Genomic DNA, 57,671 nt, shown 5'->3' on the forward strand with positions numbered 1-57,671 from the left:
TAGCCCGTTTACTTTTATCGGACAACAATGAATTTAAACAACCTTTTAAGTAAAGCTAATAGATGATTATTCAAACCTTAACCTGTGGATCACTTCTATTGCTTTCAATTCTTTTAGCCAGCAATCCACTGAACTTAAACTCTATTGCGAACAGGTGGCTATCCCTGCTTATTTTTTGTATTTTTTGTAGCCTTGCGGACGTGGTTTTTTATAATTCAGGTACCTACATCGCATATCCACACCTTAGGGGATTAAGTGAACTGTTTTTGTTTGCAATGGCACCTGCGCTATATTTAAGCGTTGTTTATTTTACAAGTCCGGAGCATAGTTTCAAGATTATCGGATTGTTCCATTTTTTACCTTGTTTGGTTTTTTTGCTTTATCAGCTGCCATACTTTTTTAATAGCAGTGAGGCAAAACGCTTTATGCAAGAGCACCCCATGCCGCTGACAACTATTGACAACTACAGAATATTTATACTAACACTAGCCGTGAAAATTCAATTTCTGGTATATTGGTTATTGGCTTTTTTTCGCATCAGAAGACATCAACGAAACATTCAGTTGCTTGCTTCTGAGTTGCAATCCATTCAGCTTGATTGGTTATATTACCTTCTTTTCTTTTTGCTTGGGATGTACCTTTTATGGTTAAATACGGTTTATTTTCATATTGAGTTTACAGATAAAATAACAGCACCAGCTTACTTACTGGCAAGTTTCTTCATTGCTTTTTATGCCTTTAAACAAAAGGAAGTTTTCGCATATAGCGAACCGGTTTTAAAAGATCTGGATAATATCTTCGAAACTACAAATGAAACCCTTTCTCAGGACAGACTCGAAGAGGAACAAGTCCAGGCTATTAAGAATAGAATCCAGAATTTTATGAGTTCAACAGAAATCTATCTGGATACAGGACTCAGTTTACCTGCACTTGCCCATGCAACGGGCTACGCGGTTCATGATCTTTCTTTTGTGATTAACAGAGGCTTTAATGAAAATTTTTATCAGTTCATCAATTCATACCGGCTCGAAAAGGCAAAGATTCTGCTACGTTCTGCGGATTGCCAGCATCTGAATATTGCTGGAATTGCTTTTGCCTGCGGTTTTAACTCCAAAACGGTATTTAATACAGCTTTTAAAAAGCTTACAGGGCTTACACCTTCTGAATATAAGAAAGCGGGCAGCGAATAATCATCTTTACGTAGAAGAAAGATGTTCGGATGGATAAGATTGAACATTTCTAAAGAATTATTTTTTGAGATTGGCTTAAACTTTATAAATCAGATGAAAAATTACCTTAGCCATTTACTTATTCTTCTACTATGCCTGTCTTTGAGGGGATATGCTAGTCAGGAATCCACACATGATCTGAACGCTTCAGCCATTGATTCTATGCTGGTGCAACTAGAAAAGGCAATTGAGGAAGCACACATGCCCGGACTTATGATTGCCATAGCAAACCGGGATGGTATACTCTATAGTGGTGGTATAGGGTATTCTAGCCTCGAAAGCAGGAGGAAAGTAAATGGAAAAACATCCTTTAGATTCGCATCGGTAACCAAAATGTTTACTGCCCTGGCCATCGAAAAGCTAATCAGTGAAGGGCGGTTTAGGCTTGACGATACCCTAAAGAAAATCGCACCGGAGATTCCTTTTGAGAGCCCTTGGGAAAAGGACTCGCCCTTGCGGGTTGTGCATTTGCTCGAACATACGGCCGGTTTTGAAGATGTACAGCTAGGGCGAATGATAGCGCCAGATAATAAAAGTTTGCATGGACTTGCAGCACTGGAATTTCATAAATCTTCACTTCGCTCCAGATGGAAGCCTGGAGAACGAATGTCTTATTCTAATCCCGGATATGAGGTTTTAGGATACCTAATAGAAAAATTTTCAGGAATGAGTGTTAAAAATTATATTGAGAAAAACATTCTTTCGCCAATGGGAATGAAAAATAGCTTGATTACAAGCGACAACCATAAAATAAAGAACTTGTCTACGGCTTATCATTTTAATGGAAATGGATATGTCGTACTTTCACCTTACACGTTGTCGAGTAATGGGGCAACTGGCAACCTGATTTCCTGTGCTGACGATATTGCCATCTATTTAAATAGTTTGTTGAATTATCATAAGGGTATAGATATTCCTAAAACTTCCATAGTAGATATGGATATTATTCACAGCTCTCTTGCTTCAAAAAGGGGACTGCAAACCGGCTATGCCCTGGGAAACGAAATTTTCCCAAATAACAATCGAATCACTTTCAGGGGGCACAATGGATTAGGCGAAGGATTCAATTCCTGGATATTTTACAACAGAGCGCATGGCATTGCCTACGCTATCGCTAATAATTCAGGAGAAAATAACTGGCGGATCTCTCAGATAATTGAGTCATTTATCACCAGGCATGTTAGCATTATACCCTCAAAAGAAAGTCAGGAAAACCTTGCCCGCTTCCATTCCTTTACGGGGTATTATGCATTTGCAAATCCTAAAAACGACCGTTGGGATTTTCTTAAAAGAATATTTAACGGGGTTAATTTAAGCTTGTTGGGAAATAAAATCATCCTGAAAAATAACAGTGGAGGTATTGATACACTTATATACGTGGAGAAGAATCTTTTCAGGCACCAATCTGACATAATACCTTCATTCATTCTTTCGCGAGATGACAATGGTGTTCCTTTTATCCAGGGTTATTCGAATTCTCTCTTTTTTACAAAAACCGGAAAAGCACCAATCTTACTGCAGCAATATCTTTTTTACCTGGGCTTTTTTTCGATTCTTGTTTCCCTGGTATGTGGAATCGTTGGTATTGTCCTTTTGGTTCTGAAAAAGATAAATCTTAAAAGATTTTCATTACTCTGGATGCCAGCAATGGCAACAGCAAGCGGCCTACTGTCTTACAGAAAATTAGTCCTGACCGATGAGGTAAATAAAGTTGCCTTTGCATCAGTAAATACTACAACATTATTTATACTTTTTGCCAGTGTAGGTTTTGGAGTTTTCACTGTAGTTTCACTCGTTCAGCTTATTAGGCAATGGAATACCTTAACAAATACATTCTTAAAAGCATTACTGACATTTATCATTGTGATGCTATGTTATCTCACTGGAATATTTTTCATAAACGGATGGATAGGTGTTTGTACTTGGAATTTGTAGAATGGTTCAGAAATTGAGTCAAAAGCAGCAGCCTCGAGTATTAGGGTTTGTAGCTACAATCAAAGTATTACTGTTGGTCTCAAAAAAGGATTGAATAGTATTAGCATACGAAATGCCATGGGATTTTATCCACTACGATAACTTTAGAGATGGAGTGGAAAAGTAATATAACTTATAAAGATAACTCTGATATCATTTTTTATCCCTATAGTGCTGTAGCTACAAAGACTATAGCCATTATCATAGCTATAGTCTTGATATTAGTTTTTGGTATTTTTTAATTTAAAAACAGTCGTTTTCTAAGATGCAGAACAAGGTTATAAAGTTGTGAGTAACTCTCTATTCAATTCTTCCAAACATAAAATTAATCGTTTAGAATGTTCCTTAGCGCTTCGTGTAATTTCTTCTGCAGAATAGCCAGCAGCTGTAGACGTTCCGTGGAAATATATGGGATCAATAAAGTTCATCTTGGCATAGTATGCAGTTTGTTCGATATTTTTACAAAAATCTAAAATGGGAAAGTGATGGTCGCCAAGCGTTTGGTACCCATTTTTAGGCGCACCTACTGTAAAGCTAGCTAAAAAGTTCTTTCCCTTTAATTTATCACCCTTTGATCCATATGCGAATTGATATTCAAAAACAACGTCGAACCATTGTTTCAAGATTGCAGGCATATTATACCAGTAGAAGGGATATTGAAATACTATAGTAGTATGCTCCAACAATGCTGTTTGTTCTGCTTTAACATCAATATTATAATCAGGATATAAGTCAAACAGATTACGAACTTCAATACCCATATTACTATTCAGTAGTTCCTCAATGATGATTTTATTTGCAAAAGAATTTTGAAAGTTCGGATGTGCCAGGATCACTAATGCCATATTTATACGTTTTAATTAAACTAATTTTAGACTATACTTTTTATAGTTGCAAAACTATATATAGGTTTATATCTTTGCAATAACTATCAAGATTGATAGTATATTAAATCTTTATTACCTTGAAATTTGAATGTCAAAATGATCTTGTTGAGATGTCTGGTAAGTTGTATCCATGTACCGTAAGCCTGGCTATGGATATAATAGGGGGGAAGTGGAAAACTGTTATCCTTTATCATCTGAAAGATTCAAAGAAGCGGTATAGTGAATTAAGGAAAGATATGCCTACGGTGACTGAAAGAACATTGAGTCTGCAACTAAAGGAATTGCAAAAAGACGGTATGGTATCCCGGACCGTTTACGGTGTAAAGCCTCCCATCAGGGTTGAATATTGTCTCACTGATTTTGGACAATCATTTCTTCCAGTGTTACAAGCAATTACGAATTGGGGTAACCGGATTGCTTCGGAAAGCGCTACTTAATGAAAATAATTGGAATAGAGAATTAGCCACTAGATCACAGAATTTTCCGGTAAAGCAGCGGGCATGGGATAAGCAATTTTTGCGGATTGAATCAGGCAAGTAGTTCTACGTTTTTATGCTTGAAACGATTTCACTTGCCCCTATCAAAAGTTAAACTTGTGAATGCCGATGATGTTGCTTTCAATTCAGCTATTAAAGCCGCTGGTGTGCATCTTGTAACATTAACGATTTTTTGAAGCATAAACTTGATAGCATATATGTTCTTGATCAAAGATATCGTGAAGCAACAACCATGTTAAATAGTGGCTATGATTGTATTTGCATTTTTTACTACATTGTATTCAGACCTACTATTTATTTATAAAAATGGAGACTAAAGATTTATTGCAGCAAGTAGGTTTTATTAAGGAGATTGATAAATTAAAGTATATCCAGCGCAAAACTAAACTGTTTAATAGTGATCGATGCGAAAATGACGCAGAGCATAGTTGGCATTTAGCAATGATGACTATTATTTTAGCCGAACACGCAAATCAGCCGATTAACGTACTTAAAGTTTTGAAAATGGTATTAATCCATGATATTGTAGAAATCGACGCAGGTGACACATTTCTTTATGACACAACTAAAAGTCATGATAATACAGAAGAGGAACTTTTAGCCGCAAAACGCATTTTCGGTTTGTTACCAGCTAACCAGGCAAAAGAATTTATAGATATATGGATGGAATTTGAAGAGGGGTTTACTGAAGAGGCAAAATTCGCAAGGTCTATGGACAGGTTTGAACCATTGCTGCAAAATACTTCGAACAATGGTGGAACCTGGGCTGAATTCAATGTGAATTACGAGAAAGTTTATAATAAGAAAAAAGTCATCGAAAACGGTTCGAGATCTATCTGGAATTATGCTGAAAGTTTAATAAATGATAGCGTGGAGAAAGGAATTCTTAAAAAATAATTGTTGATTATAGATTCGTTTACGATGTCATCTATAAAGTTCTTTACCAATTTTGTTAACTTTTCAGAATCAGGATTTTCGGGCTCATCTATCATAGTACCTTTTCTTTCTCAATTGACACATTAACAATTGACAATTCAAAGGTTGCGATTACTTTAGGTCAAAACTGTTCATCAGTAAGTTCCTTGTTTAAAATTGCACCAGCAAGGTTTCCAGTATATACAGAATTAGCGATAGAGCGCATCATAGCCGCATTGTCACCACAAGCATAAATCCCTTTTACAGTTGTTGCCTGAAAATTATCTACCTTCAGATAACCTTGTTCTGTTAATTCACAACCTAGTGAGAGTGGAATATCTGAATTTTGAGTAAATGGAATAGCTGCATACAGTACACTAAAGCTTCTTTTGCTGCCATCGTTGAAAACTACATTTCTTATTTGTCCATTCTCATGCTCTATTTCAGAAAATTCAGTCTCTATAATTTCAATTTTATGCTGACTTAGTTTAGAAACTTCTTCTGGATTGAAATCAGCCTTGCACGTAGTCAAAATCGTGATATCATTTGTTAGATTATTGATCAGCGAAGCCAGGTGAAGCCCTCTTGCTCCATTCGCCAGAATAGCTGTCTTCTGACTGCGAAGTTCATATCCGTGACAATAGGGACAATGTACTACAGAAATTCCCCAACATTCCGCAAAGCCTTTTATATCTGGCATAATATCCTTTATCCCTGTTGCAAAAATCAATTTCTTTGATTGGAATTCCTGGCCGGTATGCGTATTAACTACAAAACCGTTTTTATTTTTCTTCCCACTAACCGCCAGATCATCTATTATTTTTATTGTGCTGTACTTTAATACCTCTGCTCGCGCTTTTTCTGCAATTACACCTGGTTTCTCACCATCCTGTGTAAGGAAGTTATGAGAATGGGGAGTCTGTCGGTTGCAGCGCAGTCCGCTATCAATTATTAAAACTTCCCTCAATGACCGTCCCAATGCCATGGCTGCGGATAGTCCTGCGTAGCTTCCTCCAATAATTATCACTTCAAATTTTTTAGCGTCTTCCATATTTGTATTCCTTTTATTAGCGAGGCAAGGCCAATTGTTTGGCTACTTCTCTCTTGCGATTTTTACATGCTTATTTGGCAAAGTTAGAAACTCTACTTATTATTGCAACTTAATCGCAATAATAATAACGACAAAGTCGCAATACCAAATGAAACGAAGGAGTACGCCAACAAAAGAAGCTGTTATTTCGGTCCTTAATGCCAGTAACAAAGCAATGAGCCAGGACGCAATAGAGCACAAAATAGAAATAGAAATTGACAGGGCTACAATCTATCGAGTCTTAAATCAATTTTGTGAGGATGGAATTGTCCATAAGATTATAGCTGATGATGGTAAACAGTATTTTGCTATATGCAAGAAATGCGATGATCAGAAATTGCCCGACAACCATTTCCATTTCCGATGCTCAAGCTGTCAAACAATTGAATGTCTTCCTGCACTCGTTCACTTTTCGGTTCCAGAAAGTTATAAAGTCGAAAGATTCAATTGTATTCTTATCGGAAAGTGTAAGGATTGTTCCTAATCGTTCAATACTTACGAACAGGGGGGAGAAGATAATTTACCTAATCAATTGATATCGCTTGATTGACAACTAAAGCAGTAGCGGAGTGAAAATATAAGGAATGAAATAAAAGCATTCCGAATAGTTAAGAAGTGATTCCAGCTGCGTGATAATGTTAACATGGCTGAACTTATCCATGTTAAAAATAGGGCTGATGAAGATTATAAATTGATTGGTTGCATTAAAGTCAAATCTGATTGTACACATTAGGCGAAATGGGTATAGTTTAACTGCATATAGGCCGCTTCCTTTTCAATCTTTTATGACATAATTGCTGCTGATAGTTTGTTCTCATTTGCAACCCTCCTTAATCAGAATACGGTATATTAAACACCGCCAGCTTTCTGTTTAGCCAACCTTTTATGGCTTAAATACTTCCTTACGGGGATATCGTAAATTACCATTACCAGGTATGCAGCTCCAACCAGCAGGATTAGCCCGGCGATAATGATGAGAGCCAATTGCTGAGTGCCAGGCTTATGGCTGGCGTAATAATTGCCGAACATCCATAACACCGCATAATGGGTCATGTACAATGGGTAGGAGATCTTTCCCGAAAAAATGCACAACTTTTTAAAGCCAGGTGTTAGCACAGATCCTGCGCCCAAAGCTATCAGCAAAGGAAAGTAAAACAGTACGATAAAAGGTTCAGATAACCAGTTCCATTTTGAGAATGGCACGATAAAGGCCAGGAACAATAATATGGCCAGGCCCATAAATCCGAGCTTATTTTTGATGATCCAGTTAGAACGGTAAATAAGTAAGCCTGCTAAAAAGGAATATGATATCCGGGCGCTCCCGTCCCAAAAGGTTGGGCCGCTCCAGCCACCCAACAAATTGCCCGAACGGTAACTAACAAAGCAAATGGCCAGGGCCGAAAGTAAAGTCAACAGCAACAGATAGCTGCGGCCAATCCGATAAAGCACAAATGCATAAACAATATTGGCCATGTATTCCCAAAACAACGACCATGCCGGTGCATTAAAACTGAAGAGGTTAAAGCCACGGTCAGCTATTACAGGTAGGGGAATAAGCAGTACCGAGCAAATGAAAACTAAAACAATTTTACCTGTGCTATACAATTCAGGATGGCCTCCAAATGGATCGAACAAAAATGCCAGAAGGCCTAATACCGATCCTGCTACAACCAGCGGGTGCAGCCGGATGATCCTGGATACAAAAAAATTGAGAACCCCCATTTTTGCTATACGGTCGTCATAGGCATATCCGATCACAAATCCTGAAAGGCAAAAGAAGAAATCGACAGCCAAAAAACCGTGGCCTATAAAGTTCTTGCTGGCATCGGTATAAGCCCATTCCATAAAATGGAACGTTACAATGGCCAAGGCGGCAATGCCCCTTAATCCGTCGAGAACATCAAAATGCTGTTTTGTTTGCAGAATTGTTGCGGTGGTCTTGTTCGTATCCATCTTCATGTATATCCTGTCGGATTAAGCTTAATGTGGCAATTATGCCTGGTTTGCTATTGCTCCAAGTTATATAAATTAGCTATCCAATCAAAATTAGAGCGATACATTAGTAGTTTGGGTACAAAAAATTAGGCATTCAAAAGACATTGAAAAATTCGCTGCTAAATATGCTTAAATTTATACTATTGACTGCCTTGCTATAAACAATCCGGCAGTTAACCAGGTGACAAGCAGGATGCATATTTTTTCTCTGCCGTCTTGGAAACAGAGATAGCAAAAATCTAATAAACATATTCTATTTTTGACTACAAAAAAAGTTGATTAGGATACATCTGCTAATCACTGGCTACCGACCTTTAGAAAAACAAAAATGCAATTATGAAAATAATAGTAACAGGTTCTTTAGGGAACATCAGTAGTCCCCTTACTCAAGCATTAGTGCAACAGGGACATTCAATTACCGTAATCAGTAGTAATCCTGCAAAACAAACAGAGATTGAAGCGCTCGGGGCAACTGCAGCAATTGGCTCGCTAGAAGACGTTGCTTTTCTAACCGAAACTTTTAAAGGCGCAGATGCAGTTTATTCAATGGTTCCGCCGAATAACTACTTTGACCCTACACTGGATTTGCTAAACTATTACCGCCAGCTCGGGAAGAATTACAAACAAGCAATCTCTGAAGCAGGGGTAAAGCGCGTTGTGAATCTTAGCAGCATCGGGGCAAATCTTGAAAAAGGCAATGGGATTTTACTTGGAGCACATGATGTAGAACAAATCTTGAATGAATTACCATCAGAAATTTCAATCACGCATATCCGTCCCACATCATTCTTTTACAATTTATTTGGCTATATGGGAATGATCAAATCAATGGGTATGATCGCAGCAAACTACGGAGCTTCAGATGTGATACCATGGGTATCGCCTAAAGATATTGCCGTTGCCGTTGCAGAAGAACTCGTTTCAAATTCGTCTGAAAGGAAAGTACGTTATGTTGCCAGTGAAGAACTTACAGCAGATGAAACTGCCCGGATCCTTGGCGAAGCTATTGGGAAACCCGATTTGAAGTGGATTGTTATTTCAGATGAAGAAACTACCAATGGATTAGTTTCAATTGGCATGAATCCAGATATTGCTGCTGGCTTAGTGGAAATGTATGCAGGACTACATAGCGGTCTTCTTGCCGAAGATTATTACAAAAATAAGCCAGCTAAAATGGGTGAGGTTAAATTGGTCGATTTTGCACAAGACTTTGCTGCCGCTTTTCAACAAATTAATTAAAATCAATATGGCAAATACACAAACCCTGCGGTTTAAAACTATAAGCGAATTTCATATATTTCGCGGTCTGTCTAAGCCCGAGCATCCCTTAATCAGTGTGATCAACTTGGAAGACGTAAAAGAATTATCGTCTGGAGAGTTGCGTTTTGTCAAAGATTTTTATTCGATTGCACTGAAAAGGAATTTCAATATAAAAATGAAATACGGTCAACAGGAATATGACTTCAACGAAGGGATCATGTTTTTTATGTCGCCGGGACAGGTTTTGCAGCTTACTGTCGAAACAGATACACATTTACAACAATCAGGATGGATGTTACTCGTTCATCCTGATTTTTTATGGAATACGCCTTTGGCGAAAAATATTAAACAATACGAATATTTTGATTATTCGGTAAATGAAGGACTTTTCCTTTCCGAAAAGGAAGAAAAGATTATTGTCGGAATCTTACAAGCAATCCAACAGGAATACCATTCTAATATTGATAAATTCAGTCAGGATATCATCATTGCGCAACTGGAACTGGTGTTATCGTATTCAGAACGATTTTATAACCGTCAATTCCTGACACGGAAAATAACCAATCATCAAATTTTAGCTCGTCTGGAAGAAGTATTGGGCGAATATTTTAATAGTGATGATTTAGTTGTCAAAGGAATTCCCACTGTTCAGTATATTGCTGAAACGCTAAATGTATCACCAAGCTATCTAAGCGGATTATTAAAAGTATTAACGGGTCAGAGTACGCAGCAGCACATCCATGATAAGTTGATTGAAAAGGCAAAAGAAAAGTTATCCATCACAGCGTTATCGGTCAGTGAAATTGCTTATAAGCTCGGTTTTGAACACTCACAATCATTTAGCAAGTTTTTCAAAACAAAGACAAATTTATCACCTTTGGCATTCAGACAATCCTTTAATTAACAAAAGTAACAGCGCTAAATCAAGCATTTATACTTGCAGCCATCGGTATTGCACTGTTATCAATTGCAATTCTTTGACTGGCTCCATTTTCTGTTTAAAGCTGGATGATAATAATCATATGAAATCTAAACGATAATTGGAATGGGAGATATAGAAATAAAAAAAGCCACCTTAAACGATATTGAAGCTTTACAGCAAATTGGTGTTCAGACTTTTTCAGAAACCTTTTCGGTACATAATACTGCTGACGATATGACCAACTATCTCAAAGAAAGCTTCTCCCTGAATAAGCTCAATGCTGAACTGAGCGAAGCTGCTTCACAATTCTACTTTGCAACTCTCAACGAAGAAGTCATCGGTTATTTAAAGCTCAATACCGGAAATTTACAAACAGAATTGCAAGATAATCAAGCTGTTGAAATTGAACGGATTTATGTATTGCAGACTTATCACGCCAAGAAAATCGGACAGCTGCTTTACGATAAAGCGATGCAGATATCTCAAAATACAGATGCAGACTATGTATGGCTGGGAGTGTGGGAAAAAAAACCGAGAGCCATCAGTTTTTACAAAAAAAACGGTTTTGTAGCGTTTGGTAAACACAATTTTAAACTAGGAGACGATGAGCAAACCGACATTATGATGAAAAGAAAATTAAAATTAGTACAATGAAGCTTAATCTATATCAAATTGATGCATTTACAGACCGGGTATTTGGCGGAAACCCAGCCTGCGTTGTGCCCTTGGAAAGGTGGTTACCGGACGATATTCTACTCCAAATCGCAAAAGAAAATGCTGTAGCAGAAACAGCATTCTTTGTAGATCAAGGTGAAAAGATACATTTACGTTGGTTTACACCTGAAATTGAAATGGATTTATGCGGACACGCCACTCTTGCAACTGCACACTGTTTAAAGAAAATCCTTGAATACAAAAGTGATGAAATTACATTTAAGACTTTAAGTGGAGATTTGATTGTTTCGGTTGATAACGATTCGTATACAATGAACTTTCCATCAAGAATGCCCATTGCCGATAATTTGCCTGAAGTGATTTTGAAATCTTTAAACATTAAACCTCAGGAAGTTTTAAAATCAAGGGACTATATGCTGGTTTATAACAATGAAACCGAAGTTAGGAATATCAAAATTGACCGGATGTTCTTTGATCAAATTAATCTTGATCCAGGGGGTATGATAGTAACAGCGGTGGGGGATAACTGTGATTTTGTATCCCGTTTTTTTACACCACAAGCCTCAATTTTAGAGGATCCAGTTACTGGTTCTGCTCATTGCTCTTTAATCCCTTTTTGGGCGAAAAGACTTAATAAAAGCGAACTAAACGCTTTACAGGTCTCAGATCGAATTGGAACACTATATTGTGGAGACCGAGGCGACCGGGTACTCATTAGTGGTCAAGCCAAGACGTATTCAATAGGGAACATATGGATTGAATGACCAAATCATGGTGTTTCTGATGGTGTGACCTGGGATATAGTGTGATTTAATTACGCTTAAAATGATAATTTTTCATTCTCAGAGCTTGAGGAGAGCTACAGTCCTCTTCCAGTCTTATGCTGTAATTCATCTATTCGTTTCGACGCTTCAAATTTGTTTTATGTCTCATCAAAACCTTTACCTGCTTCATCTGAAAATGTCTTAAGATACGAATGCTGCTCCCCGGTCATCGGTTCATTTCCAGTAGTCCATTCATCAGGATTTTTAACAGTGTTAGGACCTTTTAAATCCGCGTTCGAATTTTTATCATCATTCTGTTCATCGAGCGATTCATCTTCTTTATTTATCATAGGTTTTCAGTATAGGTCGGTAGTAAATTTCGATGTTACACAGAGAAAATTAGGCATTGTTTTTTTGTTAATAATTTTGTTTTTGTTGTAATTAGCGTAATTACAGGTAAAAAACTTAAATAAAAATTTTGCAAGAAAAAGATATATTAAAAGCCTCGTAACTATTCAGGTATAACAAATTTACAATCCCTGAAACTTATCAAGTTATTAACATAGGAGAGAATAAGATTTAAATTTTCAGGCTTCAATTCACAATAGGTTGATAAAAGGGCAGTTAAATGTGTATATCCAGCTAGTCTAAGACGCGTCAATAAGCATGATATTGTTGATTTTTACAAAGCGTAAAAAATAAATCATTGTCACAAAGCAATACCATAAAAGCGCTTACCGCACTTGTAGAAAAACAGGCCGTTCAAATAAAGATAGCGTATTGTGCAAAGAAGTGTCCTTTAAGGAATAACCGGTTTTTTTTGAACTGATATTTGTTTTGTGCAGGCACTAAGAAATCTAATAGCTTAAAATTATTATCCATAATAGTATTAGATGTATTACGATTAATTTCAATATTTTAATATGTTTTAAGCATGATGTCAGTTAATATAAATCTCTTTTCCTTTCGAATTGGCAACGAAAACAAGTATAAAAATACTGTGTTAACCTTATTAGCGTTTCAAAAGTAATAAAGAGTCTATTCATATCATCATCAGAAACTCATAGGTTTCTTAGAAGGTGAAAACTTTATAAGAAAAAATAACTAGCGGTCGATATTAAGGCAAGCATAAAAATGAGGAAAATACAACTTATAATGTTTTCGGTTATCCTTTTTAGTGTACAAATTCTGGGGATTAATTGCACAAACAACACAGGTCAGGATGGGCTTACCAGTCAGGATAGTCTTAACGGAAAATCTTTAAAGGGTAAAATAGGCAGTAGTAATTCAACAGATGAATATGTAAACTTTGTAAGCGCTTCAAAAGCGGTTACCCCAGCGGTGGTGCATATAAAAACGCTCTCCAATGTATCTTCTGCTGGCAGGGGCAATAATTATGGATCATCAGGCAGAAGTGTCCCGGCGATGGGCTCTGCTTCTGGTGTAATTATTACTGCCGACGGATACATTGCCACTAATAATCATGTAGTGGAAAATGCATCATCAATTGAGGTGATTTTGCCGGATAAACGCAAATTTATTGCTAAATTAATAGGAAGAGACCCAAATACAGATCTGGCCCTGATCAAAGTGGATGCTACAGGATTGCCAACTGTTAAATTTGGAAATTCGGATATTGCGGAGGTTGGGGAGTGGGTAATAGCAGTTGGCTACCCTTTCTCGCTGAATACTACGGTTACAGCTGGGATTATAAGTGCCAAAGCTAGAAGTATAGGGATTATTAATCAGCCGGAAAATAATACTAATCAAGTGCAAATCGGTAATACGGCGGTGGAGTCTTTTATTCAAACAGATGCTGCTATAAATCCGGGTAATAGTGGAGGGGCACTGGTAAATACCAGCGGTGAGTTGATTGGTATTAATTCGGCTATTGCATCGCAAACGGGCAGTTATGAGGGCTATGCTTTTGCTATTCCTGTGAACCTGGCCAAGAAGATTTTGGATGATCTAAAGAAATATGGATCTGTGAAACGTGGAGTATTGGGCGTGTCTTTTCCTTCTCCTGCGTTAGAAGATCAATATTTTGCGCAGCAGGGACTGAGCGGGGGATCTGTAAAGGGCGTTTATATAACAGGCGTGTTTAGTGAAAGTGCGGCTGCATCAGCCGGTTTGAAAGAGGGAGACATTATAAGAAGCATAGATGGATTGCAATTGACCTCCTCCTCTCAGTTTTCAGAAATGATAGCCAGACATAAGCCTGGCGATGTGATCAAGTTAAGTTATATGCGTAAAGGTAAAGTTGCAACTGCCTCTGTAACTTTAAAAAGTGAAGAACCAGCAAAGAAAGCAACTACTTCTAGTGATGCACTTAAGAAAATTTATAACAGACTTGGCGCCAGCTTTGCTCCCCTAACAGCGGAAATAAAGCAACACTTTAACCTGAATTCGGGTGTGGTGGTAACGGATGTCACTATAGGTGGGTTTTTTGATCAGATTGGTATTCCAAAGGGCACTATTATTGCCTTTATCAATGGAAAACCAATAGATAATCCTAAAGATATTGACTCCGCTTTACTGTCTGCTCAAAGAGGAACCATACAAATTCTTGCCATTGCACCTGATGGTTCTAAAGTGGTTTTTAATTTTTCTTTAGGAACATAAAAGATTTCTGTTAAGCTACCCATCATGCGCTGAATGATTGGTAGCTGCAGTTTTTTTAGTAGAGAGCTTCGAAAAGGAGTCTTGACTTATAAACTTGTTTTATTGATGCTAAAGGTCAAGGATGTAAATTTATCATTAGAGGTAGCTTCAAGCTTTCCATGATGTGCACGGGCAATTTCTGATGCTATATATAACCCTAATCCTAACTCTTCGTGCCCAGCAGTGACCTCTCCTCTTGAAAATGGTTTGAATAGGGTGTTCATTGTTTCCTCAGGAATCTTTGTGCTAGGGTTTGTAACAGTTAATTCGAAACCATTTTCATTGCTGAACGCACGAATCACAACTGGCTGATCTTTTGTGCCATGCTCAAGCGCATTTCCTAATAGATTGGAAAATAATTGCGCAATCCTTTTATGATCACATCTGATTTCTTCCTTCAGATTCATTTCTACTTCAATCACCCGATCGGGCGCGATTGTTCTTAATTCTTCAATTACCTCATTTAAGGTATTCTCTAATGTTTTGCCAGTGGTGTAATTTAAAACTATTCCGTTGCCTAACTTTCCCTGCGCTAAGTCAAGCATCGTGTTGATCAGACCCATTGTCCGTTTTGATGAGTCATGTATTATTTTAGCTAATTTCAAGGTGCGTTCATCGAGCGGAAGCCTCAGTTGTAGTTGAGCAGCGCTATTAATCGCTCCTACGGGATTCCTTAAATCGTGACCTAAAATTGCAATGAACTGCTCCATGAACTTTGCCTCTTTCTTTTCTTCTTCCAGGTTAATTTGTGTCGCTCTAATTTCTTCCATGGCATTTAAATGGAATGAAATAAGATCTGTGAACAAACTAAACATACCTTTAACCTGTGGCGTTTTTATTTTAGCCGGATTAGGGTCTACAGCAAATAATATTCCAAAAAAAGCACCGCTTTTAAGAAAGATAGGAAAGGAGATATAACTTTTAAGTCCGTAAATAAGAGAAGTTTGATGATGTTTATACTCTTCATCCTGATCAAAATTATCAACTATGACAGGATCGTGATGTTTTGAAATTTCGTTACAAATAATGGTGTCAACCTTTAATTCTCCTCCAAGTGTCAATCCAAAATCTATGTTATCCCTCACTGCGCATGCAATCCATCTTTCTTCTGTAAATCTGGCTACTGCAGCAAATCCCATTCCTGTGATCTGACAAATAACCGCCAGAATATTTAATATCGCAGGATTGTGGTTTATCTCCTCAATCTCTTCTTGAAGTTTTTTGTCAAACTTGATCATCAAATGGACTTATTTATTTGTTAACAGTAATCGTGAGTTAAATTACTCGTTTTTAGAATTATATCTGCTAGGATGTACAATTTGATGCCAATATTGTTTATTTATGTGATAGGATTTAATAAAATTTTACCCATCGCTGTATCATATACATTACATACAGGAGATAGCGAATGACGTATATTTGGCTGACCATTGTTATAAATAGTATATCAATATGAACCTTATTAAGATTTTACTTCTTTCAATTTTAAGTGGTACAACAATATTAACAAATGCGCAGTTACTTGCTTTTCCGGGAGCAGAAGGATTTGGTAAATTTACGGTTGGTGGTAGGGGAGGCCAGGTGTTAACCGTATCCAATCTGAACGATAATGGCGAGGGAAGTCTTCGTAAAGCAGTCAATACAAAAGGGCTCCGAATTATCGTTTTTTCCGTATCTGGTACTATTCATCTGGAATCTTCACTGTCTATTAAAGGAGATCTCACTATTGCAGGACAGTCTGCACCTGGGGATGGAATTTGCCTGGCTGATTTTCCGGTAATTTTAGGAGGTAACAATATCATTGTGCGTTACATGCGGTTCCGAATGGGTGATAAAAATCAACGCGGTGGAATGGTAGATGGCAATGGTGTTGATGATGCATTTGGAGGAACCAGAAGGAAAAATATTATTATTGATCATTGCAGTATGAGTTGGAGCACTGACGAGGTTTTTAGCGTTTATGCCGGCGATAGCACTACGCTTCAATGGAACCTTATCTCTGAGCCATTAAATTATGCTTACCATTTTGAAACAGGGGATAAGGATTATGAGCATCACGGTTTTGGAGGTATTTGGGGTGGAAGGCATTTGTCTGCTCATCATAACCTTTTTGCACATTGCAACAATCGTACACCTCGGTTTGATGGACTAAGGAATAGTCCGGTTGAAAATGTAGACCTGCGAAACAATGTGATTTACAATTGGGGAAGCAATAACGTGTATGCGGGTGAAGGAGGCAATTATAACGTGGTGAACAACTACTATAAACCAGGGCCATCTACAAGTAAAAATGCGCTGAGCAAAGTGGTTAATCCGTATAAAACAGATAAAATTCCTTACGGTAAGTTCTACATTTCAGGAAATTTTATCGCGGGCTCCGTAGAGGTAACACAAAATAACTGGTTAGGGGTAGCGATGAAAGATGGAACTCTAAAAGATGCTGAAGCAGCAAAACTTAAAGCGCCATTTCCTACAGTATCTATTCCTCAACAATCTGCAGTGGATGCCTATAAAGTGGTACTTGAGCAGGTTGGCGCCAGTTTTAGGCGTGATACATTGGATCAGCGTGTTATCAATGATGTGAAAAATGGAACGGGCAAATTTATAGATGTCCAGGGTGCGTTTGCACATGGAACAGCCTACAGCGCTACGGTTAAGGCCTGGCCATCGTTAAAATCCATTGTAGCTCCTGTTGACAGTGATCGGGATGGGATGTCTGATATCTGGGAAAAGTCGCATGGTTTAAATAATATGAACGATGATGCATCTGCATTTACTACCGACAAAAACTATACTAATATTGAACTATATCTGAACAGTTTATTAAAATAATAATGATGAAATCTCACTTATTCCTGTTAGGGCTTTTTATAAGCTCTTTCTTGTTTTCTCCAGCTGTTGCTCAGATTGGCAAACGTTTTCCTTCAGAAAAGAAAATAGTGAAAGATCCTGTTACGGGAACTATGCTGACTTTTCTAACCAGTACATCTTCAGGTGATTCGAAAATTTATCAAACGCACAACCAATGGACATCTGATGGGCAGTGGCTTATTTTTCGCTCCGGACGGGTATCTGGTGAGGCGATGGCGGTGAATGAGCAGTCTGGCGATATCGTTCAGGTCACAGAAGGAGGGTATACCGGTATGCTGAATGTGGCGCGGAAGTCAATGAAACTTTATTTCATGCGGAATATAGATACGACCCAAAATAGTTCGTTGCAGATCGTAGAGGTTGATCTTGCTAAAGTGTTTGCTGATAGTAAGAAGGGGGTAATGAAACCTGCTTCGGTTTATCAACGGGTATGTGGTGTTACACCTGTTGAATTGGGTGCAGGGGGTGATATGGCTTTGGATGGGGATGAAGAATGGGCCTATTTTAGGGTTGGACAGGCGGAGGCTGCAAAACATTTGGCAGCGGGTACAAAATTAGAAAGTGATTTCGGACCGCGTAAGATGGGTGCAGGGCCTGGAGGAATTGCAGGAATGCAGGTGAAAACCGGTGAAATAAAATTCGTGGTGTCTGTTCCGTTTCAGATAGGTCATATCCAAACGAATCCATGGCTTACAGGAGAGATTGTTTTCTGCTGGGAGACTGGAGGGAAGTCACCACAGCGAACCTGGACGGTAATGTCGGACGGTACAGGCTTGCGTCCCCTTTACCCTGAATCAGAATTTGAGTGGGTAACTCATGAAGCGGTTATTTCAAAGGACGAAGTAGCGATGGCTATTATGGGTCATCGGAAAATACCTGGTACAAGTGGTCAGGTTGCTCCGCAGACTGCTGTTACAGGACCTAATCCCGGTCAGGAGGCGACATGGGGTCCTTCAGGAACAAGGGAAAAGCCAACGGGACTGGCTATTGTAAATCTACGGACGCGGGAGATGACTATTGCGGGGCAAACTCCCAGTGGAAGCGGACTGTGGCATGTGAGCGGATCCCCAGACCAAAGATGGGCTGTTGGTGATGATTTTTCGCGAAGTGTTTATCTGATAGACAGACATACGCATGAGATGATCATGCTTTCTACGGGCCATAAGGAGACGGCGGCAGATCATCCACATCCTACGATGAGTCCGGATGGTACTAAGATTGAGATCCAGTCGGCAATGTTATCTAAAGACAACCGTGCTATGAATATTTGCATTATACCGGTGCCGGCGGCATGGTTAAAGAGGAATTATACTTTAAGTAAAACTGCTGATTAGTAATGGCTAAGTTGGTTGCTGCTTAAAGATTACTTGCAAAAAAGGGGTTAACGCCAGATGGTGTTAACCCCTTTTTTTGTATCCGAGATGAGATTCGAACTCACACACCCGTACAGGCGCCACCCCCTCAAGGTGGTGCGTCTACCAATTTCGCCACCCGGACTTATTAACCTTTATACTTTAGTGCCCGAGAAGAGACTCGAACTCTCAAGGGAAACTCCCAACGGCTTCTGAGGCCGCAACGTTTACCAATTTCGCCACTCGGGCATAAAGGACTGCAAATATAGGATGAAGATTGAGAAGAGAGGGCAATATAAAGAAAAAAATTATTGCGCAGGGCTGAAGGGTTAAGGCATAGGAGGATAGTTTTTGCGGAAAAGATAAATATTATTTTCTGATGAACGATTTGGAATTAAATCAGCGCATTTTTAGGAAGAATCTGCTTTTAAATAACGTATTTAGGAAGATTTTATATACTAATTGAAATTCTAATTTTAACTTATTACGTTTATATCCTAAAGACTTACTCATGCTTTAGTTTGGTTATTATAGAAATGAATGATCTATATTAGCATGATTTTATTGATAGAAAAGATACTATACAAAAAGACTCTTATCTAAATTACATAGGCTAACCGCTGTTATTGATAAATTTGATTATGAAAAAACCTTTGTTGCTTGTTTTAGTATTTATACTTTTTAACACTGTATCATTTGCTCAGAAAAAGACCTATAAGTTTCAAAATACAATTTTGTCTTTTGAAGATAGGTCGGCTGATTTGGTCAGTCAGTTGACCCTGGAAGAAAAAGTAGCACAAATGATGAATACTGCTCCAGCCATACCCCGCCTGGGTATTCCTGCCTACGATTGGTGGAATGAAGTTCTCCATGGTGTGGCACGTACCCCATATAATGTTACTGTTTATCCGCAGGCCATTGCCATGGCCGCCACATTTAATCCCGATGCTTTACATACGATGGCTGATTATTCTGCTTCAGAAGGCAGAGCAATATACAATGATGCTATTGCATCCGGAAAGGCAGGGGAACGATATGTAGGTTTGACTTACTGGACGCCTAATATTAATATTTTTCGTGATCCGCGTTGGGGAAGGGGACAAGAAACATACGGGGAGGATCCTTATTTGACCGGGGCACTAGGAAAAGCTTTTGTAAAGGGCCTTCAGGGCGATGATCCTAAGTATTTAAAGGCTGCTGCATGTGCTAAACATTATGCGGTACATAGTGGACCAGAGCCTTTACGCCATGTGTTTGATGTATCGCCAAGTGATTATGATTTATGGGATACCTACTTGCCTGCTTTTAAAGAATTAGTGGTAGATGCCAATGTGGCTGGAGTGATGTGTGCGTATAACGCTTTTAAAGGTCAGCCTTGTTGTGGCAGCGACCAGCTGATGATGGATATCTTGCGTAATCAATGGAAATTTAAAGGTTACGTCACGTCAGATTGCTGGGCTATTGATGACTTTTTTAAGAATCATAAAACACATCCTGATGCTGCTAGTGCGTCTGCAGATGCTGTTTTTCATGGTACTGACATAGATTGTGGTACTAGCGCTTACCTGGCATTGGTTGATGCTGTTAAACAGGGAATCATTACTGAGAGTCAGATCGATGTATCTGTGCGAAGACTGTTTATGATTCGGTTTCGTTTAGGCATGTTTGATCCGATAGCAATGGTTAAGTATGCGCAAACTCCTAAGAGTGTGATCGAAAGTAAATCTCATCAGGCTCATGCATTAAAAATGGCTCAGGAGTCTATTGTGTTGCTCAAAAATGAAAACAATACGCTTCCTTTAAGTAAAAATATTAAGAAAATTGCAGTATTGGGGCCTAATGCAGATAACTCAATTGCGGTATTAGGAAATTACAATGGAATGCCATCTGAGATTATTACGGCACTAAAAGGCATTAAAGATAAGGTGGGGAATCAGGTAGAGGTTACTTATGAAGCTGCTGTGAACTTTACCAATGATACATTGCTTCACTATACGAACATCAGTCAATCCTATTCATTTAATGGAAAAAAGGGGATTAAAGCGGAGTATTATAGTAATAAAAACCTGGAGGGGTCACCTGTAGTTACACGCATAGAAAGTGATTTGGATCACATCTGGCAGGAAGGGGAAATGGTTCTTCCTAAATTGAAAGCATATAATTTTTCTGCCCGATACACCACAAATTATAAAGCAGACCAAACAGGGGAAATTACTTTTGAATTGGAAGGCGACGATGGTTACCGGTTTCTGGTCGATGGGAAAGAGCATATCAATGCATGGTCAAGAAATAGGTGGGGTGCTAAAACATTTAAACTTGAAACAGTAAAGGGAAGGGTATATCGTTTAGTTGTTGAGTATTTTCAGGGAGAAGGGAAAGCATCAGTGAAACTAAGGGCGGGTTCATATGAAAAAACAGATTTTGCGGCTTTGGCCAACCGGGTTAAAGATGCCGATGCTATTGTGTTCGTTGGTGGAATTTCACCTCAACTGGAAGGGGAAGAAATGAAAGTGGATTTTGAAGGTTTCAACGGCGGTGACCGGACTTCTATTCAACTGCCCCGCGTGCAAACCCGTTTGATGAAGGCATTACAGGAGACAGGAAAACCCGTTGTGTTTGTTATGATGACTGGGAGTGCAATTGCGATTCCATGGGAGGCAGAGCATATTCCTGCAATTATCAATGCCTGGTATGGTGGTCAGTCTGCTGGAACGGCGATTGCAGATGTATTATTTGGTGATTATAACCCTTCAGGCCGTTTACCTGTTACGTTTTATGAGGCAGATGCGGATCTTCCTGCTTTTGATAATTATAGTATGGATAATCGTACGTACCGGTATTTTAAAGGAAAAGCTTTATATCCATTTGGCTACGGTCTAAGTTATACTACATTTGCATATGCATGGAAACAGCAGCCTGTAAAAAAGGAATATACAGAGAAGGATAAAATTAGCTGTACCATCGAAATAAATAATACAGGTTCGAAGGACGGTGCAGAAGTGGTGCAAGCCTATATTGAATATCCTCAAACCGGAAGCGTATTGCCATTAAAAGAACTTCGACAGTTCGACCATGTTTATATTAATAAATCGGGCTCAAAGGAATTAAATGTCGAGATCCCAATCGAAGTATTGAAAAAGTGGAGTGTTGAAAAGAAAGAATTGAAATTAGTGCCGGGTGACTATCACTTAATTATTGGTTCTCATTCAAGCGACAAGAAATTGGATTTTGCATTTAAGTTGATTGAATAATTGTTAGGAACTATAAACAAAAAATCCTAAAGATCAGGTACTTGTATCTGTATATAAAATTAAACCATGCGTAGAATAATAGTATTAGGATTAGCTTTTAATATGTTGACGTTACTTGTGCAAGCACAGGTACTTGTTTCACCGGATAAAAATCTTTCGATGAAGTTTGAGTTGAAGGAAGGCGTGCCTTATTATCAGCTCACTTATAAGAAGAAAGTAGTTTTAAAACCTGGTTCTCTGGGTTTAGAGGTCAAAGATGCTCCCTCATTTGTGGATGGCTTTACCTTAACGGATACAAAAACGGCTACCGTAGATACCTCATGGAACCCGGTTTGGGGAGAACAAAAGACTATTCGAAATCACTATAATGAGTTGACTGTTACCCTGACTCAAAAGGATCAGAAAGATCGGTTTATACAAATTCGTTTCCGTTTATTCAATGATGGTTTAGGATTCAGATATGAGTTTCCCATGCAGGATAATCTGAATTACTTTATTATTAAGGAGGAAAAAACGCAGTTTGCTTTATCGGGAGATAACAAGGCGTTCTGGCTTCCGGGTGATTATGATACCCAGGAATACAGTACAGTTACATCAAATCTGTCGGAGGTAAGGGGCAAAATGAAAGCGGCAGTTACTTCTAATGCTTCACAGAAAACATTTTCGCCAACGGGGGTACAAACACCATTGATGATGAAAAGTAAGGATGGTTTGTACATCAATATCCATGAGGCTGCACTGGTGGATTACTCTTGTATGTCATTAGATCTGGATGATAAAAACTTTGTACTGACCTCTCATCTTACTCCTGATGCCATTGGTGATATGGGAAACATGCAAGCTCCTTGTCAGTCGCCCTGGAGAACGATTCTGGTAAGTGACAAAGCAGGTGATATATTGGAGTCTAAATTGGTGTTGAACTTGAATGAACCAACTAAGTTTGAAGATACTTCCTGGATTAAACCAATTAAATATATTGGGGTATGGTGGGAAATGATTACAGGAAAGAGTCAGTGGTCCTATACGGATATGCCGGCTGTTCAATTGGGGGTTACTGATTACTCTAAAGTGAAACCTCATGGTAAGCATGCTGCTAATACCAAACATGTAAAAGAATATATTGATTTTGCAGCGCTTCATGGCTTAGATGCAGTTTTAGTTGAAGGCTGGAATGAAGGCTGGGAAGACTGGTTTGGAAAAAGTAAAGATTATGTTTTCGACTTTGTTACTCCTTATCCCGATTTCGATGTGAAAGAATTGCACCGCTATGCGGCAAGTAAAGGGATCAAGATCATCATGCATCATGAAACTTCGGGATCTGTTCGTAATTATGAACGCCACTTAGATACGGCTTATCAGTTTATGGTGGATAATGGGTATAATGCGGTTAAGAGTGGTTATGTTGGAAATATCCTTCCGAGAGGTGAATATCATTATGGACAATGGATGAATAATCATTACTTATATGCCATAACTAAAGCAGCAGAGTATAAGATCATGGTGAATGCGCATGAGGCTGTTCGTCCTACAGGTTTAAGTCGCACCTACCCTAATTTATTAGCTAACGAAGCGGCTAGAGGAACAGAATATGAAGCTTTTGGTGGGAACAATGCGGATCATACGACAATTCTTCCATTTACCCGTTTAATAGGTGGACCGATGGATTATACTCCGGGTATTTTTGAGACTAGGGTAAGTGCTTACAATCCAACAAATAATTCTTTTGTGCATACTACATTAGCACGTCAGTTAGCGCTGTATGTGACTATGTATAGCCCATTACAAATGGCTGCAGACTTACCTGAAACATACAACAAGTTTTTGGATGCTTTCAAGTTTATTGAAGATGTGGCGGTAGATTGGGATGATTCAAAGGCTCTTGAAGCAGAACCTGGCGATTATATCACAATAGCACGTAAGGCAAAAGGTACAAATAATTGGTTTGTGGGTAGTACATGTGATGAAAACGGCCGCATGTCTAGTATCGATTTAAAATTTTTAGATAAGGGTAAAAAATACAGCGCTACCATTTATGCTGATGCCAAGGATGCGCATTATGAAACGAATCCGCAGGCTTACATCATTCGGAAAATTGAAGTGACGAGTAAGTCGAAGTTAACACAACATTGCGCTCCGGGTGGAGGTTATGCAATTAGCCTCATTCAAAAAAAATAATTGTTTTTAATCAGCTCTTTAAGATGAATTGAAAATAAAATATCTTATACGGTGTAACAAATTAATTGTTATACCGTATACTTTAGGAGTCAAATGGGGAAATTTAAATCATATTCTGAAGGGGTTGAAGTAGTGGGTCAGACCATATTGTGCTTTATATATGGTGTCCCTAAATATGAAGATGAAATGAGGGAGCTTCTGGTACGGCATGGTCTCGAAGATATTCAGCCAGATGGTTGGTATCCACAACAGAAATGGCTTGATGCTTTTTCAGAATTGTTTGATAATTATGGACCCTTTACTTTATTCACACTTGGTAAGTCTATTCCCGAGCAAGCCGCTTTCAGGCTTCAATTTACAGAACTCGAGCAGGCTTTAAGAGCAGTTGACGTTGTTTATCAAATGAATCGTCGTAATGGAGAAGTAGGACATTATACGATAACAAAGTATGATGCTGAACTTAAAGAGGCATTAATGGAATGTACAAGTCCGTACCCTGCTGATTTTGAAAGAGGCGTTCTGGTAGGAATGATTCGGAAATATAAATCTCATGTTGGTTCGGTTCCTAAAGTCGAATTGCTATCTCCTCTAACTGAAGGCTTCAGAACATTCAGTATTAATTGGTAATTCTAAGGGTATAGAACTCTTCTATTTAATAATACTTTGTCACAGCATTGTTAATCTCTAAGACAACATACTATAGTATGTTGTAAATTTTGTACAAGAAAGAGTCATCCCTCGCCTTTAATTTTGTAAACTGATACTTTTCTAACCAAAAGAATCTTTAACCAAAATACCTGAGACACACATTGAGATGATTATGAGGCGTATTATTTATATATTTTGTACTATACTTTTTATGGCTGGGGACCTTGCTTACGCAAATCCTTTAGATGTTAAACAGCAGCAGATTAACATTGTAATAACTACTGGAGCACACGCCCGCTTAGAGTTTGGAGCAGATCGTTTGGCAGAATCGTTAACCGCTGCGGGATTTAAAGTTAAAATTCAACGTGCCAATAAACCTTCCGGGAAGAAAAATACAATCGTCATTGCAGAAAAAGGAGATGATTTAATTGGTAAATCATTAGCACTGTTTAAGGTTAAATCATTAGTACCTACTAATAAAGAAGGTTTTTCAATTCAATCAGGTACGAACAATACGATTGTTATTTCAGGTGCAGACCAAACAGGAGCCTTATATGGATGTCTGGAGTTAGCAGATCTCGTGAAGGCGGCCGGAAAGATACCTATAAATATCAGTTTGACTGATCATCCACAAATGGTACTTCGTGGAACTTGTATTGGAATCCAGAAGCCTGTTTTTCTACCCGGACGAGGTCAATATGAGTACCCATATACGCCGGAAACTTTTCCCTGGTTATATGACAAGGCTTTATGGATCAAATACCTGGATATGATGGTAGATAACCGTTATAATTCCTTGTATCTATGGAATGGACATCCTTTTTCATCACTGGTAAGAGTAAAGGAATATCCTTATGCTGTTGAAGTAGACGATGCCACTTTTAAAAAGAATGAAGAGATTTTTCGTTTTCTTACTACAGAAGCAGACAAACGAGGGATTTGGGTGGTCCAGATGTTCTACAATATTATCATTCCGAAACCTTTTGCAGAAAAGAATCATCTGGTTACGCAAGACCGTAACCGTCCTATCATACCTATTATTGCCGATTATACCCGTAAATCTATTGCCGCTTTTGTGGAGAAATATCCTAACGTTGGATTGCTTATTACTTTGGGTGAAGCCATGGAAGGGGCAGGACAGGATGATGTGGACTGGTTTACAAAAACAATCATTCCAGCGGTTCAGGATGGATTAAAGGCTTTAGGGCAAACAACAGAACCTCCAATAGTACTGCGTGCTCATGATACAGATGCACCACGGGTAATGAAGGCTGCACTGCCCTTATATAAAAATCTGTACACGATGGCGAAGTATAATGGAGAGGCTTTAACAACCTATACGCCACGGGGTTCATGGGCTGAATTACATCGTACACTCAGCCGGATTGGTACAATACATGTGCAGAATGTGCATATTTTGGCTAACCTGGAGCCTTTTCGCTATGGCTCTGCTGACTTCATTCAAAAATCGGTGCAGGCAATGCATGACGTATATGAATCCAATGCGATTCATTTGTATCCTGAGGCTTCCTATTGGGACTGGCCTTATTCGGCAGACAAGGCTCCGGAGCGATTGTTAGAGGTAGACCGGGATGCAATATGGTATAAAGCTTGGGCCCGTTATGCATGGAACTGTCGCCGTGACCGTAATGAGGAGATTGAATACTGGGGAAATCAGCTCTCCAATACATATGGTACAGATTTAAAGGGTGGTAAAAATATAATGGCAGCTTATGAGGAGACCGGTGAGATCGCACCTAAAATGCTTCGAAGGTTTGGAATCACAGATGGTAACCGTCAGACTTTAACACTAGGGATGACGATGCCGCAGCTTATTAATCCTGTTCGTTTCAATCTATTTACCATGTTATATGAATCTGAAGCTCCGGAAGGGGAGATGATCATTGAATATGCGGAAAAGGAATGGAATAAAAAAGCACATATTGGCGAAACCCCTGTAAGGGTTGCTAATGAGGTTGTAGTTCATGGTCAAAAAGCGGTTGATGCTATTAATGCAGCATCTGCAGGGGTTAAGAAAGAAAGAGCGGAGTTTGATCGGTTGAAAAATGATGTATACAGTTATAATGAACTGGCAAAGTTTTATTCTGAGAAAGTAAAAGCTTCTTTACTGATCTTACGCTATAAATATTCAATCGATGTTGCTGACCTGGAAAAGGCAGTTCCTTTATTGGAAAGCAGCGTGGTTCATTATCGTAAGCTGGCTGAGCTGACTAAAGACACTTACCTGTATGCCAATAGTATGCAGACTAAACAACGTAAAATACCGGTGCGTGGAGTAGATGCTACCTATAAACATTGGGTAGAGGTTTTGCCTGTTTACGAAAAGGAACTGATGCACTTTAAAAATAGTATAGATTCATTGAAATCTCCAGGAAAGCAGGTACTAATTAAAAAAAATCAAGGGTATACGAATGCACCTGTGACGTTGATCGGCAATAAATCAAAGTATATCAGTCTTAAGAAGGGACAAAGTGTTTATTCGGATACGACTGTACTCATCCGCGATTTCGCGCCTGAGCTTAAAGGCCTCCGAGGTTTAGCTGTATCCAAAAAAGATCAGGTTTTAAATGGTACTACTATTCGATTTTCTTCAACTGTTCCTGTAAAGGTACTTGTTGGCTTTTATACGAACAAAGCTCCTGGTTTATTGACGCCTCCCGATCTTGAACATGATGCGAGTGCCAATGATTTTGGTCAGTCTGAAATAAAGATAGGGAATGCGCTATTAGCAGGGGATTTATCGCCCATTAACGTCCATGAGTATTCATTTGACGCTGGGATACATACTTTAACACTGGCTAAAGGAGCTTGTGTAATACTTGGATTTGTAAACGCAAAGGAATCGGTTCGTTTATATGATGCCGGAATAGGGGTAACTGGATTTAAGAAGGATATTGACTGGTTGTTTGAATAACAGAAAATAAGAATTAGCTATTGACTGGTTATTCGAATTTAAAAGAATAATATAAGGAAGATTAGCTATTGACTGGTTGTTTGAATAAGATAAGGAAGATTTAAATTATAATGGGAAAACTAAATAATATTAAAAGGTACATGAAGTTTAAAAGCATTTGCTTTGGGACTATGCTTGTCTTATTGGGACAGGTCGCTTTTGCTCAATCAAAAGTTTCTGTGCTTGGCACCGATCAACTAAAAGCATACACCCAACACTTTAATTCATTGGATAGTGAGGATGTCAAGAATTATGTTCCGAACGATCAGGCTTTCGAATGGTTAGCTAAAAATGTGCCCTTATTTGAATGTCCGGATTCAGCTATTCAGAAAATTTACTATTACCGTTGGTGGACGCTCAGGAAACATCTGAAAGAAACTCCTGCAGGCTTTATTTTTACCGAATTTATCACGCCTGTTAAACATGCAGGCAAGTTTAATGCGATTAGCAGTGCACTTGGCCATCACGTTTATGAGGGTAGATGGATTCATAATCCGGAATACATTAAACAGTACCTTGATTTTTGGCTGATTAAAGAAAAGACCTTGTCGTACCAGCGCTTTCATTCATTCAGCAGTTGGGTAGATGATGCGGTATATAATTTTTATCTTGTTAATCATGATAAAGGTGTGGTTGAACATCTTTTGCCTTCAATGACTGCTGATTATTCGGTTTGGGAAAACGAGAGACAGCTTAAAAGTGGTTTGTTTTGGCAATATGATGTCAAAGATGCTATGGAAGAGTCTGTAAGTGGAGGACGTAAGGTAATGAACAGACGTCCTTCTATTAACAGTTATATGTACGGTAATGCAGTTGCGCTTTCTAAAATGGCAGGATTGGTAAAGAACGATAGTCTGAAAAATCTGTACGCAGCAAAAGCATCATCATTAAGAAAACTGGTATTAGATAGCCTTTGGAATGCGGACGAACCCTTCTTTAGAACCAAACTGGCAAAGGATGGATCATTGGCACCCCGAGAGGCAATAGGTTTCACTCCCTGGTACTTTAATCTTCCACCTGATACGAAGAATTACGCAAAGGCTTGGTCACAAGTCGTTGATACGGCTGGTTTTAATGCCCCATGGGGGTTGACTACTGCTGAACGTCGGGAACCTACTTTTAGGACAAGGGGTTCCGGACACGGGTGTGAATGGGATGGAGCTGTTTGGCCTTTCGCTACAACTCAAACCTTGAAAGGAATGTCTGCCTTTTTAAACAACTATAAAAACAATAAAACAGTTTCTGCACAGGTATTCTATGATGAGCTGCATAAGTATGCACTTTCGCATCAAATGAAGGGTGAAACCTACATAGGAGAATATCAGGATGAGAAAAATGGAGATTGGCTGAAGGGTGATAATCCAAGAAGCCGTTTTTATAACCATTCTGGATTTTGTGATCTTGTAATTAGTGACCTGGTTGGGCTTAAGCCTGCGGATGACAATATCCTGCGTATTCAGCCACTGGTACCTCAAGGTCAATGGGATTGGTTCTGTCTGGATAATGTATTATACCATGGAAAGATGATTACTGTTTTATGGGATAAAACAGGTGAAAAATATAATAGAGGTAGAGGTTTCCGTGTATTTGCGGATGGTAAACAAATTATATATTCTGCAAAGTTAAAATCGGTTAAGGCTAAAATATAAGATGAAAAGATATACGCAAGTACGCTTAGTACTGGTTTTGATGGCAGCGTGTTTATATGTCACGTCGGCATCCGCTCAAAGCTATTATAACGTAACCAAGTATGGAGCAAAGAATGACAGCAGCAAGCTTGCTACTGATGCTATTAAGCAGGCTATCGCTGCGGCATCTAAAGCTGGAGGAGGCACTGTGTATTTCCCTGCAGGAAAATATCTGACCGGACCAATACACCTAAAAAGTAATATTACTTTATTTATTGATGCAGGGGCAGAGCTTCACTTTAGTGATAACTTCGATCATTATCTTCCTATGGTGAAGAGCCGTTGGGAAGGTACCGATGTGATGAATTTTTCTCCTCTATTTTATGCAGATGGAGCCGAAAATATTGCCATTAAGGGAAGTGGCCTTATTGACGGTCATGGAAAGAAATGGTGGGCTTACTCAGAAGTACATGTAAAAAAAATACCTACTTCAAAGTGGCAGGAAGAATTTAAACGCTTGAATGCCGATGTGCTGGCACCTGATCTGCCGGGATGGATTGAGAGAGGTTTCCTTCGTCCTCCTTTTATTCAGTTTATGAACTGCAAGAATGTGCTGATTGAGGGTATTCGTATTCAAAACTCTCCGTTTTGGACTATTAATCCGCAGTATTGTGACAATGTGACCATTACTAAGGTGACTATAGACAATCCGCCTTCTCCTAATACGGATGGAATTAATCCTGAATCCTGTCGCAATGTGCATATCTCAGACTGCCACATCAGTGTGGGAGATGATTGTATCACTATTAAATCGGGTAAAGATCGTTCGGGAAGGAAAGCTAATGTACCTGCAGAGAATCATACGATTACGAATTGTACCATGTTATCTGGTCATGGGGGAGTGGTTATCGGAAGTGAAATGTCAGGAGGCGTGAAAAAAATAGTCATCTCCAACTGTATATTTGATGGCACAGACCGGGGAATTCGCATTAAAACTGCTCGTGGTCGTGGAGGGGTAGTAGAAGATATCAGGGTAGACAATATTATCATGAAAAATATTCGAGATCAGGCTATTGTGTTGGATATGCAATATGCCAATACACCAGCTGAACCGGTTACAGAGCGTACTCCTGCTTTTCGAAATATCCATTTTAGCAATATTACAGCGGAAGGAAACCAGGCTGGCTATTTAAATGGTCTTGATGAAATGCCGATAGACAATATCTCCTTCAATGATATCAACATGGATATGAAAACCGGATTTGTAGTCAAGATGGCAACAAATATCGAGTTTCATAATGTACGTGTAAATACCACTATTGGACCTGTTATCAAAACAGAGAATGTTAAGGGACTTGAAATCGATGGCGTTAAATCGCATCAGCCTTTAGTAGGTACGCCTGTTATTGAGCTTAATAATACAGAGGACGTGTTTATTCACAATACCTTTGCCGCTAAAGGAACAGATGTATTTCTGAAACTGAAGGGCGAGAAGACGGATGGAATTGTTTTGCGGGCGAATAATTTTAGTCACGTTAAAACGCCCATTGAACAGGAAACCGTTGTTAAGGAAAAGATTAAAATAAATTAAGGAAAAGATTAAAAGGATTAAGGAAAGATTAAACTAAATTAATGGTAAGATATATGCGTTTGGCTCTCGTTGTTGCGATACTTGGTGTGCTCAGTAGTCCCTTAAAAGCACAGGAACTGAAGCTTTGGTATAATCAGCCTGCGCAAAATTGGACAGATGCCTTGCCTTTAGGGAATGGTAGATTAGGTGCCATGGTGTTCGGTGGCGTTGCACAGGAACATATACAGTTTAACGAAGAGACACTGTGGACGGGTGAGCCAAGGGACTATAATCAGCCAGATGCAGCTAAATACTTACCCGAAATAAGAAGTTTACTTTTTGCCGGCAAGCAAGCTGAAGCTGAGAAGCTGGCTGCCGAACATTTCATGGGAACTAAATCTTCTGAAGGAAAAAGAGCAGGCTGGTTTAAGGATATGCGTGCCTTAAAAGGCCTTGTAGGTAATCCTGCTGCCACTGCTTTTAACGACAGTAAATGGAAAACGATACAGCTTCCTGCTCCAAGCGGTTGGGAAACTGTAGGTTTGGAAGGTGTAGACGGTGCCGTTTGGCTCCGCAATTCTTTTATACTACCTGCGAAATGGGCAGGCAAGAATCTTGTATTTGATCTGGGTAAAATCAGGGATCAGGACTTTACCTATGTCAATGGAGTTCTTGTAGGTTCTATGGAAGGCAGCACGGAGGGACGTAAATATGTAATTTCTGCAGATAAACTGAAACCTGGTTTAAATCATATCGCTATACAGGTACTTAATTATTTCGATAAAGGTGGCTTAGTAGGGTATAAGGATACTTCAAGAGCGTTAATGGTATATCCAGAAGATGGCACTGAAAAGGATGCTGTCAAATTAAGTAAGTCCTGGAAATACTTGATCCAGAATGAAGATCCCCCATTAGTAGGCGCTTTTCAAGCTAGCTATCAACCTTTTGGTGATCTATTGCTTAATTTCCCCGCTAGTAAGGTCTCTGGTTATAAAAGAGAGCTTGATCTGAATACAGCAATTGCTAAAACTTCCTATATTTCTAACGGAATTACCTATACCAGGGAGTATTTTGTTAGTAAGCCTGACCAGTGTATCGTTATAAGACTGAGTGCCAATAAAAAGAATAGTATCTCTTTTCAAGCCGGATTAAGGAGTCCACATAAAAATTCTATCGTAAAGGTGATTGATACGACATCAATTGGTCTCTCTGTACAGGTAAAACATGGCGCCTTAAGAGGCGAAAGTATCCTGAAAATTAGAGCTATTAGGGGAAAAGCTACTGTTATAGGGGATAAAATAAATGTAAATCATGCCGATGAGGTCTTTTTGTATCTAACAGCTGCAACAAACTTTAAGAATTACAAAGACGTTTCAGGAGATCCCATTGCTCTTTCAAAAGCGGATATGGCAAAGCTGCTTAAACGTAATTATTCCACGATCAAAGAGGCACATACTAAAGAGTATCAAAGCTATTTTAAAAAGCTAACTGTTAATTTCGGTACTTCCGAATATGCTACTTTACCTACAAACGAACGTATTGCGCATTTTTCTAAAGGTAATGATCCTGCATTTGCAGCTTTGTACATGCAGTACGGGCGTTATTTGTTAATCTCTTGCTCTCGACCAGGTACCGGTCCCGCCAACCTACAGGGAATATGGAATGACCTGCTCACTCCACCATGGGGGAGTAAGTACACCACGAATATCAACCTGGAGATGAATTACTGGCCTGCGGAAAGTTTAAACCTATCTGCCTTACATGAGCCTCTTTTTACGATGATGGAAGAGCTGAGTAAGACAGAGGCAGAAACGGCTAAAAAGTACTATAACGCCCCCGGATGGGTTTTGCACCATAACACAGATATCTGGCGGGGAACTGCCCCTATAAATGCATCAAACCACGGTATTTGGGTAAGCGGAGCTGCCTGGCTGACTAAACATGTATGGGAACATTATAACTTTACTCAGGATACCACTTTTCTAAGAAACAGGGCGTATCCTCTTATGAAGGAGGTTGCTTTATTCTTTAATAGTTATTTAGTGAAAGACCCGGCAACAGGATACCTGGTTAGTGGACCTACTAATTCCCCTGAACAAGGAGGATTGGTGATGGGCACTGCTATGGATCATCAGATTATCCGTGATTTGTATGAAGCCTGTATCAAGGCTTCTGAAATCCTGAATGTAGATCCTGCATTAAGGGTGATCATGAAAGAAAAATATGCCCGGTTGACGCCTAATAAAATCGGCCGCTTTGGACAACTACAGGAATGGACAGTGGATCTCGATGATACAACAAATAAACATCGTCATGTTTCCCATTTATGGGGAGTATATCCGGGCTCTGATATCACCTGGGATAAGAGTCCGGAAATGATGAAGGCAGCGAAACAATCGCTTATCTATCGTGGAGATGAAGGTACAGGATGGAGTCTCGCCTGGAAAATTAATTTCTGGTCACGCTTTAAAGAGGGCGACCATGCCTGGAAAATGGTCAATATGCTAATCAGTCCCGCTGAAACAGGGGGAGGCTCCTATGTCAATCTGTTTGATGCACATCCGCCATTCCAGATTGACGGTAACTTTGGTGCAGCTGCAGGCATCGCCGAGATGCTGGTTCAAAGCCATTCCGGCTATATAGATCTTCTTCCAGCTTTGCCTTCTGCTCTTGAACAAGGTGAAATAGATGGCATTTGTACCCGTGGGGGATTTGAATTGAATATGAAATGGTCCAAAGGAAAATTGTCATCTCTGGATGTACTCTCCAAAGCGGGCAAGGAATGTATCCTGAAATATGCAGGCAAAGAGGTTCGCTTTCCAACGAGTAAAGGAAACACGTATACCCTGAATGCGGAATTACAATTAATGAATTAAAATATGCGCTTTTTATATACTTTTTTGCTGGTTGTATGGTGTTCCGGATGTGCGACTGAACTTTTTGCACAGGATAAAGTCCGCCGTTCTATATCACTCGACGAAGGATGGAGGACTGTGGCCCATGATACCGATCAAAAGCTATATGCTGGTTTTGAAGTTGCAGGTTATCAGGATGCCAGCTGGAAAAAAGTAACGGTGCCTCATAATTGGGATGCATATGAAGGATACAGAAGATTATTAAAAGGCAACCGTCACGGTTATGCCTGGTACCGCAAAGAATTTACCGTTACAGAAAAAAAGAAGAACCAGCGTTACTTCCTCTTTTTTGAAGGCGTTGGCTCCTACGCTACCGTGTGGCTTAACGGAATAAAGGTTGGCTATCATGCAGGGGGAAGAACCACGTTTACGCTCGATGTCACATCCGCTATTCGATTAAATAAATCCAATTTACTAGCTGTTCGGGCAGACCATCCCGATGAGATTCGTGACCTTCCTTGGGTAGATGGGGGTTCATCTGAAGAAAGAGGCTTTTCTGAAGGATCGCAGCCAATGGGTATCTTCCGACCAGTGCATCTAATTGTGACCAATTCAGTTCGTGTAGAACCATTCGGCTTGCATGCCTGGAATGATACCACCGTTTCTACTCGTTCTGCGAAGCTCAACTTTGCTGTTGAAGTAAAGAATTATGATCATACTTCAAAAACTGTGCGAGTTGTTAATCGCTTGGAAAACAGAGAAGGGAATAAAGTAGTCGAGCTCAGTACGCTGAAAACCATTAAACCTGGTGTGGTTGCTCATATAAGTCAGCAAACTCCTGTGTTCTCTAATCCACATTTATGGTCATTAGAGGATCCCTATCTGTACACCATTGTCACCGAGGTTATTTATAAAGGCAAGGTCACCGACAGAATCAAAACCCCCTATGGAATCCGCTGGATTAGCTGGCCGGTAGGAAGAGCATCAACTGATAAGCGCTTTCTGTTGAATGGAAAACCTGTGTTTATTAATGGTATTGCTGAGTACGAGCACCTTCTTGGAGGGAGTCATGCCTTTAGTGCCGAACAGATTCGATCCAGAGTGTTGCAAATGAAAGCGGCGGGATTTAATGCCTTCCGTGATGCACATCAGCCTCATAACCTGAGATATCAGGAACACTGGGACGAAATGGGGATCCTGCTTTGGACACAAATGGCCGCACATATTTGGTTTGACAGCCCAGAGTTTAGAAATAACTTTAAGACTTTATTGAGGGATTGGGTAAAAGAAAGGCGGAACAGTCCTTCAGTTGTATTATGGGGACTCGAAAATGAAAGTACCCTTCCCGAAGATTTCGCTAAGGAATGTGCGGCTATCATCAGAGAAATGGATCCTACCGCATCCTCTCAACGCAAAGTGACCACCTGTAATGGAGGTAAAGGAACGGATTGGGATGTACCACAAAACTGGACAGGTACCTATGGAGGTGATCCCAAAACATACGGTGAAGATGTAAAACGACAGGTTTTAATAGGAGAGTATGGCGCATGGCGCACATTAGACCTACATACAGAAGGGCCATTTCAACAAAATGGTAGTTTTAGTGAAGACCGGATGACCCAGTTAATGGAGATGAAAGTCCGTTTGGCCGATTCCGTTAAAAATGAAACTGCAGGACATTTCTTCTGGTTATTTACCTCGCATGATAACCCGGGTAGAGTGCAAGGTGGCGAAGGTTTACGTGAACTGGATCGCATAGGTCCAGTCAATTACAAAGGACTTTTGACTCCCTGGGAGGAACCACTTGACGTGTATTACATGTTCCGTTCTAATTATGCTTCTAATGTAACCGATCCGATGGTTTATATTGTATCGCATACCTGGGCAAACCGATGGAAATCTCCAGGAATAAAAGATAGTATCACTGTTTATTCCAATTGTGACGAAGTAGAATTATTTAATGATGTGAATAATTTATCTTTAGGAAAGAGAAAGAAAAACGGAATTGGTACTCATTTTCAATGGGATCAGGTAAATGTCAAGTACAATGTCCTGTATGCTGTTGGTTATGTAAATGGAAAGGCTGTTGCGCGTGATTATATTGTGCTAAATAATTTGCCGCAATCACCACAGTTCAATGCTTTTTACAATGAGGCTGCAAATTCAAATATAATAGCTCCGCAAAAGAACTTAAATTACCTGTACCGTGTAAATTGTGGAGGTCCAGATTATATAGATAAAAATGGTCATCTATGGATGGCCGACAGGCAGATTAAAGATCATACTACTTGGGGATCAAATTCATGGACAGCAGACTTCCCCGGAATGCCTGCCTATTTTGCCAGTCAGCGCAAAACCAATGATCCCATAAAAGGCACCATTGATTGGCCTTTGTTTCAAACCTTCCGTTATGGACGAGAAAAGTTAAACTTTAATTTCCCTGTTCCAGATGGTGTATACATTGTTGAGCTGTATTTCAATGAACCTTGGTTAGGTACTGGAGGTGGAATAGATTGCACAGGTTTCCGGTTATTTGATGTGGCTGTAAATGGAACAACCTATTTGAAAGACCTGGATATCTGGAAAGAAGCAGGACATGATGCAGCATTAAAAAAGACCATTCAAGTTCAAATAAAGGGCGGTCAATTGCAACTGTCTTTTCCTAAAGTAGCATCCGGACAAGTCGTTATCTCAGCAATTGCAATTGCATCCGCAGATAAAAATATACAGCCAGCAGCCGGACCTGCAGATTTAATACAAGGTTTCAAGGCTAACCCTAAAAGTTCAGTTGAATCCTGGATGGACGCAGGAGATAAGCAGTTCATTGGTCAGGATATTACGTTTACCTCCTTACCTCCTGTACTTTATGGTGCAGACTGGATTAAAGCTACAGAAGGAGAAGAGGCTAATGCAGACTTCACTCTTGCAGATGATGCCGACGTATTTGTAGCCGTAAAAGAGCATAACAACAAACCAGCAGGGCTTCAAGATTATGAAGATACCGGTTTCTATATAGAAAATAGTCAGGCTGAAAACTCAAAATACAAAGTATACCGTAAACGTTTTACTAAAAACGCGACAGTATATCTCATTAAAGGATTGACAACCGCAGTACTTCCTGCAACAACCCTGCAACCCGCTTTTGATTTAAAGAAAGTGAGTTCTTACAAATCACACGTAGCCCTGTTTACAAAAAATATACAGGTTGGAATAGTGAATGAAAAAGATGCAGTTACCTTCCGTAAACCAGCAGGCGATGTTTTAGAATTTACCTTTTCTGTAGGAGTTGCCGATACCTATTCCCTAACGGTAAAATATGCCAATACCTTAGAAAAAACCATGAAAGCCAAGTTGCAGCTGGTCATGGCAGATGGCACAATCCTTAAAGAAGAATGGGTTGATTTACTGACTAGTAAAACCGGTAAGTGGAACTATTTGAATGGCACTACAGGATCCATGATAAACGCCGGTACTTACAAACTGCGGCTTATTGCAATAGACGCAGAAGGGTTGAGTATTTCAGGCTTAGAAGTGCAGTAGTGTATTTTGATAATATCCTACAATAGTCAGAAAAAATGATATAGGAATAAGACCCTATAGGAAGGTAGATTTGTAGCGTTATAAGAGGGTTTCTCTTAAAAAACAAGCGAATTTAAGCCAGCTGGATAATATTGAGTTATTTAGCCTTTATTATGAAGAACCTTCCAATTTTTGATCTAGCTGTTATAGCAATTTATCTTCTGGGGATGATCCTTGTTGGCTTTTATTTTTCAAGAAAAAATAAAAGTTCCGATCATTTTACTAAGGCTTCCGGATCAATTCCAGGATGGGCAATCGGAATGTCCATTTATGCCACTTTTTTAAGCAGCAATACCTTTCTGGGTGTTCCGGGAAAAGCATTTGGTGGAAACTGGAATGCATTTGTTTTCAGTATTTCTATGCCACTTGCCGCATGGGTAGCCTCTAAATATTTTGTTCCTTTTTATCGTAACACAGGCGAAATATCAGCCTATACCAATCTGGAGAATCGCTTTGGTGCCTGGGCCAGAACGTATGCAGTTGTGTGTTTCCTTTTAACGCAGCTTGCGCGAATGGGCTCCATCTTCTTTGGAATAGCATTAAGTCTTCAGGCCCTGACCGGTTACCCTATGGGGATGATCATGGTTATCATGGGGATCTGTATCATCATATACACCGTTCTTGGTGGAATTGAAGCCGTTATCTGGACAGAAGTCGTCCAGGGAGTAATCAAAACCCTTGGAGCTGTCATGATTCTTTATCTGATTATTGATGGAATGCCAGGAGGGGTATCTTCTATCATAGAAATTGGAAAAGCAAATGATAAATTCAGTCTGGGAACCTTTGACTTTAATTTCACTGAATCCTCCTTCTGGGTGATCCTATTATATGGTTTTTTTATCAACCTGAATAACTTTGGGATGGACCAAAACTATGTGCAGCGCTATCATACGGCCAGAACTTCTAAAGAAGCCTCTAGTTCAATATGGTTATGTGTTTTCATCTATGTACCCGCTTCTTTATTATTCTTTGCTATAGGATCAGCCTTGTTTGCCTATTATAGTGTAAATCCGGAATTTACTGAAGTGTTAAAACAACAAGTGGCGGTAGAAAGACTTCCTGTAGGTTCCACACTGGCACAAATACGACAATTAGCAGCAACACTAACACCTGCAGACTATGGAGATAAAGTAATGCCTCACTTTATGGTTACGAAAATCCCAGTAGGTTTGGTAGGACTTATCGTCTCCGCTATTCTTTCTGCAGCAATGTCTACTATCAGCTCAGGAATGAACGCCTCAGCAACCGTATTCTCTGTCGATATCTACAAACGATACTTTAGAAATGACATCACAGAAAAGGAAACCATGTTCGTCTTGCATACCGCAACCGTCGTATTTGGTTTACTTGGAATGGGTGCAGGAATTGCCATGATCGGTGTAAAGAGCATCCTTGACGTGTGGTGGCAGTTGTCCGGAATCTTTGCTGCAGGAATGCTTGGTTTGTTCCTTCTAGGATTCATCAGTAAGCAGAGTAAAAATCATGAAGCGATCCTGGCAACGATAATTGGAATCCTGGTGATCATCTGGATGACTTTTTCACCAATGCTATCCGGTGAATACGAATACCTGCGGAATCCCCTTCATTACAACATGATCATCGTGGTAGGAACACTTACTATCTTCCTTGTAGGAGTCCTGTTAACCAAAATAAGAAGACAAATAAAATAAGATTAAAATATATATATGGACAAGTCAAAGAAGGGATTTATTCCTGTAATGCTAACACCATTCAAAGACAACGGAGAGATAGATTATGATTCATTAACAAAGCTGACAGAGGTATATCTGAAAGCAGGCGCTTCTGGATTATTCGCTAATTGTTTATCAAGTGAAATGTTTGAACTTTCTGATGAAGAGCGGATATCAGCTATTAAACATGTGATAAAAGTGGTAGATGGTGCGGTTACGGTTGTAGCAACAGGTACTTTTGGAGGCCCCATAGAAAAACAAGCTGATTTTGTGAAACGTGTGCATGACACCGGAACCGATGCAGTAATTGTAATCACCGGTTTGTTAGCTGTAGAAAAAGATTCAGATGAAATCTTCAATGCACGCGTATTTGACTTAATAGATCAAACTCCTGCTATTCCTTTAGGATTTTATGAATGTCCGGTTCCTTACAAACGCGTTTTATCTGCCGATCAGTTGAAAGCATTTGTAGAAACAAAGCGGGTGATCTATCATAAGGATACTTGTCTGGATATCGAACAGGTAAAAGCTAAGCTTAAAGTGACCCAAGGCTATGAATTTGGATTATATGATGCCTACATGGTTCATGCCGTAGAATCATTAAAAGCCGGTTCTGCAGGTCTTTCTTGCATTCAGGGTAATTATTTTCCTGAACTCATCGTGTGGTTATGCGATAACTACAACAACGATGCAATGAAAGATCAGGTAAAAAAGGTACAGATTTTCCTTGATGACAATATGGATGTCATGCACAATGTATACCCAATTGTTTCAAAATACTTTTTACAGAAAAGAGGACTCGATATTTCCACTTTTACCAGAAGGAAAGTAGGTGATTTCACCAGAGCAATTACAACAGAAATTGAAACGCTTTATACGGATTATAACTATCTTCAGCAAGAATTAGAGCTAGACATGAAGATATAAATAGAATTAAATACGAGCTGCTGTTTCTGCAAAGTTTGGATGTATGCATTATTATATTTCAGCTCGTGTTTTTTAATTGAATACCTATTTCTTTTGAAGGTACTGCCTTTTATAATCCAATGGGGTTACACCAGTAACCTTTTTAAAGTGGCGGTAAAAGTTTGATACATTATTAAAGCCGCAATCAAAACAAATTACTTCCGTAGGAAGTTTGTTCTCCACTAATGCCCGGCATGCATGACTTATTCTAATTTCAATAAGAAAATCATAATACGTCTTCTTCGTCATTAACTTGAAATACCTGCAAAACGAGGTCACACTCAAATTGCTGATCTCAGAGATCTCTTCTAAACTAATTTCCTTTTTGTAATTCGTAAGCGTATAGTTGTATACCTTATTTAAACGGATTGTATCCGTTTCTGTCGATCTGTTTATAGAATGCTGTCCTGTAGCTATGGTTTCATAATCTTCTGCTTCTGCCAGAATCTTCAAGATAGATAATAGGATGATTACCTTGTCTAAATTGGTGGCATAGATAGCTGAGAACATCAATTCGTTCAACTTATCCTTTGCCGCACCATTAATGATCATTCCTTGTTTAGCTTTCTCAAAAAGGTTTGGAATAAGATAGGCCTCAGGCAGATGTAGAATGTCTTTTCCCAGGCAGTCCGGTAAAAAATGTATCACAATTGCTTCCACCTCTAACTCAGAGTTAGGAGCAAAATACTCATCTTTACAACGCCAGGTATGAGGCAGGTTTTCTCCAAGCAGAATCAATTCTCCGGAAGAAAAGTTGCTAATATTATCACCAATAAACCGAACCCCTTCTCCTCTCACAGTAAGATGCAGCTCCAGCTCAGGATGATAATGCCAGATCGTATCAAACTTAGACCAGATATCATGGCGAATGCTGAAAGAACTCTGAAGTTTTACGGGTACTTTATGAAATAAGGGCTTCATATTCTTTAATTCCTACATTTAAATCACAAGTATACGCTATTTTAAGAAAATAGAATGCTAAGATCGTACATGAACAGGATAACAATATGCAACAATGCCATTACATGAGCATGCATATTTGTACTATGCCTTGAGCAGATTGCAGGCAGTTGTTAAGGGAAAATGCTTATTTATAGCCTTTTTGAAATATTTACAATAAGCTTAATTAGTCGTTGCCAATTTGTTAAAGGAATGTTAAAAATTATACAATGTTGAAAGGAAATAGGGAAGTATTATTAGTTGCAAGTGGTGATCTTAGAATTGCTGCAAACCAAAATTGCTGGCAAGCCCAGAGCGAAATGGAAATGCTTCTTAAAAATGCAATCGAGAAACAAGGCTGGACAGTAAAACGTGCTCATAGTTATGAAGAAAACAAAAAGCATGGCTTTATTGATTCTCAAAAAATGGGTATGGATGTTTTTCGTGGACTTGATCCTGACCAACCTTTAATTGTTGCCGAAAGTGTATGGCAATATAGCCATCATGTTCTTTCGGGTTTAACTACACATCGTGGCCCGATACTTACTGTTGCTAATTGGAGCGGACAATGGCCAGGATTAGTAGGAATGCTGAATCTGAATGGCTCCCTTTCAAAAGCAGGAGTAAAATATAGTTCATTATGGAGCGAAGGATTCAATGACGATTTCTTTGTTAATTCCTTAAAAGAATGGTTTGAGACAGGCATCATCAAACATGATCAAAGTCATGTAAAAGATTATAGTCTGGTTAAAATTCCATTGAAAGAAGAACAAATAGGAAAAGATTTTGCAAAAGCATTCAAGAGTCGGAAAGGGATCATGGGGATCTTTGACGAAGGATGTATGGGCATGTATAATGCCATTGTACCCGATGATCTTTTACATCGCACCGGTTTCTTTAAAGAGCGCTTAAGTCAGTCCGCATTATTTGTGGCCATGAGAAAGGTGAGTGTTGACGAAGCAGAAGAGGCATTAAACTGGCTTCTTGAGCGAGGCATGACCTTTGAATGGGGAGAAGACCCCGAAACGGAACTCACCAGAGAGCAATCCCTGGAGCAATGCAAAATGTATATTGCCTCTTTACGTATCGCAGATGAGTTTGGATGCGATACTATAGGAATTCAATATCAGCAGGGACTTAAAGACCTTACCGCAGCTAGCGACTTAACCGAAGGATTGCTAAATAATAAATTACGTCCCCCTGTATTAAATGAAGCAGGTAAGGAAATCTATGCCGGTAATGCTTTACCTCATTTCAATGAAGTAGACGAATGTGCCGGTTTAGATGGATATATCACCTATCATTTATGGGAACAACTGGGAATGGACGGTGAGAACACGCTTCATGACCTGCGTTGGGGACAGCATTTCAAGGGTGAAGGTGTTGACGATTTTGTTTGGGTGTTTCTTATTTCAGGAGCTGTTCCTGCAGCGCATCTTATTGATGGTTACAAAGGAGCTATAAGTGTAAGGCAACCCGCTATGTTTTTCCCCTTTGGAGGAGGAACATTAAAGGGAATCAGTAAACCGGGACATATTGTATGGAGCCGGGTCTTTGTCATGGATAATAAATTACAATGTGACCTTGGAGTAGGAGAGGCTGTATTTTTACCTCAGGAAGAAACCGACAGAAGATGGGCAGAAACAAATCCGCAATGGCCTATTATGCATGCAGTATTGAAAGGTGTAAGTCGTGACCAAATGATGGCCCGCCATAAAGCCAATCATGTCCAGGTTGTATATGCCACTGATGAAGAATCAGCACATCGTGCATGTCGCATTAAAGCAGCTACCCTTGCAGAACTAGGCTTTGAAGTGCATTTCTGTGGTGATGTTAAGTTTGTTTAATTCTTAAATAAAGGATATGAAAAAAATTGCTATAACAATCTCATTATGCTTATTTGGAGCTATATGGTTAATAAATCCTGTCTTTGCTCAACAGAAAACAGAAGAGAGCGAAGTTGTGTATACAAAAGTTATCACTCAAAGAGCTCATAAAATTGCCGTTAAATTAGATCTTACAGATACTTTAAAAGTAAATAAGGCGACTGCCATCATTGCTGATCAATACCGCCAGTTAGGTATCATTCATGATCTTCGCAACGATCAAGTAAAGGCTTTAAAAAAGGACAGTACGCTAAGTAAGGAAGTAGTCGCAGCAAAAGTGACAGAACTTGAAAAAATAGCTGACCTTAAACTTAAAAAGCAACATGCTATTTACCTGTCTAAATTAGCGAAAGTGCTTAATAAGGAACAAATTGGCAAGGTAAAAGATGGTATGACTTTCGGAGTTTTACCAGCAACCTACAAAGGGTATGTGGAAATGTTACCTATGCTTACTGAAAAACAAAAAGTGCAGATTTTAGCCTATCTAACTGAGGCTCGGGAATTGGCAATAGATGCCGAGTCAGCTGAAAAGAAACATGCCACATTTGGTAAGTATAAAGGAAGAATAAACAATTACCTCTCTGCCGAAGGTGTAGAAACAAAGAAAGCCAGGGAAATTTGGGAACAGAAGTTAAAGGAACGTCAGGCAAAAGGTTAATACGATAGATACAGCCTGATTCGCTGAATATAAAGGAATTAGGATGTAACTAGTGAGTGATAATATCGTACATAATGTAGAGAAAATAATACAAAAAATACCGTTTTGCGCTTAATATATTTGTATACACCGCATTCCACTAGCCAGGATAGCGAACCTAAATGTAACAAATTTTAATAACGATTTGAATATCAATATAGTAAGTGGCAATAATCCAATTGCATCTCATTTAACATTAAAAACAAAAACTGAAAATATGATATAATATTACCTGCTTTTCGATCATCGAAAATAACCATGATTATTTCCCTGATAAACCAACCCATTATTTTATTGAAATCTTAATAACTAAAAAATCGAATAATTTATGAACTTACTTTTACAAGCGAGCATTTGCCGGACTAAGGTTCTGACAGTGATCCTGATCTGTCTGTTTGTATTGCCTGGCAGTGTTAACACTGTTTTCGCAGCAAACCCGGCAATGGTAATCTCAGGAGGAAAGTCTGTGGCAGCACGGATTAATATTACAGGAACAGTAAAGGATGCAAAAGGTGAACCCCTTGTTGGCGTTACTGTACGAATTAAAGGTACCAAATCAGGTACAAGCACTGATGTTAATGGTGTATATAGATTAAACTTACCTGTAGGAAATGAAACTTTAGTATTTACCTATGTAGGTTTTCTAACTAAGGAGGTTGTTGCTAAAGGAATATCAATGGACGTTCGGTTAGAGGAATCTAGCAGTAATCTGGATGAAGTTGTTGTAGTTGGTTATGGAACACAGAGAAAAGCAACTTTAACTGGTGCTATTTCAACAATAAATATGAGTGCCATTGAAGACCTTCCAGTAAGTAATCTTGGAGCTGCTTTGGCTGGACGTATTCTCGGCGTTGGAGTGAGTGGTGGAGTTGCCCGGCCAGGTAGCGCAGCTAAAATCACAGTTAGAAATCCAAATACTTATTTTGGTAAAGATGGTGGAAGTACTGAGCCATTATTTGTTATTGATGATATTGTTCAGATTGGTGGTAATGGTCAACCGGATGCAACACTTTTTAATAATCTTGACCCTTCAGAAATTGAGAGTATCTCTGTACTAAAAGATGCTTCAGCGGCTATTTATGGTTCACGTGCTGGAAATGGTGTTGTGTTAGTGAAGACTAAACGTGGTAAAGAAGGAAAACCTCGTATCAGTTATAGTGGTTCTTATGCGATCAATGATGAAGCATACAGAACAAAAATGATGAGTGCTTATGAGTTTGGACAATATTACAATATAATGAATGGTCCAAATGGTGCAGACGCCAAACCTGGTGTCAATAACTTTTTCTCTCAAGATGAACTAGACCATTTTAAAACCATCGATAATAATTGGTTAACTGATGCATGGTCTCCTGCCTTTAATACACGTCATACCCTAAGTATGAGTGGTGGTGCTGAACGTGCAACTTATTTTGGAGATGTATCTTACTTCAAACAAGATGGAAATTTAAACAGCCTTGATTTTAACAGATGGAATTTCCGTGCAGGTTCTGATGTCAATGTAGCTGCAAATTTAAAGGTTGGTTTACAGGTTTCCGGTAATAACTCAGATCTTACCAAAACCTTTAATAAAATAGGTGGTGAGAATGAAGAAAATGATTACCGTAACTTGTTGTTAACTCCTCGATATATACCTATGTATATTGACGGTTTGCCCGTTAAGATTCCCGGTACTACCAATGATTTGTCTATGTACCATTTCTACGAAATACAAAAGCTTGGAAATTTAGCTCAAACAGACAGCAAAACATTCACTGTAAATCTGTATGCTGAGTATAACATTCCTTTTGTAAAAGGCTTAAAGGCAAAAGCATCTTATGGAAGTAACAACAGTTCTTCAAGAGGATCTCAAATTGGAACTAAATATACCTTATATGAGTTCAATAGATTAGGCGAAAATCAACATATTTATGAAGGCGCAACCTTAGCAACTAGTAAACCTATTTCAGCTTCAAATGGTAATCGCCTTTATTATGCAAATACAACAGCAGAGTCTTACCAGACTAACTTCTTGTTGAACTATAATCGTCAATTTGGAAAGCATAATGTTAGCGGTTTATTTACTGTTGAAAAATCAGAGTCAGAAACAAATCAAGAATCTGTATATAGAGAATCTCCTTTTCTAACTACTAATGGTCAATTTGCTACTGCTTCTGGTGATGTAGTTGGAGCTACATCAGCCGCTGAATCCGGATCATTATCTTATATCGGTCGTGCTAATTATAGTTATGCTGATAAATACTTAGCAGAAATATTGTTCAGAACTGATGCATCCACTAAATTCGCTCCGGAAAATTACTGGGGTAAATTTTATTCAGGTTCATTAGGATGGGTACTATCTGAAGAGGATTTCTTTAAAGTTGAAGGCATAGATTTTCTAAAACTTAGATATTCATTCGGATTGTTGGGTAATGACCAAACAAAACCTTGGTTATGGAGACAACGTTATACATATCAAGATGGTAAAGGCGCTGTTTTTGGTGGAAACACAAATACTACAACTGGTATGAAAATGGAAGCATCTCCTAGTCCTGATGCACATTGGACTACTGAATTTAAAAACAATGTCGGTTTGGATGCCCAATTTCTTAGAAGTCGTCTTTCTGCAACAATGGAAGGATATTACAATAAAGCTTCAGAGATCTTAATCGAAAGGACTGGAAATGTTCCGGTTACAGTAGGTGGTTCAGTAGCTTCTGAAAATTATGGCAAGGCTGACTATTACGGTCTTGAACTTGAATTAGGATGGAATGACAAAATTGGTAATGACTTCCGTTATGGTGTGAGTACCCGTTATTCATTCACTGATAATAAGGTCATACAGATGAACTTCAATGACACTGATATTATGTATCCATGGAATGCACAACCTAATCATTCAAATGATAATGGTATGTGGGGATATGACAATTTGGGAATGTTTAAATCACAAGCTGAAATAGACACTTACGTAAGTGAAAATAATATTATTTCCGTATTTGAAACTCCTGCAGCTCAGCTTAAACCAGGTATGTTATATTACAGTGATGTAAGGGGAGCCTTACAATCAGATGGATCATTTGCTGGAAAAGATGGAATCATAAATGATAATGATCAAATCAAACTATCTAACCGTAAAGATAATCACCACGGATATTCATTAACATTGAAGGCTGGGTATAAAGGTTTGAATATCGATTGTGTAATCGGCGGTTCTTTTGGTGGCTGGTCTGAAATAGATGCCCGTAAAAAATTGAACAATTCAATTGCTAGAGCTTTTCAAAGTTTGCCTAATATCTGGGGAGATATTTATGACCCTGAACTTAATCCAACTGGTACTATGCCAAACCCTAACTGGCAAGATATTAGTCTTACGCCAGCTTCCAATTTCTGGAAAGTTAGTTCTTTTAGAATGCGTATGACTAACTTCAACGTCAACTATACAATTCCTAAAAAAGTAGTGGATTATTTAAAGGTAAGCAATGCACGTGTGTATTTCACAGGATTAAATCCAATGAATTTGTACAATCCATATTCTTATAGGGATTCAGACACAGCGTATGACGTGTTTCCAAATCTAAGAACATATTCTTTTGGTATTAACTTAACACTTTAATTTCCAAGGTTATATATTTTATAAAAGATAAATCAGATATGAAAAATAATAAAATAATTTTGGCACTAGCAGCATTGTTTATTGTGCTTGCTGGTTGTAATGATGATTTCCTAGCCGAAAAACGAGATTTAGCCGGTGTCAATGAGGAGGTATTTACGGAGCCTATTCTCGCAACTGCTTATGTAGATTATATTTATGGTATGTTTCTTCCTGCGAATAATGCACAAGCACCTACCTGGAACCTAGCGACTAATAGCGACGATTTTACTAAGACTACTGAAGAGCTTGGAGGTCAAACGAATTGGAATAAAGAATGGGCAAATGTTTCTTATTTGAATAGTCACGCACTTTCCTACTTTGGAGGAAAATTAACCGGTAGTGTATCGAATACACCTTATACAAGGATTAAGGAAATTAATCTTTTCCTTACTAATGTCGATAAGTATGGAATGGCTGACAATATCAAAAAACCACTTAAAGGTCAGTTATATTTCTGGAGAGCTTGGCAGTATTTTGACTTGGTCAGATTGTATGGAGGAGTTCCATTAGTATTAATGCCTCAAGACCCCATTATTTCCGATGATGGAGAAACTGAAGTACAAAGAAGTAGCACTTCTTTATCTATTGAGCAAATTTGTGCCGATTTGGATACTGCTATCAGTCTTTTACCTGGAAAGTATGCAAGTACTACCGATTGGGGTAGGATTACAAGTGGTGCAGCTGCTGCTTTAAAAGGCCGTGTGTTATTAACATGGGCAAGTCCGCTATTTAATCGTTCTGATGATGTTACACGTTGGAAAAGAGCATATGATGCTAACTTGGCCGCAAAGACTTTATTGGAAGCAAATGGTTTTGGTCTATTTACAACCGGAGGAACTGCAAAGGGTGTAGCTTGGGGAAACATGTGGTTTACTGAAGGAGGTAATCCAGAAGCGGTTTTAAGCTATGGTTTCAATAACTCAACTACTGGTAACGTGCAAAAAAATAGCGGATGGGAGCAAGCAGTGAGATCAAAGACATTAGCAGGTGGAGGTTCAATATCTCCCACTAAACAAATGGTTGATGCATTCCCAATGAAAGACGGTAAAATGGCCGGAGCTTCAAAATATCAATACGATCCACAGGTTTTCTTCAAAGACAGAGATCCCCGTTTCTATAAAACGTTTGTTTATAACGGCGCTTTATGGCCTTATGCTGGATTAGCAACATATAGACAATGGACTTATAAATGGTATACGCCTGCAGATTTGGCAACCAAAGTAGATTTGAAAGTACCTACAGCCAGTACAGAAATAGCAGGGGCTAATTCAACAGGTATTTACTTATGTAAAGCTACAAGTCCTAGCGCCAATAACACCCTTGATGGATTTAAGTACAGTGGTACAGATTTTATGGAACTGCGTTTTGCTGAAGTCGTGTTAAACTTGGCTGAAAGTGCGATTGGTATCAATAATCTTACTGAAGGATTAGCAGGTATTGCATCAATCAGACAACGTGCGGGCATTGAAAACCTGGATGGTAGCTATGGATTAAGTGCTGCTGTATCTCGTGATCAGTTATTTGTTGCGGTATTAAATGAAAGAAAAATTGAGTTTGCTTATGAAGGAAAACGTTTCTTTGATTTACGTCGCTGGATGTTATTTGATGCGACAAGTCCTGTTGCTATTCGTTTAGGATTACAAAATGAAACCCTGAATGGAACTCGTAGAACTGGGTATTTTATAACAGTTAAAAAGGCTGACGGAACTAATTATTCTGCGGCTGCAGGAGCGGCTAAAGATCCTATGCTTAAAACTGCAACAGCAGCTGCGCCTGTTATCGATCGTGAACCTGCAGTTCTTCCAACTGGTTTCACTAATTTTGATGGATACTTGGAGTATTTATATAAAAATCACTTTACCATTACGGTAAAGGATGACATAGATCCTACCAGTCCCGCTAACTGGAAGTTCAAATGGTATGATCAATATTATTTCTTTGGATTTAATCAAAGTATATTGAGTGGATCTCCGTATCTGGAACAAACACAAGGATGGGATAGCTTAACCGGAAAGAATTCTTTCGACCCATTATTATAATAAATTTATTTTGAATATCAAAAAGAGGCATCTGTAACTGGATTGCCTCTTTTTTTATGTACAAAAATATCCTGGTGCAAAACAGTTTAAATGATAAGACTTACCAACTCAAACAATGAAAAAATATAATCTCTTAACTGTTTGGATATTAAAGAGCCTAATTTGATAGCAGTATCTATCTGGGTTGAGTCCGACTTAAAGTAGGTTGTACCGGACTTATATTGGTAGCATATCGCTAACATACTAGAATCAATTATTATCAGGTATCAGGAATTTGGCAGTGAATACAAAGGTAATTTATAAGTCTTAAACAGATTAACACTTATAAGTCATCTCAATACATTGATAATATCCTACAGTATATGGCGAAAATGGTATAGTATTTCCTGTGTTTTATCTCTGATATTTGAATGGCATACTTCTAACCAAAGTATTCTTATTTCAACCTTAATTATTTAGTACAAAACACAATAGATAAGCGAGTTAAATTATAATGAAAAGAAGATTTTTAATTATGACATTGATGTTGGGCATCATGCATGCAGCATCAGCACAGTATCCTGATATTCCTCAGGATGTTCAAAAAGCTACAAGTGACATGATGGAAGCGGCACGCAAGCAATCTGATATTGCCTGGCTGAAAGCAGTTCCAATCATTGAAAAAGAAGCAAAAGAAGGCAAACCTTATGTTCCATTTGCTGGCCGTCCTACCGATCTTCCTCAATCTGAAATTATTGCTTTTCCAGGTGCTGAAGGTGGTGGTGCGTACTCTTTTGGTGGTCGCGGTGGTAAAGTTATCGTGGTAACCAGTCTGGCCGACAATGGTCCGGGTTCTTTGCGCGAAGCCTGTGAAATGGGTGGCGCACGTACCGTTGTATTTAACGTTTCTGGTATTATCCGCATCAAAACACCTTTAGTGATCCGTGCGCCTTACATTACCATTGCAGGTCAGTCTGCTCCTGGTGATGGCGTTTGTGTTGCCGGAGAATCCGTATGGATCAATACCCATGACGTGATCGTTCGCTTTATGCGTTTCCGTCGTGGCGAAACTTATGTTGGCCGCAGGGATGATGCTATCGGAGGAAATCCAATTGGAAACATCATGATTGACCACGTTTCTGCAAGTTGGGGACTGGATGAGAATATGTCCATGTACCGCCATATGTATAATGACAGTACAGGTAAGGCAGAGATTAAACTGGGAACGGTTAATATTACGATTCAAAACTCAATCTTCTCTGAAGCCCTTGATACCTGGAACCATGCGTTCGGAAGTACACTGGGTGGAGAAAATTGTGCCTTCACACGTAATTTGTGGGCTGATAATGCTGGACGTAATCCTTCTATCGGATGGAACGGTATTTTCAACTTTACCAATAACGTGGTCTTTAACTGGGTAAACCGCTCTACGGATGGTGGCGATTATACTGCGTTGTATAATATTATTAATAATTACTACAAACCTGGACCCCTAACAAATCTGAATGAGCCGATCAGTTACCGGATTTTAAAACCAGAGGCTGGAAGAAGCAAGCTACCTTATGTGGTTTTTGGACGGGCACATGTTGAAGGTAACATCGTAGAGGGCAATAAGAAAGTAACCGCTGATAACTGGGATGGTGGTATTCAAATAGAAAACAAAAAGGGTGACCTGATGACTTACGAGCAATCACAACCGTATTTTGCTGCTATGCGCGTAAACAAACCTTTTCCAATGCCTGCCGTTACAATTATCCCTGCACAGGATGCTTATTCTTATGTGCTGGCTAATGCAGGTGCCACTTTACCGAAAAGAGACCCTGTTGACGTACGTATTGTAAAACAGGTTACCACAGGTAAGATTGATTATCTGCCGAATGTTAAATTACCTGATACAAACTTTAAGCATCGCAGACTGCCAATAGATTCATATAAAGGTGGAATCATAACTGACATCAGTCAGGTTGGTGGATACCCGGTTTACAAGGGATCTCCCTATGTTGATGCGGATCATGATGGTCTTCCTGATGCTTGGGAAAAGAAGAATGGTTTAGATCCTAAAGATCCTTCTGATTCTGGTAAATATGGGAAAGACGGATATACTAATATCGAAGGGTATTTAAACAGCCTGGTAAATGTACAGAATGTATGTCCTGGAAAAGGATAAATAAGTAATAATTTAGTAAATATTATTGAGATAAATTTAATCTATTAAATAAAGCCGGTCAATGTGATCGGCTTTATTGTTTTATAGCTTTTGGTGGGTTGAAGTTCTTGAATATGACTATTGAAAAAGGCCATTTCAGTTACCTTACTATTAGTTTGATATTACGTAACTTTGGTATACAAAAGGTATACAAAAAGTAAACTATAAGGTTAACTAAAGGCAAACATATGAAAGTAACTGTAGAAATCAGATATGAGCAATTGCTTGCAGCTATCAAGAAGTTGCCTGCTGCAAAGATTAAACAATTAAGATTAGTATTGGATGATGCCCTTATTTATGAAAAAGCATCAGAAGATCTTTCAGACTTTCAAAGCTTTTTATTGAAAGGGCCAGTTATGAAAGAAGAACAATATAAACAGTACCAGGCTGATAGGAAATATTTTAATCAATGGAGAACGAAATAGTCTGTTTGGATACCTCCATACTAATTGATTTTTACAGAAAGAAGGTGAAAGAAAAAAGTGTTTTCTTTCAGTTAACTAAAAAATATAAGATTTTTGCTATTTCAGTAGTAACTGAGTATGAAATATTGGTAGGAGCAGATCAACTACAAACTGAATTCTGGCAGGAATTTCTTGAACGGGTGACTGTCCTTCCATTTGATAAAATAGCAAGCCACGCAGCTATTGCTATCGCGAAAAATCTTAAAGAAAGAAATAAGCTGATACAGATTCCTGATATTTTTATTGGTGCAACTGCTCTTTCCAGAAATATGAAAATTGCTACTCTAAATAAAAAACACTTTGAACTGATTCTTGATCTAGTATTAGTTAACTAATGCCTTGTGCTTTCATTATATTCTTGAAGCTAATTATGCGTTGAGTCGTTAATTCGTTTCTTAAATCTGATTATTCCTATTAAAATCTAAGTTTGATCTGCAGACATGAAAATAATTGCAATTAACGTATCTCCTCATTTAGCTGACGCTTTTGACAAAGCTGATGGTGAAAGTAAAAGGAAAGTTGAGTTCTTTATTAATGCTTGGCTAACCACATTTTTCAGTAAACAAACCTCTAATGATAGATTGTTCGATGTAATGAAAAGGGCAACTGAAGAAGCTAGCGCTAACGGTTTTAGCGAAATGGAATTCCAGACAATAATTAAAGAGGATTAACTAAAAACTACCATTATTTATAATACTTATAGCAACTAAGAGAAAGCTATGTATTAAAAGAGTTACATCCCTTTTTTGTTTCTCACAAGGTTTATCTCATCAAGATAAGATACTACATAACCTTGAAAAAATGCTATATAAAACAAATGAATAGTCCTTTTACATTTGTAGCTAGAAGTATCATTTCTAACCAAAGGTATTGCTAAATTAATCTTCCTGAAATATGCTTTCGGGATAGATCTTTTTTATAAATTTCACACACTAGATAAATCAGCTCTAAATGAATGATTTAGACCATTATTACAAACGCGTGCTGACAGGCTTCATGGTCTGTTTTGTAGCACTTCCTTTTTCATATGCGCAAAAGGGAAAACCTAAACCTGTGCTTCCGATTTCCTTTATAGATGGCAAACTTTACTATTCTCCTGATACATTAGGTAACCGGATTCCTGATTTTTCTTATGCTGGTTATATGGCTGGGGAAACAGCAATCCCTGATGTATCGATCAAGGTGGTGGTACCTGTTAAAAAGGGCGATGCCACCCTGAGGATTCAGGCAGCTCTTGATTATGTAGCATCTTTGCCTGCCGATAAACAGGGTGCAAAGGGTGTGGTATTGCTGCAAAAGGGAACTTATACGGTTAATGGTTTTTTAAAGATGAAAACTTCCGGAGTTGTCTTACGCGGAAGTGGAATGAATGAAGCGGGTACCATTTTGTTGGGAGCTGGTAAAACCAGGGAAACGTTGATTAAAATTGAGGGGATCAATAACAGAACGGAAGCTGATGCTGTAAAATTGGCGGATGTATATCATCCTGTAAATACGAAGGAATTGATCTTATCTGGTAAAGCCAACTTCAAGGTGGGTCAGAAGATAATTATTCATCGGCCTTCTACAGCAAACTGGATCAATGTTCTAGGTACGCATCATTTTGGTGGTGGTCTTACTACGCTGGGATGGAAACCGGGTGACCGCGATCTGGAATGGGATAGAACGATTACTGCTGTGAATGGAAATAAAATCAGTATCGATGTACCACTAACGACTGCATTGGATCCCTTATTTGGTGGGGGTACGGTTTCTGCTTATACCTGGACAGGAAGGATCATTCAGCTGGGAATAGAAAATATACTTCTTCGTTCGGAATACGACAGTACGAATAAAAAAGATGAAGATCATCGCTGGATGGCTATTTCCCTCGATCATGTAACTGATAGTTGGGTTAGGCAGGTGCGCTTTGAGCATTTTGCCGGTTCTGCAGTATTGGTGCTTGCGGGCGGAAAACGAATTACAGTAGAAGATTGTAAATCGTTGAATCCTATTTCTGAAATTGGGGGACAGCGTCGTTATACTTTTTATACCATGGGACAGCAGACCTTATTTCAACGGTGTTATGCTGAAGATGGATATCATGATTTTGCGGTTGGGTATTGTGCCACTGGTCCTAATGTATTTGTGCAGTGCGAATCACATCTGCCATACAGCTTCAGTGGAGCGATAGATAGCTGGGCATCGGGAATCTTGTTTGATATTGTGAATGTGGATGGGCAGGCTTTGTCCTATGCTAATCGGGGACAGGATGCACAGGGTGCGGGATGGTCTGCTGCCAATAGTGTATTTTGGCAGTGTTCGGCTGCGATGATGGATTGTTCTGCTCCGCCAACTGCGAATAACTGGGCTTTGGGCTCATGGGCGCAGTTTAAAGGGGATGGTTACTGGGATCAATCCAATGAACAAATTAATCCCCGAAGCTTGTATTATCAGCAATTAACAGAGCGGATAGGGGAAAGCGTAAAGTTGCGAACTTTCTTATTGCTGGACCCTGGTTCTGCATCAAGTAGTCCTAGTATTGAAGTAGCAGCTGAACTAACTGCAGCATCAGTTTCTGCTGCTCCTCAACTGGTTGATTTGATTGATCGGGCAGCTGAGCGAAATGCTCTTGCTGTATCCGCTAAAGGTGTTAAAACTATTGATGAGATTGGGGTTAAACCTGCAGCACCTGTAAGTCTGGCTCCATCCATGCATGTTGAAAATGGCTGGCTGGTGAGGGGTAACGAAGTTTTAACGGGAGCAAGGCATGATGTCCCTTGGTGGAGAGGTACTTTGCAGCCTAAAGATTTGAAGGCTTCTGAGCCTGCAGTCACTCGTTATGTACCTGGAAGGACTGGCTTGGGACTGACTGATGATTTGAATGATGTGACCGATTGGATGAAGAAGGGTCATATTGTTTCCCTTGAACATAACTATGGTTTATGGTATGAACGCCGTCGTGATGATCATGAACGGATACGACGGATGGATGCAGACGTGTGGCCTCCTTTTTATGAGCAGCCATTTGCACGGAGTGGAGAAGGCAAGGCTTGGGATAACCTGAGTAAATATGATCTGACTAAATATAACGGATTTTATTGGAGTCGCCTGAAGCATTTTGCTGACTTAGCTGATCAAAAGGGATTGGTGTTGGTTCACAAGAATTATTTCCAGCACAATATCATTGAGGCCGGTGCTCATTATGCTGACTTTCCATGGAGAACGGCTAATAATATTAATAATCCGGGGTTCCCTGAACCACCTAATTATGCGGGTGACAAGCGGATCTTTATGGCTGAGCAGTTTTATGACATCACTAATCCGACCAGAAGAGCCTTGCATCGTGCTTACATCCGCCAGTGTCTCTCTAATTTCAAAGGCAACAATGGGGTGATTCAATTGATAGGAGAAGAATTTACAGGTCCTCTGCATTTTGTTCAGTTCTGGATAGATGTGATCAAGGAGTGGGAACAGGAAAATAATAAGAAAGTAATTATTGGTTTAAGTACCACTAAAGACGTTCAGGATGCAATTTTGACGGATAAGTCAAGGGCATCAGTTATTGATTTGATTGATATCCGTTATTGGTATTACCAGGCGGATGGGTCAGCTTATGCTCCTGCAGGTGGCCAGAACCTAGCACCAAGACAACAGGCTCGTCTGTTTAAACCTAAAAAAACATCGTTTGAGCAGGTGTATAGGGCCGTTTCAGCGTATAAAGTAGCTTATCCGGATAAGGCAGTAATGTATTCGGGGGATAATTACGATAGCTTTGGCTGGGCTTCCTTTATGGCGGGAGGTTCTATTGCCCAATTACCGGTTGGTTTGGATCCTCATTTTCTTCAGGATGCTTCAGCAATGAAACCAGTTAAAGGGTTATCTAACGGGAATTATATGTTGTCAGGAAATCAAAAGTTTATTATCTACAGCACAGCTGATCAAGCTATTTCCCTTGATTTGAGTGCTTATAAAGGCCGGTTTAAAACGGTGTGGATTAATCCTAAAGATGGAACGATCCTGAAAAAAGGATTAACTGTAACTGCTGGAAAATCAGTAGAAATTAATAAAGTAATGGCAGGAGATGCCATTTTATTGGTAAGCCCATTTTAGTACAAACATTATAAATTGCAATCAATGCGTCATATAATTTATTTATCTTTTTTAGTATTATCGGTTGTTGCTTCCTGCAACATAGAAAAAAAGGAAATGCGGGAAACGGGACCTTTAAAGGTTTCTGAAAATGGCAGGTATCTGTTGAAGGAAAATGGTGATCCTTTTTTCTGGCTAGGGGATACCGGTTGGCTTTTGTTTGGTAAGCTTAATCGCGAAGAGGCTGATAAATACCTGGAAGACCGGAGTAAAAAGGGGTTTAATGTGATCCAGGTAATGGTTTTACATGGTGTAGGGGTGATGAATTTCTATGGTGACTCTGCATTGATCAATCATGATGTTTCAAAACCTAATGTCACTAAAGGAAATGCGATTGCTGATTCTACTCAATATGATTATTGGGATCATGTAGATTATATCGTTGATAAGGCTGCTGAAAAGGGCTTGTATATGGCACTTGTTCCTATTTGGGGATCTGATGTAAAAGGGGGTAATGTTTCAGTTGAACAAGCAGCCACCTATACTAAATTCTTAACGGAACGCTATAAAAATCGTCCCAACGTCATCTGGATGAACGGTGGGGATATTAAAGGAAGTGATTCATTGGCGGTATGGCAGACCATAGGAAATGGATTGAGAAAGGGTGATCCAAATCATCTGATTACTTTTCATCCAAGGGGACGTACTTCTTCTACGGAATGGTTTCACAACGAGAAATGGCTGGATTTTAATATGTTTCAATCCGGTCACCGTCGTTATGATCAGGATACAACAGCAAAGGAGAAAAATCATTATGGAGAAGATAACTGGAAACATGTTCAGTATGATTATGCGTTAAAACCTGCAAAACCAACTATTGATGGTGAGCCGTCTTATGAAGGGATTCCTCAGGGATTGCATGATACTACAGAGGTGCGGTGGACAGATAGTGATGTGCGCAGGTATGGTTACTGGTCGGTTTTTGCAGGTGCTTTCGGGTATACCTACGGACAGAATTCAGTGATGCAGATGCATACTGCAAAAGATGTTGGCAGTGCGTATGGCTCTCACCAGCTATGGGATGATGCTATTAATGAACCGGGTGCCGGACAGATGGTACATCTGAAAACGTTGATGCTTTCAAAACCTTTCTTGGAACGGGTGCCTGATCAATCTATTCTTGCTGAAAATGGAGATAAGTATAACTACCAGGTAGCTACCAGAGGTGCGGAATATGCATTTATATATACCTATAATGGCCGGAATATAAAGGTTCATATGGGCAAAATTGCCGGCGATAAGGTGAAAGCCAGCTGGTTTAATCCAA

At 39.1% G+C, this 57,671-nt stretch carries 38 protein-coding genes and 2 tRNA genes (1 of these 40 running past the window's edge); 32 read left to right on the forward strand and 8 right to left on the reverse strand.

What is annotated here, in order from left to right; genetic code table 11:
- The first annotated feature begins 491 nt into the window (after positions 1 to 491).
- Together BFL47_RS19730 and BFL47_RS05225 are read left to right on the forward strand one after the other, a co-directional pair.
- The gene (locus tag BFL47_RS19730) at positions 492 to 1,190 is read left to right on the forward strand and encodes a helix-turn-helix domain-containing protein (RefSeq protein WP_170827274.1); all 699 of its coding nucleotides are present in this window, start codon (positions 492 to 494) and stop codon (positions 1,188 to 1,190) included.
- A gap of 93 nt (positions 1,191 to 1,283) precedes the next feature.
- Positions 1,284 to 3,164, forward strand: a complete 1,881-nt coding sequence (locus tag BFL47_RS05225) for a serine hydrolase domain-containing protein (RefSeq protein WP_170827275.1) — start codon at positions 1,284 to 1,286, stop codon at positions 3,162 to 3,164.
- A gap of 317 nt (positions 3,165 to 3,481) precedes the next feature.
- Here the strand turns inward: BFL47_RS05225 and BFL47_RS05230 are convergent, their stop codons facing one another.
- Positions 3,482 to 4,048 (reverse strand): NAD(P)H-dependent oxidoreductase, encoded by a 567-nt coding sequence (locus BFL47_RS05230; protein WP_069658757.1) that lies wholly within the window; start codon positions 4,046 to 4,048, stop codon positions 3,482 to 3,484.
- 119 nt (positions 4,049 to 4,167) lie between these two features.
- On the opposite strand from BFL47_RS05230, the gene BFL47_RS05235 reads away from it, so the two are divergent.
- Positions 4,168 to 4,527: a winged helix-turn-helix transcriptional regulator gene (locus tag BFL47_RS05235; protein ID WP_245681311.1), complete on the forward strand. Its 360-nt coding sequence runs from the start codon at positions 4,168 to 4,170 to the stop codon at positions 4,525 to 4,527.
- A 366-nt stretch (positions 4,528 to 4,893) separates the two neighbouring features.
- Positions 4,894 to 5,484, forward strand: a complete 591-nt coding sequence (locus tag BFL47_RS05240; protein ID WP_069658759.1) for an HD domain-containing protein — start codon at positions 4,894 to 4,896, stop codon at positions 5,482 to 5,484.
- A gap of 160 nt (positions 5,485 to 5,644) precedes the next feature.
- On the opposite strand, the gene BFL47_RS05245 is transcribed toward BFL47_RS05240, so the two are convergent.
- Positions 5,645 to 6,553 carry an NAD(P)/FAD-dependent oxidoreductase gene (locus BFL47_RS05245; protein WP_069658760.1) on the reverse strand — a complete coding sequence of 303 codons (909 nt, stop codon included), beginning with the start codon at positions 6,551 to 6,553 and terminating at the stop codon, positions 5,645 to 5,647.
- Positions 6,554 to 6,701: 148 nt separating this feature from the next.
- Here BFL47_RS05245 and BFL47_RS05250 point away from each other — a divergent pair, with 148 nt between their 5' ends.
- Positions 6,702 to 7,076, forward strand: coding sequence for a Fur family transcriptional regulator (locus BFL47_RS05250; RefSeq protein ID WP_069658761.1), 375 nt, complete (start codon positions 6,702 to 6,704; stop codon positions 7,074 to 7,076).
- A gap of 365 nt (positions 7,077 to 7,441) precedes the next feature.
- Here the strand turns inward: BFL47_RS05250 and BFL47_RS05255 are convergent, their stop codons facing one another.
- Positions 7,442 to 8,545 carry an acyltransferase family protein gene (locus BFL47_RS05255; RefSeq protein ID WP_069658843.1) on the reverse strand — a complete coding sequence of 368 codons (1,104 nt, stop codon included), beginning with the start codon at positions 8,543 to 8,545 and terminating at the stop codon, positions 7,442 to 7,444.
- Positions 8,546 to 8,923: 378 nt separating this feature from the next.
- Here BFL47_RS05255 and BFL47_RS05260 point away from each other — a divergent pair, with 378 nt between their 5' ends.
- From BFL47_RS05260 to BFL47_RS05275, 4 genes are all read left to right on the forward strand, one after another.
- Positions 8,924 to 9,826 carry an NmrA family NAD(P)-binding protein gene (locus BFL47_RS05260; RefSeq protein ID WP_069658762.1) on the forward strand — a complete coding sequence of 301 codons (903 nt, stop codon included), beginning with the start codon at positions 8,924 to 8,926 and terminating at the stop codon, positions 9,824 to 9,826.
- 7 nt (positions 9,827 to 9,833) lie between these two features.
- Positions 9,834 to 10,751 carry a helix-turn-helix domain-containing protein gene (locus BFL47_RS05265; RefSeq protein ID WP_069658763.1) on the forward strand — a complete coding sequence of 306 codons (918 nt, stop codon included), beginning with the start codon at positions 9,834 to 9,836 and terminating at the stop codon, positions 10,749 to 10,751.
- 141 nt (positions 10,752 to 10,892) lie between these two features.
- A complete protein-coding gene (locus BFL47_RS05270) occupies positions 10,893 to 11,423 on the forward strand; it encodes a GNAT family N-acetyltransferase (RefSeq protein ID WP_069658764.1) in 531 nt (176 codons plus the stop codon).
- Positions 11,420 to 12,208, forward strand: a complete 789-nt coding sequence (locus BFL47_RS05275) for a PhzF family phenazine biosynthesis protein (RefSeq protein ID WP_069658765.1) — start codon at positions 11,420 to 11,422, stop codon at positions 12,206 to 12,208. The genes BFL47_RS05270 and BFL47_RS05275 overlap by 4 nt, the downstream gene beginning before the upstream one ends.
- Before the next feature lie 158 nt (positions 12,209 to 12,366).
- Here BFL47_RS05275 and BFL47_RS05280 read toward each other — a convergent pair whose 3' ends face one another.
- Positions 12,367 to 12,558, reverse strand: coding sequence for a DUF3072 domain-containing protein (locus tag BFL47_RS05280; RefSeq protein ID WP_083257021.1), 192 nt, complete (start codon positions 12,556 to 12,558; stop codon positions 12,367 to 12,369).
- A gap of 784 nt (positions 12,559 to 13,342) precedes the next feature.
- Here BFL47_RS05280 and BFL47_RS05285 point away from each other — a divergent pair.
- Positions 13,343 to 14,830, forward strand: coding sequence for a trypsin-like peptidase domain-containing protein (locus BFL47_RS05285; protein ID WP_069658766.1), 1,488 nt, complete (start codon positions 13,343 to 13,345; stop codon positions 14,828 to 14,830).
- An 86-nt stretch (positions 14,831 to 14,916) separates the two neighbouring features.
- On the opposite strand, the gene BFL47_RS05290 is transcribed toward BFL47_RS05285, so the two are convergent.
- A complete protein-coding gene (locus BFL47_RS05290) occupies positions 14,917 to 16,107 on the reverse strand; it encodes a GAF domain-containing sensor histidine kinase (protein WP_069658767.1) in 1,191 nt (396 codons plus the stop codon).
- Between the two features lie 214 nt (positions 16,108 to 16,321).
- Between BFL47_RS05290 and BFL47_RS05295 the strand changes: the two genes are divergently transcribed.
- Positions 16,322 to 17,701 carry a pectate lyase family protein gene (locus tag BFL47_RS05295; protein ID WP_069658768.1) on the forward strand — a complete coding sequence of 460 codons (1,380 nt, stop codon included), beginning with the start codon at positions 16,322 to 16,324 and terminating at the stop codon, positions 17,699 to 17,701.
- 2 nt (positions 17,702 to 17,703) lie between these two features.
- A complete protein-coding gene (locus BFL47_RS05300; protein WP_069658769.1) occupies positions 17,704 to 19,074 on the forward strand; it encodes a hypothetical protein in 1,371 nt (456 codons plus the stop codon).
- 79 nt (positions 19,075 to 19,153) lie between these two features.
- Here the strand turns inward: BFL47_RS05300 and BFL47_RS05305 are convergent.
- Together BFL47_RS05305 and BFL47_RS05310 are read right to left on the reverse strand one after the other, a co-directional pair.
- Positions 19,154 to 19,237, reverse strand: a tRNA-Leu gene (locus BFL47_RS05305).
- 21 nt (positions 19,238 to 19,258) lie between these two features.
- Positions 19,259 to 19,341, reverse strand: a tRNA-Leu gene (locus tag BFL47_RS05310).
- A 392-nt stretch (positions 19,342 to 19,733) separates the two neighbouring features.
- Here BFL47_RS05310 and BFL47_RS05315 point away from each other — a divergent pair.
- From BFL47_RS05315 to BFL47_RS05360, 10 genes are all read left to right on the forward strand, one after another.
- Positions 19,734 to 22,343, forward strand: a complete 2,610-nt coding sequence (locus BFL47_RS05315; protein ID WP_069658770.1) for a glycoside hydrolase family 3 C-terminal domain-containing protein — start codon at positions 19,734 to 19,736, stop codon at positions 22,341 to 22,343.
- 66 nt (positions 22,344 to 22,409) lie between these two features.
- A complete protein-coding gene (locus BFL47_RS05320; protein ID WP_069658771.1) occupies positions 22,410 to 24,518 on the forward strand; it encodes a glycoside hydrolase family 97 protein in 2,109 nt (702 codons plus the stop codon).
- A 93-nt stretch (positions 24,519 to 24,611) separates the two neighbouring features.
- Complete coding sequence (locus tag BFL47_RS05325) at positions 24,612 to 25,145, forward strand: hypothetical protein (protein ID WP_069658772.1); 534 nt, start codon at positions 24,612 to 24,614, stop codon at positions 25,143 to 25,145.
- 232 nt (positions 25,146 to 25,377) lie between these two features.
- Positions 25,378 to 28,101 (forward strand): alpha-d-galacturonidase, encoded by a 2,724-nt coding sequence (locus BFL47_RS05330; protein ID WP_245681312.1) that lies wholly within the window; start codon positions 25,378 to 25,380, stop codon positions 28,099 to 28,101.
- Positions 28,102 to 28,241: 140 nt separating this feature from the next.
- Entirely contained in the window at positions 28,242 to 29,789 is a 1,548-nt protein-coding gene (locus BFL47_RS05335; RefSeq protein WP_069658844.1) for an MGH1-like glycoside hydrolase domain-containing protein, read from the forward strand.
- Position 29,790: 1 nt separating this feature from the next.
- Positions 29,791 to 31,359 carry a glycoside hydrolase family 28 protein gene (locus BFL47_RS05340; protein WP_069658774.1) on the forward strand — a complete coding sequence of 523 codons (1,569 nt, stop codon included), beginning with the start codon at positions 29,791 to 29,793 and terminating at the stop codon, positions 31,357 to 31,359.
- Between the two features lie 41 nt (positions 31,360 to 31,400).
- Positions 31,401 to 34,214, forward strand: a complete 2,814-nt coding sequence (locus BFL47_RS05345; protein WP_069658775.1) for a glycoside hydrolase family 95 protein — start codon at positions 31,401 to 31,403, stop codon at positions 34,212 to 34,214.
- A gap of 3 nt (positions 34,215 to 34,217) precedes the next feature.
- Positions 34,218 to 37,733 carry a malectin domain-containing carbohydrate-binding protein gene (locus BFL47_RS05350; protein WP_069658776.1) on the forward strand — a complete coding sequence of 1,172 codons (3,516 nt, stop codon included), beginning with the start codon at positions 34,218 to 34,220 and terminating at the stop codon, positions 37,731 to 37,733.
- 152 nt (positions 37,734 to 37,885) lie between these two features.
- A complete protein-coding gene (locus BFL47_RS05355; protein ID WP_069658777.1) occupies positions 37,886 to 39,442 on the forward strand; it encodes a sodium:solute symporter in 1,557 nt (518 codons plus the stop codon).
- 15 nt (positions 39,443 to 39,457) lie between these two features.
- The gene (locus tag BFL47_RS05360; protein ID WP_069658778.1) at positions 39,458 to 40,390 is read left to right on the forward strand and encodes a dihydrodipicolinate synthase family protein; all 933 of its coding nucleotides are present in this window, start codon (positions 39,458 to 39,460) and stop codon (positions 40,388 to 40,390) included.
- Between the two features lie 84 nt (positions 40,391 to 40,474).
- Here the strand turns inward: BFL47_RS05360 and BFL47_RS05365 are convergent, their stop codons facing one another.
- Positions 40,475 to 41,350, reverse strand: coding sequence for an AraC family transcriptional regulator (locus tag BFL47_RS05365; RefSeq protein ID WP_069658779.1), 876 nt, complete (start codon positions 41,348 to 41,350; stop codon positions 40,475 to 40,477).
- Between the two features lie 248 nt (positions 41,351 to 41,598).
- Between BFL47_RS05365 and BFL47_RS05370 the strand changes: the two genes are divergently transcribed.
- The 10 genes from BFL47_RS05370 to BFL47_RS05415 form a co-directional block, all read left to right on the forward strand.
- Positions 41,599 to 43,215, forward strand: a complete 1,617-nt coding sequence (locus BFL47_RS05370; RefSeq protein ID WP_069658780.1) for a fucose isomerase — start codon at positions 41,599 to 41,601, stop codon at positions 43,213 to 43,215.
- A 16-nt stretch (positions 43,216 to 43,231) separates the two neighbouring features.
- Complete coding sequence (locus BFL47_RS05375; protein ID WP_083257022.1) at positions 43,232 to 43,912, forward strand: DUF3826 domain-containing protein; 681 nt, start codon at positions 43,232 to 43,234, stop codon at positions 43,910 to 43,912.
- A gap of 367 nt (positions 43,913 to 44,279) precedes the next feature.
- A complete protein-coding gene (locus tag BFL47_RS05380; protein WP_069658781.1) occupies positions 44,280 to 47,546 on the forward strand; it encodes a SusC/RagA family TonB-linked outer membrane protein in 3,267 nt (1,088 codons plus the stop codon).
- A gap of 38 nt (positions 47,547 to 47,584) precedes the next feature.
- Positions 47,585 to 49,624, forward strand: coding sequence for a RagB/SusD family nutrient uptake outer membrane protein (locus BFL47_RS05385; RefSeq protein WP_069658782.1), 2,040 nt, complete (start codon positions 47,585 to 47,587; stop codon positions 49,622 to 49,624).
- 493 nt (positions 49,625 to 50,117) lie between these two features.
- Positions 50,118 to 51,770 carry a pectate lyase family protein gene (locus BFL47_RS05390; RefSeq protein WP_069658783.1) on the forward strand — a complete coding sequence of 551 codons (1,653 nt, stop codon included), beginning with the start codon at positions 50,118 to 50,120 and terminating at the stop codon, positions 51,768 to 51,770.
- Between the two features lie 227 nt (positions 51,771 to 51,997).
- On the forward strand, positions 51,998 to 52,234 hold the full coding sequence (locus tag BFL47_RS05395; protein WP_069658784.1) for a hypothetical protein: 237 nt from the start codon (positions 51,998 to 52,000) through the stop codon (positions 52,232 to 52,234).
- Positions 52,219 to 52,608: a type II toxin-antitoxin system VapC family toxin gene (locus BFL47_RS05400; RefSeq protein WP_069658785.1), complete on the forward strand. Its 390-nt coding sequence runs from the start codon at positions 52,219 to 52,221 to the stop codon at positions 52,606 to 52,608. The genes BFL47_RS05395 and BFL47_RS05400 overlap by 16 nt, the downstream gene beginning before the upstream one ends.
- 105 nt (positions 52,609 to 52,713) lie before the next feature.
- Positions 52,714 to 52,944, forward strand: coding sequence for a hypothetical protein (locus tag BFL47_RS05405; RefSeq protein WP_069658786.1), 231 nt, complete (start codon positions 52,714 to 52,716; stop codon positions 52,942 to 52,944).
- A 280-nt stretch (positions 52,945 to 53,224) separates the two neighbouring features.
- On the forward strand, positions 53,225 to 56,365 hold the full coding sequence (locus tag BFL47_RS05410; RefSeq protein ID WP_069658787.1) for a DUF6298 domain-containing protein: 3,141 nt from the start codon (positions 53,225 to 53,227) through the stop codon (positions 56,363 to 56,365).
- A 24-nt stretch (positions 56,366 to 56,389) separates the two neighbouring features.
- Positions 56,390 to 57,671: the 5' portion of a glycoside hydrolase family 140 protein gene (locus tag BFL47_RS05415; protein WP_069658788.1), read on the forward strand. Its footprint extends 116 nt past the window's final position; 1,282 of the gene's 1,398 nt are visible here — the first part of the coding sequence; the start codon lies at positions 56,390 to 56,392; its stop codon lies beyond the right edge, outside the window.

Source organism: Arcticibacter eurypsychrophilus (assembly GCF_001730525.1).
Classification (GTDB): Bacteria; Bacteroidota; Bacteroidia; order Sphingobacteriales; family Sphingobacteriaceae; genus Arcticibacter; species Arcticibacter eurypsychrophilus.

Coding starts and splice junctions, on each gene's coding strand:
- BFL47_RS05225 (WP_170827275.1), top strand. CDS start 1,284: ATGAAAAATTACCTTAGCCATTTACTTATTCTTCTACTATGCCTGTCT.
- BFL47_RS05230 (WP_069658757.1), bottom strand. CDS start 4,048: ATGGCATTAGTGATCCTGGCACATCCGAACTTTCAAAATTCTTTTGCA.
- BFL47_RS05240 (WP_069658759.1), top strand. CDS start 4,894: ATGGAGACTAAAGATTTATTGCAGCAAGTAGGTTTTATTAAGGAGATT.
- BFL47_RS05245 (WP_069658760.1), bottom strand. CDS start 6,553: ATGGAAGACGCTAAAAAATTTGAAGTGATAATTATTGGAGGAAGCTAC.
- BFL47_RS05250 (WP_069658761.1), top strand. CDS start 6,702: ATGAAACGAAGGAGTACGCCAACAAAAGAAGCTGTTATTTCGGTCCTT.
- BFL47_RS05255 (WP_069658843.1), bottom strand. CDS start 8,545: ATGGATACGAACAAGACCACCGCAACAATTCTGCAAACAAAACAGCAT.
- BFL47_RS05260 (WP_069658762.1), top strand. CDS start 8,924: ATGAAAATAATAGTAACAGGTTCTTTAGGGAACATCAGTAGTCCCCTT.
- BFL47_RS05265 (WP_069658763.1), top strand. CDS start 9,834: ATGGCAAATACACAAACCCTGCGGTTTAAAACTATAAGCGAATTTCAT.
- BFL47_RS05270 (WP_069658764.1), top strand. CDS start 10,893: ATGGGAGATATAGAAATAAAAAAAGCCACCTTAAACGATATTGAAGCT.
- BFL47_RS05275 (WP_069658765.1), top strand. CDS start 11,420: ATGAAGCTTAATCTATATCAAATTGATGCATTTACAGACCGGGTATTT.
- BFL47_RS05280 (WP_083257021.1), bottom strand. CDS start 12,558: ATGATAAATAAAGAAGATGAATCGCTCGATGAACAGAATGATGATAAA.
- BFL47_RS05285 (WP_069658766.1), top strand. CDS start 13,343: ATGAGGAAAATACAACTTATAATGTTTTCGGTTATCCTTTTTAGTGTA.
- BFL47_RS05290 (WP_069658767.1), bottom strand. CDS start 16,107: ATGATCAAGTTTGACAAAAAACTTCAAGAAGAGATTGAGGAGATAAAC.
- BFL47_RS05295 (WP_069658768.1), top strand. CDS start 16,322: ATGAACCTTATTAAGATTTTACTTCTTTCAATTTTAAGTGGTACAACA.
- BFL47_RS05300 (WP_069658769.1), top strand. CDS start 17,704: ATGATGAAATCTCACTTATTCCTGTTAGGGCTTTTTATAAGCTCTTTC.
- BFL47_RS05315 (WP_069658770.1), top strand. CDS start 19,734: ATGAAAAAACCTTTGTTGCTTGTTTTAGTATTTATACTTTTTAACACT.
- BFL47_RS05320 (WP_069658771.1), top strand. CDS start 22,410: ATGCGTAGAATAATAGTATTAGGATTAGCTTTTAATATGTTGACGTTA.
- BFL47_RS05325 (WP_069658772.1), top strand. CDS start 24,612: ATGGGGAAATTTAAATCATATTCTGAAGGGGTTGAAGTAGTGGGTCAG.
- BFL47_RS05330 (WP_245681312.1), top strand. CDS start 25,378: ATGGCTGGGGACCTTGCTTACGCAAATCCTTTAGATGTTAAACAGCAG.
- BFL47_RS05335 (WP_069658844.1), top strand. CDS start 28,242: ATGAAGTTTAAAAGCATTTGCTTTGGGACTATGCTTGTCTTATTGGGA.
- BFL47_RS05340 (WP_069658774.1), top strand. CDS start 29,791: ATGAAAAGATATACGCAAGTACGCTTAGTACTGGTTTTGATGGCAGCG.
- BFL47_RS05345 (WP_069658775.1), top strand. CDS start 31,401: ATGGTAAGATATATGCGTTTGGCTCTCGTTGTTGCGATACTTGGTGTG.
- BFL47_RS05350 (WP_069658776.1), top strand. CDS start 34,218: ATGCGCTTTTTATATACTTTTTTGCTGGTTGTATGGTGTTCCGGATGT.
- BFL47_RS05355 (WP_069658777.1), top strand. CDS start 37,886: ATGAAGAACCTTCCAATTTTTGATCTAGCTGTTATAGCAATTTATCTT.
- BFL47_RS05360 (WP_069658778.1), top strand. CDS start 39,458: ATGGACAAGTCAAAGAAGGGATTTATTCCTGTAATGCTAACACCATTC.
- BFL47_RS05365 (WP_069658779.1), bottom strand. CDS start 41,350: ATGAAGCCCTTATTTCATAAAGTACCCGTAAAACTTCAGAGTTCTTTC.
- BFL47_RS05370 (WP_069658780.1), top strand. CDS start 41,599: ATGTTGAAAGGAAATAGGGAAGTATTATTAGTTGCAAGTGGTGATCTT.
- BFL47_RS05375 (WP_083257022.1), top strand. CDS start 43,232: ATGAAAAAAATTGCTATAACAATCTCATTATGCTTATTTGGAGCTATA.
- BFL47_RS05380 (WP_069658781.1), top strand. CDS start 44,280: ATGAACTTACTTTTACAAGCGAGCATTTGCCGGACTAAGGTTCTGACA.
- BFL47_RS05385 (WP_069658782.1), top strand. CDS start 47,585: ATGAAAAATAATAAAATAATTTTGGCACTAGCAGCATTGTTTATTGTG.
- BFL47_RS05390 (WP_069658783.1), top strand. CDS start 50,118: ATGAAAAGAAGATTTTTAATTATGACATTGATGTTGGGCATCATGCAT.
- BFL47_RS05395 (WP_069658784.1), top strand. CDS start 51,998: ATGAAAGTAACTGTAGAAATCAGATATGAGCAATTGCTTGCAGCTATC.
- BFL47_RS05400 (WP_069658785.1), top strand. CDS start 52,219: ATGGAGAACGAAATAGTCTGTTTGGATACCTCCATACTAATTGATTTT.
- BFL47_RS05405 (WP_069658786.1), top strand. CDS start 52,714: ATGAAAATAATTGCAATTAACGTATCTCCTCATTTAGCTGACGCTTTT.
- BFL47_RS05410 (WP_069658787.1), top strand. CDS start 53,225: ATGAATGATTTAGACCATTATTACAAACGCGTGCTGACAGGCTTCATG.